The following is a 55315-nucleotide window of genomic DNA, read 5'->3' as shown; positions in this document are numbered from 1 at the left end:
CATCAACGTCGCCGGTGAGGCGTCCTGGCTGATGAACATGCAGGAAATGGGCACCGCAATGCAGTTCCGCGCCCCGGTCAAGCAGTTCATCCTGAACAACGAACGCCTTGGCATGGTCCGCCAGTGGCAGGAACTGCTGCATGGCGAACGCTATTCCTCGTCCTGGTCGGAAAGCCTGCCCGACTTCGTCAAGCTGGCCGAGGCCTTCGGCTGCAAGGGCATCAAGTGCGAGGACCCCAAGGACCTGGACGACGCGATCATGGAAATGATCCGCTACGATGGCCCGGTGATCTTTGACTGCCTTGTGGAAAAGCACGAGAACTGCTTCCCGATGATCCCCTCGGGCAAGCCGCACAACGAGATGCTGCTTTCCGCCGATGCCGCTGCCTTCCGCTCGGGTGCGGTCCTGGTCTGACCCATGCAGGACCGCGCGTCACGCCTTGCTGCCGACGCCCGGGTTCGGGCGTTGCTGGGCCCTGCCCTCTGGGCGGTGGTCCTGGCAGGCGTGACCGTCACCGCCCTGTTCTCCTATGCAATCCTGCAGACCGCTTTCATCCTGACCGCCCAACCAGGCACCCAGGCCCTGGCGATCGACTTCCGCGTGTTCTGGGCCGCGGGCCAACTGGCCCTGGCCGGAGAGCCGCTGGCCGCCTTCGACATGGCGCGCCTGGCCGAGGTGCATGGCATCAACCCGGACGATTACATGCCCTGGCTTTATCCGCCGGGCTATCTGCTCTTGCTGATGCCGCTGGGCGCCCTGCCCTTCGCGCCGGCCCTCCTGGTGATGACGCTGGTCTCGGTCGGGCTGATGGGGCTGGCGATGCGCCCGTTCAGTGCAGGCGCGGTGCCGGTTTGGCTGGCCCTGACGCTGGCGCCGGCCTATGTGCCCACGCTGATCCTGGGCCAGAACAACCTGATCTGGCTGGCCGGTTTTGTGGCGGCGCTGGCGGCACTGCGCGCCGGGCGCTTCACGCTGGCGGGCCTCTGCATCGGCTGCCTGACGCTGAAACCGCAGCTTGGCCTCCTCATCCCCGTGGCGCTGGTCGCCGCCGGACTGTGGCGCACGATCCTGGTCGCCGCGCTGACTGCGCTGGTCCTGGCCGTGGTGCCGACGCTGGCGTTCGGCCCGGCCTATTGGCCCGCCTTCGCCCAGGCACTGAGCGGCGTCGGCGACACCCTGATACAGTCGATCCCGGACCTGCATCTGATGGTCGGGCCGTTCTATCTGATGGTGATGCTAGGCCTTGCGCCGCCGACGGCCATGACCCTGCAATGGGGGCTGGCGCTTGGGGTGGCGGGGATGCTTTTCGCGCTCTGGCGCTCGCGTCGGGTTGGCTTTGACGCCAAGGCGGCTGGTCTGATGCTCGCCATGCTGCTGTCGGCGCCCTACCTGTGGTACTATGAGGCGGCGATGATGGCGGCGATCGGCCTGTTCCTCGTCCGGGCGGGGGTGCTGGGCCGCAGCCTGCCTGCCCTCATCCTGCTGGCCTGCCTCTGGCTGGGCGGGGTCCTTCTGGCCGCCAACGCCTTGCTCGGTTTCACCGACGGCCGCCTGATCGGCGCGGTCCTGCTGACGCCGGTCCTTCTGGCCGCGCTGGCCGGACTGCTGCTGCACTGGCGCGCGGCCCCAGGCGAGGCGCCCGCCTGATGCCCGCCCCCTGTTCCCCTCTTACCCCGCGTGGGTCCGGCATGACGCCGGGCACGCCAGCCAAACGGAAAGCACCATGTCCGCATTGAACATCAAGAAGGGCTCGACCAGCCATTCCGCCTATGATCTCCGCTCGGCCCTGTCCGAGATCGAAGAGAGCCATACCCTGGCCGTGATCGTCGAGAACGAGCCGGGCGTGCTGGCCCGCGTGATCGGCCTCTTCTCGGGGCGGGGCTACAACATCGACAGCCTGACCGTCGCCGAGGTGGACCATACCGGCCACCGCAGCCGGATCACCATCGTGACCCGCGGCACCCCCGCCGTGATCGACCAGATCGAAAAGCAGCTTAGCCGCATGGTCCCGGTCCACGCCGTCCACGACCTGACCGCCGAGGGGCCGTCGGTCCAGCGCGAACTGGCGCTGGTCAAGGTCCAGGGCAAGGGCGACCACAGGATCGAGGCGCTGCGCCTGGCCGAGATCTTCCGTGCCAATGTGGTGGATTCGACGCTGGAAAGCTTTGTCTTCGAGATGACCGGCACGCCGGAAAAGATCGACGCCTTCGCCGAACTCATGCGTCCGCTGGGCCTGGTGGAGATTGCCCGCACCGGCGTCGCGGCCCTGGCGCGCGGCGTCTGACCCCGGCGTAGGGTGGGGTTGAACCCCACCCTACGGATCAGCGCCCGGTGAACTGCGGCGCGCGCTTTGCGGCAAAGGCCGCCACGCCCTCGCGGAAATCCGCACTGGCGCCGCAGAGCCCCTGCAACCGCGCCTCGACCGCCAACTGCGCCTCCAGCGGCTGGTCGAACGCCCCGCGCAGCGCCTGTTTCAGCGCCGCATAGGCCCCCGTGGGCCCCGCCGCCAGCTGCGCCGCCCGCGCGGCCACCACCGCGGCAAAGCGGTCGTCGGGTACAGCTTCCCAGATCATGCCCCAGGCCTCGGCCTGCGCCGCGCTGACGGGTTCCGCCAGCAGCGCCGCGCCCATCGCCCGTTGCAATCCCACCCGGCGCGGCAGGAAGCTGGTCCCGCCGGCATCCGGGATCAACCCGATCCGCGTGAAAGCCTGGATAAACGTGGCGCTTTCCGCCGCGATCACCAGGTCGCAGGCCAGCGCCAGGTTCGCCCCCGCCCCCGCCGCCACCCCGTTCACCGCCGCGATCACCGGCACCGGAGCTTCAGTGATCGCCCGGATCATCGGCACATATTCCCCGTTCAGGACGCCTTCGAACCCGGCCTCGTCCAGACCCTGCGCATCGCCCAGATCCTGGCCCGAGCAGAACCCCGCCCCCGCCCCGGTCAACACGATCACCCGCGCCGCATGGCCCGCCAGAAGCGCCGCCGTCAGCTCGGCCCGCAAGCGGCGGTTCAGCGCATTCCTGACCTCTGGCCGGTTCAGCGTGATCCGATGCACGCCCCCTTCGACCTCGACCCGAACCAGTTCCGACATCCGCATCCCCCTCTGTCCTGCGTGCAGCCTAACCGGCCCGGCGCCAGGGCCAAGCCCGACGCGGCGTCACGCTTCGGCGGAAGGTGGGCGATACCGCCCACCCTACTCCCGCAAGAGATCCTTCAGCCGTGCTTCTTCTTCGGCCGTCAGTGCCGTCTCGGGCACCACGCGCCGGCGCCGCGCCGCTGCGACGGCAACCCCGACCCCGGCCAGAAGCAGCGCCGGCCCCGCCAGCCACAGGATCAGGTTCGACCCCTCGGGCCGCGGGTTGAACAGCACGAACTCGCCATAGCGCGCGACGATATAGTCCACCACCTCGCGGTCGCTGTCGCCCGCCACCAGCCGCTCGCGGATGATGATCCGCAGGTCCCGGCTGATCGGCGCGCTGGAATCGTCGATCGATTCGCCCTGGCAGACCGGGCAGCGGATATCCCGGCTGATCTCGCGCGCTCGCGCCTCCAGCGCCGGATCGGCCAGGATTTCATCCGGCTGCACCGCAAGCACAGGCGAGACGCTCAGAAACAGCGCCAGCACGTAGGGTGCGTGCCTGCACGCACCGCGCGTCAGAAACCCGCTCATTCTGCCGGCACCCCGGCCGGAACCCTGCGCGCCCCCGCAGCCACCCGATAGCGCCGGTCGGTCAGGCTCAGCAGCCCGCCCAGGGCCATCAGCAGGCATCCCGCCCACAGCCAGTTGGCAAAGGGCTCGATGTAACTGCGCACCGCCCACCCGCCCGAGGCCTGGCGGTCCCCCAGCACCAGATAGACATCGCGCAGGAAGCCATAATCGATGGCAGCCTCGGTCGTCGGCATCGCCGCCACCGGATAGACGCGCTTTTCCGGGGTCAACTCGGTCACCACGGCCCCATCGCGCAGCACGGTCAGGAAGCCCATGGTCGAATAGTAATTCGGCCCCTCCACCTCGCGCACGTCGTCCAACCGCACCTCATAAGGCCCCAGCGGGAAGGTCTCGCCAACCTGGACCACGCGGATATCCTCGATCTTCCAGGCCAGCATGGCCGACACGGCAAAGATCGTGACGCCCAGCCCCAGATGCGCCGTGGCCTTGCCCCAGTCGGCCCGCGGCAGGCGTCCCAGCCGGGCAAAGCGCGCACCCAGGCTCTCGCGCCCGGTCCGCGCCCAAAGGTCGGTCAGCGCGCCAAAGACCACCCAGGCCCCCAGCGCCAGCCCGATTGGCCCCAGCGCCGTCCGGTTGGTCTGCATCGCATAGGCCAGCGCGCCCAGGGACAGCGCCAGCACCAGCGCCGGCACCAGCCCGCGCAAGCTTCGCCCGACCGTGCCGCGCTTCCAGGCCAGCATCGCCCCCACTGGCAGGATCAGCGCCAAGGCCACCATGAAGGGCGTGAAGGCCGCGTTGAAGAACGGCTCGCCCACGCTGACCGCCCGGTCCAAAAGCATCTCGGCCACCAGGGGCCAGATCGTGCCGACAAAGACCACGAAGGCCGAGACGGTCAGCAGGATGTTGTTCGCCACCAGCGCACTTTCCCGACTGACGGTCGAGAATACGCCCTTCGCCTCCATCGTTCCTGCGCGCGCCGCGAACAGGATCAGCGCGCCGCCGGTAAAGAAGGCCAGGATCATCAGGATGAACACCCCCCGCTCGGGATCATTGGCAAAGGCATGCACGCTGGTGATGACGCCGGACCGCACGATGAAGGTGCCGATCAGGCTGAAGCCGAAGGCCAGGATCGCCAGCAGGATCGTCCAGGCCTTCAGGCTTTCGCGCTTCTCGACCACGATGGCCGAATGGAGCAGCGCGGCTGCCAGTAGCCAGGGCATGAAACTGGCGTTTTCCACCGGGTCCCAGAACCAGAACCCGCCCCAGCCCAGTTCATAATAGGCCCACCAGGACCCCAGAGCGATGCCGATGGTCAGGAACACCCAGGCCGCCAGCGTCCACGGCCGCACCCAGCGGCCCCAGGCGGCATCCACCCGCCCCTCGATCAGCGCGGCCACCGCGAAGCTGAACGCCATGCTCAGGCCGACATAGCCAAGGTAAAGGAACGGCGGATGGAAGGCGAGCCCGGGGTCCTGCAACAACGGATTAAGGTCCTGCCCATCCATCGGCGGCACTTCCAGCCGCCAGAACGGGTTCGAGGTCAGCAGCAGGAACAGCAGGAACGCCACCCCCACCATCCCCTGCACCGCCAGAACCCGCGCCTTCAGCCGCGTCGGCAGCCCCTGCCCGAACAGCGCCACCGCCGCGCCATAGACCGCCAGGATCAAGACCCACAGCAGAAGCGAGCCCTCATGGTTCCCCCAGACGCCGCTGATCTTGTACAGCATCGGCTTGGCGGTATGCGAGTTCGACACCACCACCGCCAGCGAAAAGTCGGACACGACAAAGGCATAGGTCAGCGCCGCGAAGGACGCCGCGACCAGCACCGCCTGCGCCAGCGCGGCGGGTTCCGCCAGCGCCATCAGCCGCGCATCGCCGCGATGCGCCCCCCACAGCGGCAGGGTGGATTGCACCAGCGCCACCATCAACGCCACGATCAACGCGAAATGCCCAAGCTCGACGATCATGCCGCCCCCTATGTTCTCCCCATGATAGGCGCTAACCCCGCCCACGGAAATCCCCCTGCGCCCTTCCGCCGCGCAGGATCGGCGATCTGCCGGCGCTGCCACCGCTCCCCCCGCCGGATTGCCCGTTGCCACCGACCGCCCGCCGCCGCTACACCAAGGCAAACCTGCGCCCTTCCGCCGCGCAGGATCGGCGATCTGCCGGCGCTGCCACCGCTCCCCCCGCCGGATTGCCCGTTGCCACCGACCGCCCGCCCCCGCTACACCAAGGCAAACCTGCGCCCTTCCGCCGCGCAGGATCGGCGATCTGCCGGCGTGGCCGCGGCTCCCCCGCCGGATTGCCCGTTGCCACCGGCCGCCCGCCCCCGCTACACCAAGGCAAACAGGCGGAGGCCCACATGCCCAAGACCATCCTCATCGGCGCGCCCATCGACACCGGCCAGCGCCGCCCCGGCTGCCTGATGGGCCCCGCCGCCTACCGCGTCGCCGGCATCGCGCGCGAGGTCGCCTCCGAAGGCCACGGGGTCGAGGATTGGGGCGATCTCACCCTGCCCCCGCTTCTCGCCGTGGCCTGCCCGAACCCGGCCGTCCATTCCCTGGCCGAAACCGTCGGTTGGACCGTGGCCCTGATGGACAAGGTCGACGACGCCCTCAGCCAAGGCGGCTTTCCCATCGTGATGGGCGGCGACCACTCGCTGGCGCTGGGGTCCGCCGCCGGCGCCGCCGCCTTCGCCCATCGCCAGGACCGGCCGCTCTTCCTCCTATGGCTTGACGCGCATTCCGACTTCCACACGCCGCTGACCACGACCTCCGGCAACCTGCACGGCACGCCGCTTGCCTATATCAACGGCCGCGACGGGTTCGACGCCTTCCCGCCCTTCCCCGCACCCGTCCCCGCACACCGGATCTGCATGTTCGGCATCCGCTCGGTCGACCCGGCCGAACAGGCCGCGATGCTGGAGCGCGACATCCAGGTCAACGACATGCGCGTCATCGACGAACGCGGCCTTGTCGCCCCCTTGCGCGAATTCCTCGACCTTGTCCGGCGCGAGGGCGGGATGCTTCACGTCTCTCTCGACGTCGACTTCCTCGACCCCTCGATCGCCCCCGCCGTCGGCACCACCGTCCCCGGCGGCACGACCTTTCGCGAGGCGCACCTCGTCATGGAACTCCTGCACGAATCCGGGCTTGTCACCTCGCTCGACCTCGTCGAACTCAACCCCTTCCTCGACGACCGCGGCATGACAGCGCGCCTGATGGTCGATCTGGTCGGCTCCCTGATGGGCAAAAAGGTCTTCGACCGCCCGACGCGCGCGAAGTAGCCATTCTCTGTCCATAAATATCCCGGGGTCCGGGGCAGCGCCCCGGGGGTCGCTTCAAAGATCCCGGTAGGAATGCTCGCACCCCTGCGGATCGGTCACCACCCAGTGGTCGCCTTCGCGCCGCAGATAGCCCGGCCCGACCGGAACCTTGCCGTGACCGCCGGGAATATCCAGCACATAGAGGGGCTGCGCGATCCCGGTCAGCCGCCCGCGCAAGGCGGCCATGATCGCCTGCCCCTCCTCCAGCGTGACCCGGAAATGCCCCGTTCCCTTCGCCAGATCCGGGTGATGCAGATAGTACGGCTTCACCCGGTTGCGAATCAGCACCCGGAACAGCCGCTCCAGCGTGTCGGCATCCGCATTCACACCCCGCAGCAACACCGTCTGCGACAAAAGCGGCACCCCCGCCCGGTTCAGACGCCGCAAGGCCGCTGCCGCTGCCCCAGTCATCTCGTCGGGATGGTTGGTATGCACCACCAGCCAGACCGGCAGCGCCCGGTCCAAAGCCGCGACCAGGGCCCCGCTCACCTTCTCGGGCGCCACCACCGGCACCCGCGTGTGGAACCGCACCAGGTCCATTGTCCCCAGCGCCTCCAGCCGGTCCAGCATCGCCCCCAGCCGCCGCGCCGAGAGGACCAAGGGATCGCCCCCGGTAAAGATCACCTCGCGCACCGCCGGCGTCCGGCGCAAATAGTCGACCACCCGGTCGAACTCGACCTCGGCCAAGGTACCGCTCTCCCCCACCGTCTCGCGCCGGAAACAGAAGCGGCAATAGACCTCGCAGGTCTGCGTCGCATGCAGGATCGCCCGGTCGGGATAGCGATGCGTCAGTCCCGGCACCGACCGATGCGCATCATCGCCGATCGGATCGGCCAATTCTTCCGGCACTACCTGCAATTCGCGCGCGTCCGGCACGAACTGCGCCCGCACACCGTCCGACGCAACCTCGGCCATCGCCGGAGAGATCCGCACCCGGAACTCGGCCGCCACCGCATCCAGGACCGCACGCTCGGCCGGGTCGGTCAATCCGGCCCGCTCCAGCGCGTCAAGACTGGTCAGGGGCAGCGGTATGGAAGCGGGGCGCGTCATGCCGGCGGCCCTACTCAAAGCCGCTGCCCGACGCAAGGTTCAGCCGTAGGGTGGGATTCAACCCCACCCTACGCTCAATGCACGCGAAACTCCCCCACGACATTGCGCCACTCGCCCGGGGCGATCAGCTTGCGATGGGTAAAGCGCACCGAATGCAACGGGCCTTCAATCTGGTCGTGCCAGAACTCGATGAACTGAAAAAGCTTCGGATAATCCGGGGCAAGGTCATACTCCTGCCAGATGAAGCTGTTGAGAACATTACGATAATCCGGCATCCGATAGTAAAGCTCGGCCGTTGTCAGGCCATAGCCCTTCAGCATCAACTCCGTCTCGTGCCCGACCATGTCGCCCGTCCTTTCTGGTGGTCCTCGCGGAATCATGTCAGACGCCGCTTAAAAATCAATGAAAACAAAAAGTTGTCACTCGATCTTGATGGCTGCCAATCCTAGGCACAGCCGGCATTGCACCCCATAGCTGGGATGGTGTATCCTTTTGCCTGCTACATCTTGATCCCGCACGGAAGGCGCGCGCCCTCATGGCCGATATCCCGGAAGATACTGATAAGAAAGAAGAAAACCCGGAGCGTTCCAGCTGGCACGGCCCGCAGGTCGACATCAGCGCCGAGATGAAGACCGCCTATCTTGATTACGCGATGAGCGTGATCGTCAGTCGTGCGATTCCCGACCTGCGGGACGGATTGAAGCCCGTCCACCGCCGCATCCTTTTTGCGATGCATGAATCCGGCAACACCCATGACAAGGCCTATCGCAAATCGGCCCGCCCGGTCGGTGACACGATGGGGAAATATCACCCGCACGGCGATAGTGCGATCTATGACGCGCTGGTGCGGATGGCGCAGCCGTTTTCGATGTCGCTGCCACTCCTCGACGGTCAGGGCAACTTCGGCTCGATGGACGGCGATAACGCCGCGGCCATGCGCTATACCGAAGTGCGGATGGACAAGCCCGCGGCCTTCCTCTTGTCCGACATCGACAAGGAAACCGTCGATTTCCAGGACAACTACGATGGCAAGGACAAGGAGCCGACCGTCCTTCCCGCCCGCTTCCCCAACATGCTGGTCAACGGGGCCGGCGGCATCGCGGTCGGCATGGCCACCAACATCCCGCCGCACAACCTGGGCGAGGTGATCGACGGCACGCTGGCGCTGATCGAGAATCCCGATATCTCCATGGAAGCGCTGATGGAGATCATCCCCGCCCCCGACTTCCCGACCGGCGGTCAGATCCTTGGCCGTTCGGGCGCACGGAAAGCCTATCTCGAAGGGCGCGGCAGCGTCATCATCCGCGCCAAGACCCACATTGAAGAGCTGCGCAAGGACCGCTGGGGCATCGTCATCGACGAGATCCCCTATCAGGTCAACAAGGCCACGATGATCGAAAAGATCGCCGAGCTGGTGCGCGAGAAACGCATCGAAGGCATCGCCGGGATTGCGGACGAAAGCGACCGGATCGGCGTGCGCGTGGTGATCGAACTCAAGCGCGACGCGACGCCCGATGTGGTGCTGAACCAGCTGTTCCGCTTCTCGACCATGCAGGTCAGCTTCGGCTGCAACATGCTGGCCCTGAACGGCGGCCGGCCCGAGCAGCTGACGCTACGCGATTTCCTTAGCTATTTCATCACCTTCCGCGAGGAAGTTGTTGCCCGCCGTACCGCCTATGAACTGCGCAAGGCGCGCGAACGCAGCCACATCCTTTGCGGCCTCGCCGTCGCCGTATCGAACGTGGACGAGGTGGTGGCCACCATCCGCTCCTCCGCCGACCCGGCGGAAGCACGCGACCGCCTGATGACCCGCCGCTGGCCCGCCCACGACATCGCGCCCTACATCCGCCTGATCGACGACCCCTCGCATCCCATCAACGAGGACGGGACCTACAACCTCTCCGAAGCGCAGGCCCGCGCGATCCTGGACCTGCGCCTGCAACGCCTGACCGCGATGGGCGTCAAGGAAGTGACGGACGAGCTGGAGGAATTGGCAAAGAAGATCAAGGACTTCCTTGACATTCTTGGCAGCCGCGACCGGATCATGGCGATCATCTCGGACGAGTTGCGCGAGGTCAAAGCCCTCTTCGCCGTCCCCCGCCGCACCGAGATCACCGACTGGTCCGGCGACATGGAAGACGAGGACCTGATCGAGCGCGAGGATATGGTCGTGACCATCACCTCCGGCGGCTACATCAAGCGCACCCCCCTGGCCGAGTTCCGCAGCCAGAACCGGGGCGGCAAGGGTCTGGCCTCGATGCAGACCAAGGACGACGACGTCGTGACGACACTTTTCGTCGCAAATACGCATACTTGGCTGCTGTTCTTCACAACCGACGGCATGGTCTACAAGCTGAAGACCTGGCGCCTTCCGCTGGCGGGCCGCACCGCCAAGGGCAAGGCCCTGGTCAACATCCTGCCGATCGAGACCGGCATCTCCATCGCCGCCCTGATGCCCGTGGACGTTGCCGAAGAGGATTGGGGCAACCTGCAGATCGTCTTTGCGACCTCGGACGGCGACGTTCGCCAGAACGACCTCTCCGACTTCACCAACGTCAAGCGCAACGGCAAGATCGCGATGAACCTGCCCGAGGGCGTGACCCTGGTGAACGCCGCCATCGCGGATGAGAACGACGACATCATGCTGGTCACCGAAGCCGGCCGCGCCATCCGCTTCTCCACCACCGAGATCCGCGTCTTCAAGTCCCGCGGCTCCACCGGCGTCCGCGGCATCCGCCTGGCCGACGGCGACCACGTCGTCTCCATGTCGATCATCCGACACTTCGAGGCCACCCCCGAAGAGCGCGAGGCCTACCTCAAGCAGCGCCGCCTGATGGCCGGCATCACCGAGGACGACACCGACGACGAGGAAGAACACGTCCCCGCCGGCCAGCTTTCCCCCGACCGCTATGCCGAAATGTCCGCGGCCGAGGATCTGATCCTTACCGTGACCAAAGGCGGCTCGGGCAAGCTTTCCTCCTCCCACGACTACCCGGTCCGCGGCCGCGGCGGCATGGGCGTCAAGGCCATCAGCCCGGGTCCAAGGGGCGGCCGGATCATCGCCTCGTTCCCGGTCGAAAGCTCGGATCAGATCATGCTTGCCACCTCGACCGGCCAGTCGATCCGCGTGCCCGTTGACCAGGTCAGCTTCCGCTCGCGCAGCGCCGGGGGCGTCAAGGTCTTCGCCGTCGCCGGGGATGAGGAGGTCGTCTCCGTCGCCCGCGTCGCCGACCAGGGCGCAGAGGCCGAGTGACCCCGCTGGAACAACGGCTCGCAGCCCTGGCGGCTGCGGGCCAGACCGCCACCTACGGCCAGCTTGCCAAGGACCTTGGCCTCCGCATGGCCGACCTTACCGCCCAGCTGGAATCCCTGATGGAGGTGGACGCCGCCACCGGCAAACCCTTCCGCGCCGCCCTTCTCCGCCAGCGCCTCTCGTCCGACCACCTCCCCGCGCCCGGTTTCTTCCTGAAAGCCGCCGCCTTGGGCCACCGCACGGACGACCCCACCGCCTTCACGAAAGCCCACCGCGACGCCAATTTTCTGTCCCCAAATATCCCGGGGTGAGCGCGCAGCGCGAGGGGCAGCGCCCCTCCTTGCGCCACCAGCCGCACAAAGCTACATCCTCCCCCATGGACACACTTCACATCATCGGCGGCGGCATGGCCGGAACCGAGGCCGCCTGGGCCGCCGCGAACGCCGGCATCCCCGTCGTGCTGCACGAGATGCGGCCCAAGGTCGCCACCTTCGCTCACCGTACCGGCGATTTCGCCGAGATGGTCTGCTCGAACTCCTTCCGCTCGGACGACCACGAACAGAACGCCGTAGGCCTGCTGCACTGGGAAATGCGCACCGCCGGCGGCCTGGTGATGGAGATGGCCGAGAAACACCGCCTGCCCGCCGGTGGCGCCCTTGCCGTCGACCGCGACCCCTTTGCGCAATCGGTGACGGCAAAGCTGAAATCGCACCCGCTGATTTCCACGTCCTATGAAGAGGTTACCGAGCTTCCTTCATCCGGCCACTGGATCATCGCCACCGGCCCCTTGACCAGCCCGGCGCTGGCGCAGTCGATCAAGTCCGCCACCGGGGCCGAGGCGCTGGCCTTCTTCGATGCCATCGCCCCCATCGTCTATGCCGACAGCATCGACATGGACACCGCCTGGATGCAAAGCCGCTACGACAAGGGCGAGACCGAGGAAGAACAACGCGCCTATATCAACTGCCCGATGACCCGTGACGAGTATGAGGCCTTCATCGACGCCCTTCTCGCAGCGGAAAAGACCCAGTTTCACGAGGGCGAGACCGCCGGCTACTTCGACGGCTGCCTGCCGATCGAAGTCATGGCCGAACGCGGCCGCGAGACCCTCCGCCACGGGCCGATGAAGCCCGTCGGCCTGACGAACGCACACAAGCCGGACCAGAAGCCCTATGCCGTGGTGCAACTGCGCCGCGACAACAAGCTGGGCACGCTCTACAATATCGTCGGTTTCCAGACCAAGATGAAGTACGGCGCGCAAACCTCTGTCCTGAAAATGATTCCCGGCTTGCAGGACGCCAGCTTTGCCCGCCTTGGCGGCATCCACCGCAACACTTTCATCAACTCGCCCACGCTTCTGGACAGCCAGATGCGGCTGAAAAGCCACCCGCATATCCGCTTTGCCGGCCAGATCACCGGCGTCGAAGGCTATGTCGAAAGCGCCGCGATGGGCCTGCTCGCGGGCCGGATGGCCGCCGCCGAAATCAAGGGCGAAACCCTGCCGCCCCCGCCACCCGAAACCGCCATGGGCGCGCTTGTCACCCACATCACCGGCGGGGCCGAGGCCAAGACCTTCCAGCCGATGAACGTGAACTTCGGCCTCTTCCCCCCCATTGACGCCAGGGGCGGCCGCAAGGGCCGTGCCGTCCGCTACAAGGCCTATACGGACCGCGCGAAAGAGGCGTTCCAAGCATGGCTCGCCGCGTAAGAAACCCCGCCCCCGCCCCGGCCCCCGCGCCTCATGCAGCCCGGACGGTCCGGGGTCAGGCCTGGGACGGGCCACCATGTTCGTAACCCGCTTCGCCCCCAGTCCGACTGGCCCCCTGCACCTGGGCCACGCCTATTCCGCCATCCTGGCCCACGACATGGCCCGCGCCGCCGGCGGCAGGTTCCTCTTGCGGATGGAAGATACCGACCTCGACCGCTGCAGGCCCGAGTATGACGCGCTGATCCAGGACGACCTGCGCTGGCTTGGCCTGACCTGGGACGGCCCGATCCATCGCCAGGCGCCGCACATCTCCAGCTACAACACCCGCCTTGAAACCCTTGAAGACAAAGGCCTTCTCTACCCCTGCTCTTGCACCCGCTCGGACATCCGCGCCGCGCTTGCCGCCCCGCAAGAGGGCGTGGCCTTCAACGTCTATCCCGGCACCTGTCGCGGCCGCCCGATGACCTCGCGCCTGCCCGGCGATGCCCTGCGCCTGGACCTTGCCGCCGCGTTGACGTTGCTTGGGACGGAAGACCTCAGCTTCACCGAAACCGGCCCGGCCCACCCCGGCCTGCACCGCATCGACGCGGTTGAGGCACAGGCCCGGATTGGCGATGTGGTCCTGTCGCGCAAGGGCGAGGAGATCGTGGCCTATTTCCTCGCCTCGGCCTTTGACGATGCCGACCAGGGCGTGACTCATGTGATCCGGGGCGAGGATCTGTTCGACTTTACCCCGGTGCAGGTGATCCTGCAGCGCCTCTTCAACCTGCCGACGCCGATCTATCACCACCACCGGCTGATCCGCGACGCGGCCGGGAAGCGGCTGGCGAAGCGCGACGATGCGCGGGCGATCCAGAAGTACCGGGCCGAGGGCGCGACCCCAGCCGACATCCGCCGGATGGTCGGGTTACCAAATCCCTAACGCCCACGGGCAAGTTTTTGTGTTTGTTGGATTCTTCAGTTTTGTCCACCGTGGACAGGAACCATGATCTCGACCTCTTCCCCGTCCCGGACCGCCGTATAGAAGCAGGACCGCCGGTTGGTGTGGCAGGCCGGCCCCTCCTGGCTGACCAGGGCCAGCAAGCAGTCCCGATCACAGTCCACCCGCAGCTCCACCAGCCGCTGATGGTGACCCGAGGACTCCCCCTTCACCCAGAACGCCCCCCGTGAGCGCGACCAATAGGTGACCTTCCCCGTCTCCAGCGTCGCCGCGACCGAGGCGGCGTTCATCCAGGCGACCATCAGCACCTCGCCCGACCCCGCATCCTGCGCGACACAAGGGACCAGCCCCGCCGCATCATACTTCAGTGTGGCCGGATCAAAGGGCATGGCTCTCTCCTTGGCAGGCGGTCAACGCGGGGCTACATACAGCCCTCAGAGGGGACATACCATGAGCGAAGGCGATCATTCCACGTGAGCGACAGCGACCTCATCAAGCTTTACTCCGCCCGCATCCTCGCGCTGGCCGCCGATATCCCGCACCACGGCCGGCTGGCCGCGCCGCAAGGGACGGCCCGGAAACGCTCGCCTCTCTGCGGCTCGACGGTGACGGTGGATGTGGTGGTGAAGGACGGCCGCATCGCCGACTTCGCCCAGGACGTGAAGGCCTGCGCCCTCGGCCAGGCCTCGGCTGCGGTGCTGGGCGGGGTCGCGGTCGGTCGCACCCTTGGCGAGCTTGTCGCAGCCCGCGACGCCCTGCGGGCCATGTTGAAGGAGGCAGGCCCGGTCCCGGCCGCACCCTTCGATGGCTACGAGGTTCTTCTCCCCGCCCGCGATTACAAGAACCGCCACGCCTCGATCCTACTGGCCCTGGACGCCGCCTGCGAGGCGACGGAGCTTGCCCTGGCCGCCGCATGAAAAAACCGCCGCACATCCGAAGGGATGGCGGCGGCAGTAGCGCGTCTGGAAACGGCGGACGGTGGGCCAGGCAAGGCGGACCGTCACCCTTGGGGGACAGAGCGCGGGGCAGAAAACGTCAGGCGAGGCCGGGCAACGAGAGCACGGCGAAAACGATCACAAACAGCGCGGCAAGGCCGACCAGATCCTCGACAGCGCCTTTCGGAGAATGTGTCAGCAGGGTATTCATGGCGTCTTTCATCGCGTCCTCCATGATGTGTTGCTGAATTGTTCTCATAGATCGTTAACCCTGTAAAGAACTTTTTAAGAACATTTGAGAACGAAGGCAAAACTCCCTGCGACGGCCCTACCCGACCGAGATCATCCGCAGCGCGCGATCCTGGTCCATCAGCCACAACAGCACCCGCGCCGCCTGACCGCGCGGGCCGGCAAGGCCGGGGTCGTCGTGCAAGAGCTTGCGCGCGTCCGACTGGGCCAGCGCCATCAGGCTGCCCTGCCGCTCCAGATCCGCGACGCGGAACCGTGGCAGGCCGGACTGCGCCGTGCCGATCAGATCGCCCGCCCCGCGCATGGCCAGGTCCTCTTCGGCGATGCGGAATCCGTCCTCGGTGTCGCGGATCGTGGAAAGCCGACGGCGGCCGGTCTCGTTCAGCGGCGGTTGGTAGACCAGAAGGCAGGTCGAGGCCGCCTCGCCCCGGCCCACGCGCCCCCGCAGCTGGTGCAGCTGCGCCAGGCCAAAGGTCTCGGCCTGCTCGATCACCATGATCGTCGCGTTGGGCACGTTCACGCCCACCTCGATGACCGTGGTCGCAACAAGGACTGAGGTCTGGCCGGCGACGAAGCGCGCCATCGCGGCATCCTTCTCGGCGGGGGGCATCTGGCCATGCACTAGCCCGACCCTTTCGCCAAGGGCGGCGCGCAGGACGCGAAAGCGTTCCTCGGCGCTGGCATAGTCGACCACTTCGGATTCCTCGACCAGGGGGCAGACCCAATAGGCCTGCCGCCCCTCATCCACCGCCTTGCGCAGATGCTCGACCACCTCGTCCAGCCGCTCGGACGAGACCAGCGCGGTGCGGATCGGTTTGCGGCCGGCGGGCTTTTCGTCCAGGACCGAGACATCCATGTCGCCATGCGTCGCCAGGGCCAGACTGCGCGGGATCGGCGTCGCGGTCATCACCAGCACATCCACCGCCGCGCCCTTGGCGCCCAGTTCCATCCGCTGCGCCACGCCGAAACGGTGCTGTTCGTCCACCACGGCAAGCCGCAAGTCCTTGAATTCGACGTCTTTCTGGAACACCGCATGAGTCCCGACCAGGATCGGGATGCGGCCGGCGGCGAGGTCCTCCAGCTTCATCGCCCGGTCGGCGCCCCGGTCGCGGCCGGTCAGCAGTTCCAGACGCACCCCAGCGGCGCGGGACAGGGGGGCGAGGCCCTCGAAATGCTGGCGGGCCAGGATTTCCGTCGGCGCCATCATCACGCCCTGACCGCCAGCCTCGACCGCAGTCAGAAGCGCCAGGAAGGCCACCAGCGTCTTGCCGGCCCCGACATCGCCCTGCAAAAGCCGGTTCATCCGCAAGGGCGCGGCCATGTCGGCCGTGATCTCGGCCACTGCCCGGATCTGGGCACCCGTGGGGCGATAAGGCAGGCTTTCCAATACCTTGTCGCGCAAAGCTCCTGTGCCTTGGGTGGCAACACCCTTGGACCGGCGCAGCGAGGCGCGGGCGATGGACAGCATCAGCTGGTGGGCAAAAAGCTCGTCATAGGCAAGCCGCTGGCGCGCCGGATGGGTAAAGGCCAGCGCCTCGGCGCCGTCGGGCTGATGCACGGTGGCAAGGGCAGCGGCCCAGTCCGGCCAACCCTCGCGCGCCTTCAGGCCCGCATCGATCCATTCGGTCGTCACCGGCAGCCGGGTCAGCGCGGCGGCTACAGCCTTGGCAACCAGCTTCTGGGTCAGTCCGGCGGCCAGGGGATAGACCGGCTCGTACGCCGGGATCTCGGCGGCTTCTTCGGGGCGCAGGACATGGTCGGGATGGACGATCTGCGCGAGGCCATCAAAAAACTCGACCTTGCCCGAAATCAGGCGGCGCTGGCCGGTGGGCAGCAGCTTTTGCAGATAGTCGGCGCGGGCGTGGAAGAACACCAGCTGGAACTCCAGCCGGCGGTCGCGCACATGGACGCGATACGGCCGCCCCTTGGTGCGCGGAGGCACATGCTGGCCGACCTCCACCTCGACCGTCAGGGTCGCTGGCGGGGTCACATCGCGGACCGATTGGCGCAGGGCACGATCAACGCCGGAATGCGGCAGCAGGTAAAGCAGGTCCTTTGGCCGGTCCACCCCCAACGTCCGCAGGGCCTGCGCGGCCTTGGGTCCGACGCCGGGCAGCGTCTCCAACTCGGCAAAGAGGGGGAACAGCGCCTCGGGCCGGGTCATGCGCCGATGAGCCGCAGCCAGGCGTCCTCGTCGATGATCTCGACCCCCAGACGTTCGGCGTCTTTCGCCTTGGACCCGGCACCGGGGCCGGCCACCAGAAGGTCGGTCTTGGCGCTGACGCTACCGGCCACCTTGGCCCCCAGCGCCTCGGCCCGGGCCTTGGCCTCGGCCCGGGTCATCTTTTCCAGGGTGCCGGTGAAAACGACGGTCTTGCCGGCCACCGGGCTGTCCACCGCGCCGCGGGACTGCACCGGCTGGATGGACAGTTGCGCGGCCAGCGCGTCGATGGCGGCGCGTTCGGCCGGGTTCTGGAAGGCATCAACCAGACTTTGCGCCATGACCTCTCCGACCCCGTTGATCGAGGTCAGTTCGCCCCATTCGGCTGTGCCCGGAGTGGCTTTGGTGACGGCGGCCTCGAACGCCTCCCAGGTGGTGTAGTGGCGCGCCAGAAGGCCGGCGGCGACCTCACCGACGTGGCGGATGCCCAGCGAGAAAAGCAGACGGTCCAGCGCGATGGTGCGGCGCGCCTCGATCGCGGCGAACAGCTTGGCGGCGGAGACGTCGCCGAAGCCTTCGCGATTGCGCAGCTTTTGCAAGGGGTTGGCGGCGTCTCTTGCAGCAAGGGTGAAGATTTCGGCCGGGGTCCTTACCGGCAGGATGGCGTCGCGGAAGAACATCTCGACCTGCTTGGCGCCCAGCCCTTCGATGTCGAAGGCCCCACGGCTGACGAAATGCTTCAGGCGTTCCACGGCCTGCGCGGGGCAGATCAGGCCACCGGTGCAGCGACGGACAGAGTCGCCCTCCTCACGGTGGGCGGGGCTGCCACATTCCGGGCATTCGGTTGGGAAAACATAGGGTTGTGAGGCGTCCTTGCGGCGAGAGAGGTCAACGTCGGCCACCTTGGGGATCACGTCACCGGCCCGGTAAACCTGGACCAAGTCGCCAATGCGGATGTCCTTGCCGGCGCGGATTGGCTGGCCACGGCTGTCGCGGCCGGCGATGTAGTCCTCGTTGTGGAGGGTGGCATTGCTGACCACCACGCCGCCGACCGTGACCGGTTTCAGCCGCGCGACCGGCGAGAGCGCACCAGTGCGGCCAACCTGGATGTCGATGCCCAGAAGCTCGGTCCAGGCGAGTTGCGCCGGGAACTTGTGCGCCAGCGCCCAGCGGGGGGTCGAGGAGCGGAAGCCAAGCCGGGCCTGCAGCGCAAGGTCGTTCACCTTGTAGACGACGCCGTCGATGTCATAACCAAGGGTCGCGCGCTGCGCCTCGATCAGCGAATAGTGGGCCAGCATCGCCTCGGGTCCGTCGCAAAGGACGGTCAGGGGGTTGGTCTGGAACCCCAGCGCATGCAGGCGCTGGATTGCATCGAACTGGGTGGCAGCCAGCGGAGCGGAGTGGTCGCCCCAGGAATAGGCAAAAAAGCGCAGCGGCCGGGCGGCGGTGATGCGGGCGTCGAGCTGGCGCAGCGACCCGGCGGCGGCGTTGCGCGGGTTGGCGAAGGTCTTGTCGCCGCTGGCCGCCTGGCGGGCGTTCAGCGCGGCGAAATCGGCGTGGGACATGTAGACCTCGCCCCGGACCTCCAGCACCTGGAGCACCTCGCCGCTCAGGCGTTGGGGAATGTCGGCGATGGTTCGGGCGTTTTCGGTGACGTTCTCGCCCACTTCGCCGTCGCCACGGGTCGCGGCCTGGACCAGGATACCGCCCTCATAGCGTAAGGAGAGGGATAGCCCGTCGATCTTCGGCTCGGCCGTATAGGCCAGCGCACCGGGGCTGTTCAGGAACCGGCGCACCCGGTCGTCGAAATCGGCCACCTCTTCGGCGGCGAAGGCATTCTCCAGCGACAGCATCCGCACCCGGTGCTGGACCTTGCCGAAGCCCTCCGCCACCGCGCCACCCACCTGGTCGCTGGGCGAATCGCCCCGCTTCAGACCCGGAAAGCGCGCCTCGATCGCGGCATTGCGCTGTTTCAGAGCGTCATACTCGGCGTCCGAAATCTCGGGCGCGTCCAGCGTGTGGTAGGCGCGATTCGCGGCGGCGAGTGCCTGGGCCAGCCGCGCGAGTTCCGCGAGCGCCTCACCCTCGGTCAGCGTTTCAACCGGCTGTTCGCGCATTCCCGCCCCCTGCACCTGCCGTGCCAAACTAGGCAAGCCCGGAGACGAGGTAAAGTCAGGCGCTGGCAGCCAGCCGCGGTGGGGCGGCAACCGCTGGATCGCGCAGCACATAGCCACGGCCCCAGACTGTCTCGATGTAATTGTCGCCCCCCGTCGCCTCGGCCAGCTTCTTGCGCAGCTTGCAGATGAAGACATCGATGATCTTCAATTCCGGCTCGTCCATCCCGCCGTAAAGATGGTTAAGGAACATCTCCTTGGTCAGCGTCGTCCCTTTGCGCAGCGAAAGAAGCTCCAGCATCTGGTATTCCTTGCCGGTCAGATGCACCGTCTTTCCGCCGACATCGACGGTCTTGGCATCCAGATTGACCGAAATCTGCCCGGTCTTGATCACCGACTGGCTGTGCCCCTTGGAGCGGCGGATGATCGCGTGGATGCGGGCGACCAGTTCTTCGCGATGGAAGGGCTTGGTCAGGTAGTCATCCGCCCCGAAACCAAAGCCTTTCAGCTTGTTTTCCGTATCATCCGAGCCGGACAGGATCAGGATCGGCGTTTCCACCCGCGCCTGCCGGATCTGGCGCAGGACGTCATGCCCGCTCATGTCCGGAAGGTTCAGGTCGAGAAGGATCAGGTCGTAATCGTAAAGCTTCGCCAGATCCACGCCGTCTTCGCCCATATCGGTGCAATAGACGTTCAGATTGGCATGGGTCAGCATCAATTCGATGCTGCGCGAGGTCGTCGGGTCGTCTTCCACAAGCAGGATGCGCATTTTACCGTTATACTCCGCTCCGCAGTCACATCGTTAATGACATTGGGTCGCAATGGTTAACACAGAGTTACTTTGCCAGAGCGAGAGCGCAAAACAATTTAAAGTTGTCTGTATTTCTGGATGGCCGTGACTTTCAGGCCCTGGTCGCCGTGCTTTTCCACCGCGCTGCGCCACAGCGCGAACTCTTCTTCCGAGAGCGCATAGCGTTCCAGCGCCTCAGACTGGGGAATCAGGCCGTAGACCACCGCCTTGACCACCACGGCCTTGCGGCTAGCGACCCAGCGGCGGGTATCGGCGGGCGGCAGGTCCGCCCGGGTCAGGATGCTGCCATCGGGCAGGGTCACCTGCCTTGGACCATCGACGCGCTTCAGAAACATGGGCAATCCCTCGATCATGCAGCGGAAGGATGGCGGAACAGGCTTAATCATTCCTGAAACGGGGGATTGAGAGTGCAGAGCATTTTCATATATTCCCTGACATTCCCAAGATCGGACCCTGACCCATGCCGCGCGACCTGGCCCTCAACTCGCTTGGCTTCCCGAAGCCCCCCTCGGAAACGCGGGTCGTCGTCGCCATGTCCGGCGGTGTCGACAGCAGCGTCGTGGCCGCGATGCTGGCCGAAGAGGGGTACGATGTCGTCGGCGTCACGCTGCAACTGTACGACCACGGCGCGGCACTGGCCAAGAAGGGCGCCTGCTGCGCGGGCCGCGACATCCATGACGCGCGCCGGGTGGCCGAGACGATGGGGTTTCCGCACTACGTCCTGGACTATGAAAACACCTTCCGCGAGGCGGTGATCGAGGAATTCGCCGACGCCTATCTGTCGGGCGCGACCCCGGTGCCCTGCATCCGCTGCAATGAACGGGTAAAGTTCAAGGATCTTCTGGCCACCGCCAAGGACCTTGACGCCGATTGCATGGCGACCGGCCACTATATCCAGCGCAAGGTCGGCGACCACGGGGCCGAGTTGCACCAGGCGGCCGATCCCGCGCGGGACCAGTCCTATTTCCTGTTCTCGACCACGCCGGAACAGCTGAGCTACCTGCGCTTCCCGCTGGGGCACCTCGCGTCCAAGGCCGAGACCCGGGCGCTGGCGGCGAAGTATGGCCTGCCGGTGGCCGACAAGCCCGACAGCCAGGACATCTGCTTTGTCCCGAACGGCGACTATGCGGCGGTGATCGAGAAGCTGCGCCCTGGCGCCGCCGATCCGGGCGAGATCGTGGATCTGGACGGCACTATTCTTGGCGAACACCGGGGCGTGATCCATTACACCATCGGCCAGCGCAAGGGCCTGGGGATCGGCGGGTTGGGCGAGCCCTTGTATGTCGTCAAGCTGGACCCCGCCACGCGGCGCGTGATCGTCGGGCCGAAGGCGGCACTTTCCACCCGCATCATCCCGGTGCGCGGGATCAACTGGCTGGGCGATGCCCCCTTTGACAGCCGCCCCGAGTGGCACCTGAAGGTCAAGGTCCGCTCCACCCGCCCCCCGCGTGAGGCGATCATCCGCCCGACCGGCCCCACCACCGCCGAGGTGGAACTTCTGGCGCCCGAAGACGGGGTCAGCGCCGGGCAGGCCTGCGTGTTTTACGCCCCCGAAGGCAGCCGCATCTTTGGCGGCGGCTGGATCTGGAAAGGACAAGCCTCGTGAAACCTCTTGCTCTCGCGGCGCTGCTGCTGCTTCCCCTGCCGGCCCTGGCTGAGACCCGCGAGGAACGGGTGGCGGTCGCGGCGGAATATGTCGACTTTGCGCTGCAGGGCTTCGACATGGCTGCGGTGATCGAGACGATGTACCAGCCGATCCTGCAACAGGTGGCGGCGGGCGGGCAGACGCTGACCGAGGCGCAGGTCGCGCAGATCAGGACGCTCTACCTCGACACCTTCACCCAGCCGATGACCGATCTGATGCGCGACCAGGCCGAGATCATGGCCGACCTGATGACGCTGGCCGAGATTACGGCGCTGCGCGACTTCTACGCCACGCCGGAAGGACGGTCGGTCATGGCCAAGCTGCCGCAGCTAAGCGCCGCGCAGCAACCGGGGCTGGCGGCCCTGGTGAATGACACCTCTGCCGGGCTGATGCCGCAGGTTTTGGCGATCATCAACGGGGAAGCCCCGGCCGCAGAGCCTGCAGCACCGACCGTGCAGCCCTGAGGCCAGGGGCCTCGCCGCCCTGCCCCAGCCGTTCCATTGTCAGCGCCATCGCGGCCTGCTGCGCCGTGGGATCGGCCAGCACCGCCTCCAGCGCAGGGGCGATGCGGTCGGCGCGGCAGTCGGGGCCGATGAATTCGGGCACCACGCGGGTCTCGCTGACCAGGTTCACCAGCGTCACCGTGTCGATCAGCGCAGCGCGGCGCATGAGCCACAGCGTCAGCGGATGCATGTCATAGGCGATGACCATAGGACAGGCGTTCGCCGCAAGCTCCAGCGACACCGTCCCCGAGGCCGCCAGTGCCACATCCGCCGCCGCGAAGGCACCGCGCTTGGCGCCGGGGTCCTGGATGATCTGCGGCACGACCGGCCAGGTGGCCGTTACCTCGCGCACCAGGTCAGCCACGCCGCGCACGGTGGGAAGCGCGACCCGCAGGTCGGGATGCCGCGCCTTCAGCCGCCCCACCACCTCGCCAAAGACCGGGGCAAGGCGCGTGACCTCTCCCCGGCGCGATCCCGGCAGCGCCAGCAAGAGCGGCCCCTGAACGGCGAAGGGGGCCATCTCGGCCTGAGACGCCAGCGGTTCTGCCACCACCGGGTGCCCCACGAAATCGCAGGTCATGCCGGCGGCGGTCATATAGGGCGGTTCGAACGGCAGCAGCGCCAGCACATGGTCGATCACCCGCGCCATCTTTGCCGCACGCCCCGGACGCCAGGCCCAGACCGAGGGCGCGACATAGTGGATCGTGCGAAAGTCCGGGCGCGCCGCTTTCACGATCGCCGCGACCCGCAACGAAAAGTCGGGGGAGTCGATCGTCACCAGCGCCTCGGCCCCGCTGGCCAGCGCCGCCTCGGCCGCCTCGCGGATGCGGCGTTTCAGTTGGAAGTACTTCGGCAGCACCTCGGCGATGCCCATGACCGAAAGCTCTTCCATCGGGAACAGGCTTTCCAGCCCCTCGGCCTGCATGAGCGGCCCACCGATCCCCGCGAACTCGACCGGCGTCAGGCTTTGCAGCCCCGCCATCAATGCTGCGCCCAGCCGGTCGCCCGAGGGTTCGCCCGCGATGAGGAAGAGCTTCACCGGACCGCTCATCGTGGGACTGCGTCCCCTCTTCGCTGCGGGGCACCCAGCCAAGAGCGTTGCGCGAGCCAAGCGATGAGCCGGCCCCGGATCATCCCCGCGCCCAAAGGAAAAGGCCCAACTCCTGCGCCAGGTCCTGCATTTCGGCCAGGTCCAGGCAGATGACCGAGCCGGCCTCGAACGCCACCCCGCCCAGGCCCGCCGCTGCGACGGCGCGCAGCGTTTGCGGACCCAGCGTCGGCAGGTCGATCCGGCGATCCTGCCCGGCCTTCGCGGCCTTGTAGAACAGGCCCCGCCCGCGCGCGGGATCAGGCCGCAGCGCGCCAATCCCGGCCACCTGCGCCAAAAGTGCATCCGTCCCCGGCAGCGCCTCGACCCCCAGGCACAGGCCCTGCGCCACCACCGCACCCTGCCCCACATCAACCGCGCCAAGCGCCGCGACAATCGCCGCCGCCCGCGTTGCATCAGCCTCATCGCGCGGCGTGACCGTGCCGGCCAGCACCCCCGCCCCGGGCAAGAGGGCGGGCGCAACCGCTTCCACCCCGACGACCGAAAAGCCGAACTCTTCGAACAGTTCGATCACCACCCGCAGCGTCGCGTCGTCCCCTTGCGCCATCGCCGTCATCAGGCGCGGCAGGAGCGCGGCGGTGGCTTCGTCCAGCAGCGCGGGATCAAGCCGCGGCCGGGTAACGGCCCCGGCAAAGATCACCTGGCCGACACCGTCCCGCTCCAACGCGCGCAGGAAGGGAACCAGACGCTCCACCCGGAAGCGCAGGTCCACGGTCAGCCCCTCGGGCGCGAAACCGTCCAGCGCGGCGACCAGGGGCGGCGCGGGCATGGCAGCAGCAAGCGCGGCAGGTAGACGGCCCTGCCCGGCGATGATCGCGGTCCTCACCGCCCACCTTTGGGGGTCAGAAAGCTGCGGTCCGACTTCGTCAGGATGAAATCGGCAATCTCACGCACCAGCGCGCTGTCGCTTTCCTCGGCCAACTTGCGGGCGCGGTCCTGGAAACTGCCATCCTCTTGCGCCAGCGTCTGATAGGCGGCGCGGAGCGCGGTGATCTCGGACCGATCGACACCCCGGCGTTTCAGGCCGACAAGGTTCAACCCGTCCAACTCGCCCCGTGGGGCTTGCACCAGGCCATAGGGGATCACGTCATTCGTCACCATGGTGACCGCGCCAATGATCGCGCCCTGACCGATCCGCACCCATTGGTGCACGCCGGACAGCCCGCCGACAATCACGTCATCGCCAAGGACGCAATGCCCGGCGATGGCGACATGGTTCACCAGGATCACCCGGTTGCCGATCTGGGCATCATGGCCGACATGGGCGCCGGTCATGATCAGCACGTCATCCCCGACCCGAGTGACCCCGCCGCCGCCTTCCGTTCCGGTGTTCAGCGTCGCAGCCTCGCGGATGCGGCAACGCTTGCCGATCACCAGCCGCGTCCGCTCGCCATGGTATTTCAGGTCCTGCGGAACCTCGCCCACGGTCGCGAAGGGGAAGATGACCGTCTCATCGCCGATCTCGGTCCAGCCGGTGACAACGGCATGGCTTTTCAGCACCACCCGCGCGCCCAGCGTGACCTCGGGCCCGACCAGGCAGAAGGGGCCGACCTCGCACCCCTCGCCGATCACGGCACCGGGCTCGACCACGGCCGAGGGATGGACCTTTGCTGACGGATGGATGCTCATGCCTTGGGCACGTCGAACATGGCCATGAAGGTGGCCTCGCAGGCCAGCTCGCCCTCGACAAAAGCCTTGCCTTCGAACTTCCACACCCGCCCGCCGCCGCGCAGCGCCTTGACGTGCAACTCCAGCACGTCGCCTGGCACGACCTTGCGGCGGAACTTCACGCCATCAACGCCCATGAAGAACACCTTGGCGTTCTTGTCCACCAGGTCCATCGACAGGCCGACCAGGATGCCCGAGGTCTGCGCCATCGCCTCGATGATCATCACGCCGGGGAAGATCGGCATGCCGGGGAAGTGGCCCTGGAACTGCGGCTCGTTCAGCGTGACGCATTTGATGCCGACGCAGCTTTCGTTCAGCACGATGTCCCGGACCTTGTCGATCAAGAGGAACGGATAACGGTGCGGGATGATCCGCTGGATCAGCTCCAGATCGGCGGTCGTTGCGCTGGTGGCGTCCATGGTCTTGCCCTTCCCTTTGCCTTGCGCCCGTAGCTAGCAAGTCGCGCTGCAGGTGACAAGTTTCCCAACTTACGGCGCGGGGGTGCCGGCCGAAGGCAGCACGGCATCGACGCGGGCAATAGCCTCGTCGGTGACGTCGATGACCGAGAGCGACAGGATGATCATGGCCTTGTCCAGGATCGCCACCGCCTGCCTTTCGCTGAGCAGTTCGCCAAGCACCGGGATCGCAGCTTGCAGGAAGCGCTGGCGTTCATCATCCCTGCCGGTGGTCAGCGCGGCCGCCTTGGCGTCCTGCTCGTCGCGGATGCGTTCCACCTTTTCGTCGAAAGCAGTCGCGCGGGCGGTGAACTCGTCCGGCGGCAGGGTCCGGCGCAGCTCGGTAAGCGACTGCTCCTCGGCGATCAGTTCGGCTTCGATTCGCTTGTTTTCTTCTTCCAGCACACGCAAAGCGTCGCGCTCTCGCGCAAGGACGGCACGGCCGAAGGCGGATTCGACGAAGAAACGCTCCTGATCCAGGGTCAGAACCGGCGCGGCGGCAAGCGGCTCGGGCGCGGCTTCCTGCGCCTGGACCGGGGCTGCCAGCATCAGGGCCAGCAGCGCCGGACGCAGCCAGCAGATGCCGGGCTTTCGCGCCGGCAGCATCCTCAGAACCGCGTCGAGATGGTCAGGTCGAAGTTCTGTTCCTCGTCATACTCTTCCTTCTTCAGCGCATGGCTGAAGTTGAAGCGCAGGGGCCCGATGGGCGTGGTCCAGAACACCGACAGGCCGACCGAGGCGCGCGGGTTGAAGCTGTCATCCACCGGCCCGCCGGTCCCTGCGGTGTTGTCCAGGCTCCAGACGCTGCCCACGTCCAGGAATGCGCCGCCCGAGATGCCGTATTCCTCGGGCAGGCCCAGAGGGAAATCGGCCTCGAACCGGGCGACGGCGAACAGGTTGCCGCCAAGCGCGTCCTGGTTGACCGCGTTAAGGTCGCGCGGACCGATGCCGTTGGGTTCGAACCCGCGGATCTTGCCGTTGCCGAAATAGCGTTCGGTCACGCGGGTGACGTTGTCGCCCAGCGAGGTGATCGCCCCTCCCTCGAAGATCGCGCGGATGGTGACTTCCTCGTTCCAGACCTTGGTCTCGGCCAGGGCCAGCGCCGTGGTCTCGATATACTTGGTGTCCCCGCCAAGACCGGCGAAATCCTGGCCAAAGCGCAGCAGCACGCCGCCCTTGGGGTTCAGACCGGTGATGCGGGTGTCGTATTCGTATTCATACCCCAGCGAGAAGGTGCGCAGCGCCGGCTCGTCGTCCTCGGCCTGCAGGATGGCCGAACTGTCGGCGCTGATGCCTTCCAGCTTGTCCTCGGACAGGCGCAAGGTCAGGCTCAGGTTCGACTGCTCGCCCAAGGGGAAACCGATGCCGGTGGTCAGCCCGATGTTGCGGGTGTCGTACTCGGCATTATCGCTTTCGCTGGTCCGGTAGTAGCCCCCGACCGAGAAGCTAAGATCGCGGCCCAGAAGCGCCGGTTCGGTGAAGCTGAAGCTGGAGTTCTGGCTGCTGGTGCCCGAGCTGAGCGCCAACGACAGCGCCTGGCCCCGGCCCAGGAAGTTGGTTTCCGAGAAGCCGATGTTGAAGCCGGTGCCGCTGGCGACCGAATAGGACAGACCGAACGACAGGCTGCCTGTGGGCTGCTCTTCGACGTCGACGTTGACGACCACCTGATCCGGGCCCGAACCCGGCTCGGCCTCGACCCGTGCGTCCGAGAAATAGCCCAGGGCGCGAATGCGTTCGGCCGATTGCCGGATCTCGCGCGGGTTGAGCGGATCGCCCTCGACCGTGCGGAACTGGCGGCGGATCACTTGGTCCAGCGTGGTGGCATTGCCTTCGATGTCGATCCGCTCGACGAACACCCGCTCGCCGCGGACGATGGCGAATTCGATGTCCACCGCCTGATTGCGATCGTCGCGGGTCACGCGCGGCTCGACCCGGACGAAGTTCAGCCCCTGCTTCAGCGCCAGGGTTTCCATCCGGGTGATGTTGTTGTCGATCAAGAGCGGCGAATAGGTCTGCCCAGTGCGGATGCGCGCGACCTCTTGATAGGCTGCGGCGTCCACGCCCTCGACCTCGGACACGACGGTGACGGCGCCGATGGTGTAGGGCAGCCCCTCGCGCACGGTGAAGGTGACGAAGGTCGCGTCACGTTCGCGGCTGACTTCGGCGCTGGCGTCGGTGATCTGGAAATCGATATAGCCGCGCGACTGGTAGAAGTCGGTCAGCACCTTCTTGTCCAGCTCCAGCCGCTCGGCGATAAAGGTGTCGCGCTGGATGAACTGGCGCAGGAACCCGGCCTGCTTGGTCTCCAGGATCTGGCGCAGGCGGCGGTCGCTGAAGGCGCGGTTGCCGACGAAGGAAATCCGCTCGTTCTCGACCACGCGGCCTTCGGTGATCTCGAACACCAGGTCGACGCGGTTGTCCGACCGGCGGATGATCTTCGGCGTGACGCTGGCCGCCAGACGGCCCGAGACGCGGTAGGCCTCGGCAATCGCGGCGGCATCGCTTTCGGCCTGGATCGGCGAATAGACCCGGCGCGACTGGCTTTGCACCAGTTCGGCCAGGCGTTCGTCCTTCAGACGCTTGTTGCCTTCGAAGCTGATGACGTTGACGATCGGGTATTCCTTGACCCGGATCACCAGGGTCGAGCCCTGCGGCACCAGTTCCACCGTCTCGAACAGACCCGAATTGGCGATGCGCTGATAGGCGTCGTTCAGCGTGGCGGCCGAGACCTCCTGACCGCGGTTGATTCCGGCATAATTCAGGATGGTCGAGGCATCGACCCGCTCATTCCCCTCGATCACGACGTTCGAAAAGGAAAAGACCTGCGCATAGGCGGGGTTAAGGAACGGCGCAGAAGCCGTTGCACCGCCGATGAAAAGCGCCGTGGCCAGCAGGCGGGCGCGTGCCTTTGCCTTGGACGACCGGTCTTTGGCCTTGCGATCGGTCATCTGCATCATTGGTCCTCGCCGTGTCTATGCTTTGCGGATTGACTACCGGGAAAGCCAAGCTTTGTCAAAAGCCTGCGCCCGATGTGGATAACTTTCCCACATCTTGTGGTCCGGCTGCCCGCACGCCAAGGTCAGGATTGCCGACCGGCGCGGGTCAGACGCACAAAAGGTCGCGCGACAGGGCGAAAAGCATGATCGCGATCACGATGCTCAGGCCCATGATCATCATCACCCGCAGCGCCCGGTCCGGCGGCGGACGGCGCATCACCGCCTCATAGGCGTAGAACACCAGATGTCCGCCATCCAGCACCGGAATCGGGAACAGGTTCAGGATGCCGACGCCCAGCGACATGACCGCCAGCATCAGCAGGAAGCTTTCCCCGCCGATCCGTGCCGCGTCGCCCATGCTTTCGGCCATCCCGATGGGGCCAGACAGGTTGCAGCTGGTGATCTGCCCCGAAATGATGTTCCACAAGCCCGAGAAGGTCGAGGTGACCATCCCCGCCATCTGCGAGCCGGCCAGGCTGACAGCCTCCCATGGCCCGACATTGCGGGTGGCAAGCTCGAACGCGAGGCCCGCGAAGATGCCGATCTGATAGCGGTCGACCAGTTGGCCGCCCTCATCCTCGGTGGTGCGCAGGCGGGGCGAGAGGGTCAGATCGAACGTCTCGCCGTTGCGCCAGACCGTCATCGGCAGCGGGCGGCCTTCGCTTTGTTGCACGATCCCGCGCAGTTCCTGGAAGGTGGTGATCTCGATGCCGTCAAGCGACAGGATCACGTCGCCTTCCTGCAGGCCGGCATCAATGGCGGCCGAACGGATCACCACGGTCCCGACGATGGCCGAGTACAGGTGCGGCCCCTCTACCTCCAGCACCTGATCGCCGCGGCGTACGGTGTAGTTCATCACGCGCTTGACTGGCAGATCGGCCATCGCCGCGCCGAACGCCTCGGTGTCGGGGGTGGGGCGGCCCTCGATCGCGGTGATCACGTCGCCCACCTGCAACGAGGGGCCCTCGAACGGATAGGCGCGCACTTCGCCCACGGTGGGTTCCTCGCGCGGGACGCCGAAAGCAACCACCATGCCGATCAGCAGGATCAGCGTCAGGATGAAATTCGCCACCGGCCCCGCAGCCACCGTCGCGGTCCGCGCCCACAGCGGCGCGCCCGCCATGGTGTGCCGCCGTTCCTCGGCGCTCAGCCCCGCAACCTCGCCCTGCCGGACCGAACTGGCATCGGCATCGCCCAGGAACTTGACATAGCCGCCGAAAGGGATGGCCGCGATCTGCCACTGCGTGCCGCGCCGGTCGCGGCGGCTGAACAGGACAGGGCCAAAGCCCAGCGAAAAGACCTCGGCATGGATGCCGGACCAGCGTCCGATGATGTAGTGGCCATACTCGTGGACAAAGACGATCACCGACAGCGCGACGATGAAGAAGAACACTGTCCAGGCCGTGCCACCGATGGCCGGGCCGAGGCTTGCAAGAAGGTCCATGGGTCAGCGCTCTCCTGCGATCCGGCGCGCGGCTTCGCCCGCCCTTGTCCGTGCCAGATGGTCCATCGCCAGCACATCCTCAAGGCTTCCCGGAAGATTTGCCGCGCCCATTTCGGCGTCCAGTGCCGAAAGCGTGTCCTCGACGACCCCAGACATCTGCATGAAGCCCAGGCGGCCGTCCAGGAAATGATCCAGGGCGATCTCCTTGGACGCGTTGAATGCGGCCCCCGCCAGGCCCCGGCGCGCCATCACTTCCCGCGCGAGGCGCAGGGCGGGATAGCGGTCGAGGTCCGGGGCGCGGAAGGTCAGGCTTGCGATCTGCGCGAGGTCCAGCCGCGCCACGGGCAGCGCCGCACGCGCCGGCCAGTTCAGCGCATAGCCGATGGAGTGGCGCATGTCGGGCGCTCCCATATGGGCCATGATCGCCCCGTCGTGGAACCCGACCATCGAGTGGATCAGGGATTCGGGGTGGATGATGACCTCGACCTGCTCGGGTGCCACGCCGAAGAACTCACGCGTTTCGATCACTTCCAGCGCCTTGTTGAACATGCTGGCCGAATCGATGGTGATGCGTTGCCCCATGGCCCAGTTCGGATGCGCCAGCGCCTCGGCCACCGTTGCACGGGCCAGGCGCTCCAGCGGCCAGTCGCGCAGGGCACCCCCGGACGCGGTCAGGATGATCCGCTCCACCGCAGCCACATCCTCACCCGCCAGGGCCTGGAAGATGGCCGAATGTTCGCTGTCCACCGGCAGGATGCGCGCGCCGTGTGCGGCGGCCTCGGCCATCAGGAGCGGCCCGGCCGTCACCAACGATTCCTTGTTGGCAAGCGCCAGCGTCGTCCCATTCCGCAGCGCGCGGAACCCCGGCACCAGCCCCGCCGCGCCGACGATCGCGCTCATCACCCAGTCGGCCGGGCGGTCGGCGGCTTCCGCTATCGCCGCGGCCCCCGCCGCAACCTCGACGCCCGAGCCTGCCAGCCGCTGACGCAGCTCTTCCAGCCCGGCCTCTTCGGCGCAGACCGCCACCTCGGCCCGCAACTCCCGCGCCGCTTCGGCCAGGGCCGCGATGTTGCGCCCGCCCGTCACCGCGACGACGCGGTAGGTCCCCGGTGCCGCGCGGCGCAGCAGGTCCACCGTCTGCGCGCCGATAGACCCGGTGACGCCAAAGATCGAAACGCTGCGCATCACCCCGCCGCCACCCCCGGCAGGGGCAGGTCAATCACCAGGCCCAGCACCATCAGGGCCACCAGCGCGCCGATCAGCGCGTCAAACCGGTCCAGCACTCCGCCATGGCCGGGGATGAGCGAGGACGCATCCTTGACCCCGCAGCGCCGCTTGATCCAGCTTTCCCAGATGTCGCCCATCTGCCCGGCCAGCGCGATCGCCACCGACAAAGCCACCAGCGCCGGCGTGCCATAGCCCGCCAGCCAGAAGCCCAGGCCGACCAGCCCCGCGCCGAGCCAACCGGCCAGGGTGCCGCTCCAGGTCTTTTTCGGGCTGATCGCCGGCCAGAACTTCGGCCCACCCAGGATGCGGCCGACGAAATAGCCCAGCACATCCGAGGCGACGACGATCAGCACCAGCCAAAGGATCACGGGCGTGCCCGCCGACATCCGCAGATCGACCAGCCCATAGCCTGCCACCATGATCGCCACCGAATACAGGCTGGACAGCCGCCGATCCCGCCGGTCGGTCAAGGCGATGGCCAGCGCGGGCACCAGCAGGAATGCCGTCGCGAAAGGATCGGCAATGAACAGCGCCGCCCCCAGGCTGACCGCGGCCAGCGCCGCCAGCCCCAAGGGCGTGTTGTGGTGGTCTGGCGCGGTCATCGTGGCCAGTTCCCAGACCATCGCGCCGGTCAGAAGCACGACCAGCACCGCAAAGGACGGCCCGCCAAGCCAGATCTCGGCCCCGCCCACAGCGACCAGCACCACGGCCGAGACGACGCGCTTGCGCAGGTCCTCCCACCGGCCGACCGGACGGCCGGGGGGAATCGAGTTTGCGCCGCCCTGCTCTTCGCTCATTTCAGCACGCCCCCAAAGCGCCGCTCGCGGTTGCCGAAGCGGGCGACGATCCCGGCCAGTTCTTCAGCGGTGAAGTCGGGCCATAGCGTGCCGGTGAATTCATATTCCGCGTAAGCCGCCTGCCAGGGTAGGAAGTTCGACGTCCGCGTCTCGCCACTGGTGCGGATCACCAGGTCGGGATCGGGCAGCCCGCCGGTGTCCAGCCGGTCGGCGAAGGCGCCTTCGGTCAGATGCTGCGGGTCCAGCACACCCGAGGCCGCGTCCTCGGCGATCTTCTTCACCGCGCGCAGGATCTCGTCCCGGCCGCCATAGTTCACAGCCACCGTCAAATTGAGCCGGTCGCAATTGGCTGTCCGCGCCTCGATCCCCGCCATCATGCGCTGCAGTTTGGGGTCCAGGCGGCCGCGTTCGCCGATAAAGCGCATGCGCACCCCGGCCTTCGACAGCCGCTCGGCCTCACGCTCGATATAGCGGGCGAAGATCGCCATCAGGCCCAGCACCTCTTCGGTGGACCGCTTCCAGTTCTCGGTCGAAAAGGCGTAGAGCGTCAGCCACTTGATCCCAAGGTCAGGCGCGGCCTTGACGATCTCGCGCACACGCTCGGCCCCGCGCCGGTGGCCGACCAGACGCGGCCAGCCGCGATTCGTGGCCCAGCGGCCGTTGCCGTCCATGATGATCGCCAGATGGTTGACGGGCCGAAGGCCTGCCTCGCTTGCCAGATCCTTCGACACGCGCCCCGCCCCCGTTAGACCTGCATTATCTCGGCCTGCTTGGCCTCAAGCGCCTTGTCCACGGCGGCGATGGCCTTGTCGGTCATCTCCTGCACTTCTTCCGACCACATCTTCTGGTCGTCCTCGCCCATGCCGGCGGACTTGGCCTTCTTGATCTGGTCCATCCCGTCGCGGCGGACGTTGCGGATCGCGACCTTGGCGTTCTCGGCATAGCCTGCGGCGACCTTGGTCAATTGCTTGCGGCGTTCCTCGTTCAACTCGGGGATCGGAAGGCGGATCAGCGGGCCGTCGGTGACCGGGTTGATCCCGATACCCGATTCCCGGATCGCTTTTTCGACCTTCTGGATCATGCCCTTGTCCCAGACGTTGATCACCACCATCCGGGGTTCCGGGACGTTCACCGTGCCCAGCTGGGTGATCGGGGTCATCTGGCCGTAGGCCTCGACCTGGATCGCGTCCACGATAGAGGCGGACGCCCGGCCCGTGCGCAGGCTGGCGAATTCATGCTTCAGCGCATTCATCGCGCCGTCCATCCGGCGCTGCAGGTCGTCGGTGTCGATCTCGATATCGTCTGCCATGGGGTCAGGCTCCTTCTGTCGTCCTCGCCGTTGGGCGATTTTGCGCTCTATAGCAGAGCGGGAGGCCGGGGGTATAGGGGCAAGCGCCCGGCCTGTCCGCTAGTCGTAGTGGCAGAGCGGTGGCATTGCCTCGTCCGAGTTGGTCCCCCGTCGTTCCTGCCACCCTGCCGCCTCGAAGATCAGCAAATACTCCAGCCATAGCCAGGCATTGTAGTCGGCGGGTGGCGGATCGTAGGGATAGGTCGCGTCCGCTTCCTGCAGAAGGTCGGACAGTACGGTCGTCCACATGACGTCCGGCAGCGGGCCTTCACACGGCATCCTTTCGCCCAGCTGTCGCACATATTCGCCAAAGACCGATTGCAGCCGAACATGACCGCTACGGATCGCGTCGATATCCGCCGTGGCCGCGCATTCCTCGCTGACCACACGTAGCCCCTTGGGGACAGTCAGCGGGTCCTGGCCGAACTGGCGAAGATCACCGGACAGGATGCCCGCCGCCACGAAACGGTAGTAGTCCCGCTCGTCCAAGCCCAGGGATTCGAAGGTTGCGCGCGGATTGGTCAGGAAACAGCCGGGCTGACCCTCGGAGGCAAACTCGTTGATCGGCGTGGTGATCGCTACGATCTCGGGCGACGCGACGCTGTAGGGGCTGGAAATGCCGTCGGGCAGACGGATCGTGCAGATCTGCCGCTCCAGCACCACATACGCACCCTGCTGCTCGGCGTCGCTCTCGGCAAGCGCGGTGGCGATCAGGGCGTCAATATCCGCCTCCGCAAACCCTGCAGCGACCGCAGCGGCGCGGCTTTCGGTGCCAAAGGTGCAGCCCTGGCCGCCCATGAAGTCCAGAAGTTCGGCGTTGGCATTGGCAGGGGCCGCGAGCAGCAGAGACAGGGCCAGCGCAGCTCTCATCCCTGCACGCGGGTATAGGTCCCCTCGCCCGCAAGAATCCCCCGGAACCCGCCCGGCTCGTCCAGGCTGAAGACGATGATCGGCAGAGCGTTGTCGCGGGCCAGCGCAATGGCGGTGGCGTCCATCACGCCCAGATGCTTTTCCAGGACCTCGTCGTAGGTGACATGGTCGTAACGCTTGGCATGGGCGTGCTTCTTCGGGTCCATGTCATAGACGCCATCGACCTTGGTGCCCTTAAAGATCGCCTGGCAGGCCATCTCGCTGGCCCGCAGCGTGGCGGCGGTGTCGGTGGTGAAGTAGGGGTTCCCGGTGCCGGCGGCGAAGATGCAGACCCGCTTCTTCTCCAGGTGCCGGACCGCGCGGCGGCGGATGTAGGGCTCGCAGACCTGGTCCATCGGGATGGCACTGATAACGCGGGTAAAAACGCCGATGGATTCCAGCGCGGACTGCATCGCCAGTGCGTTCATCACCGTGGCCAGCATCCCCATGTAATCCGCCGTCGTACGCTCCATGCCCTGGGCGCTACCCTGCAAGCCCCTGAAAATGTTGCCGCCGCCGATGACCATGCAGATCTCGACGCCCATGTCGCGGACCGACTTCACCTCTTCGGCGATGCGCGCCACGGTCGGGGGGTGCAGGCCATAGCCCTGGTCCCCCATCAGCGCCTCGCCCGAGATCTTCAGCATCACGCGGCTGTATTTGGTGGCCGGCTCAGACATGGCACCCCCCTGCATTTCGTTTTGTGTTTGGACTGGGCCGCAAAATGTCGCAAAACCGCGGCAGGTTCAACCGGGGTTTCAGGTGCAGACAACCGGCATTTCGCGCGAGGCGCCCGTGCTGATCGCGGGCCCGACGGCCAGCGGGAAATCCGCCTTGGCGATGGAGCTTGCGGCGCGCGACGGCCGTCTGATCGTGAACGCGGATGCGCTGCAGGTCTATGACAACTGGCGCATCCTGACCGCCCGCCCCAGCCCGGCCGACGAGGCCGCCCTGCCCCATGCGCTTTACGGCCATGTCGGGCGCGACCAGCCCTATTCGGTAGGCCACTGGCTGCGCGAGGTGGCGCCGCTTCTCGACCGGCCCCTGGTGATCGTCGGCGGCACGGGGCTGAACTTTACCGCCCTGACCCGAGGCCTCGCCGAGATCCCCGAGGTTCCTCCGTCAGTCCGCGCCGAGGCCGACGCCCGCATGGCCGCCGAGGGACGCGCCGCCCTGCTGGCCGAACTGGACACCGCCACCGCCGCCAGGATCGACCCGTTGAACCCGGTCCGCGTCCAGCGCGCCTGGGAGGTCTGGCGCGCCACTGACCGGGGGCTTGCCGCCTGGCAGGACGACACGCCGCCGCCACTCTTGCCACTACCGCAGGCCGATGCCCTTGTTCTTACGCCGGAAACCACCTGGTTGAACGACCGGATCGATCACCGTTTCGCCGCGATGCTGGCCGATGGCGCGCTGGATGAGGCACGGGCAAACCTGGCCGACTGGGACCCGCGCCGGCCCGCCTCTCGCGCCATCGGGGCGCCGGAACTGATCTCCCATCTGCAAGGACAGATGACCCTGCAAGAGGCAACCGATGCCGCCACCCTGGCCAGCCGGCAATATGCCAAACGGCAGCGGACCTGGTTCAGATCGAACATGGGTGCGTGGCGGCAGATTTCTCTGCCTTAACCTGCGTTTGCGAAGCGACCTTTAAGCGGCTTTCCGCTTATCCACAGGGTTATGCACAGAATAGTCTGATTTCGGTGGACAAGTCGGTTCCGCCCCGCCGAAATCCGCTTGGGCCGGGAAAGCCTTGCTGCTTAACTGGCCAGGCACAGTTGAACACAAGGTCCCAGCGCGATGAAGCTGCCGTCGCCCACCTCGTCCTTCCGCCTTGTCGCCATCCCCCGCCTCGCCGCCGGCGGCCGCTGGCGGGTCGAGGCGATGCGGTCCTTGTCCGAGCCCTGCCTTTTGTGGTTCACCAAGGGCCAGGGCCGGATCACCATCGCCGGGGTCACGCGCGGCTATACCGCCCATAACGCCATCTTCATCCCGGCCGGCGTCATGCACGGCTTCGAGGCCGGCCCGCAGGTCTTTGGCACGGCCGTCTTTTTTGGCCGCGACTGCGACATCGTCCTGCCCAAGACCCCGCAACACCTGCGTATCCGTGAGGTTCACGCCCAGCAGGAAGTGAACATCCTGCTCGATTCGATCCTGCGCGAGTTGGAAAGCGACGTGCCGGCGCATGACCGGGCGACCCAGCATTACATGGGCCTTCTTGGCGTCTGGCTGGAACGCCAGGCCAGGAAGGCCGAACCGGGCGAGGCGCCGAAGCCCGACGCCACGCGCCGCCTTGTCTCCCGCTACACCACGCTTTTGGAACGGAACTTCCGCACCGGCATGAACGTCGGCGATTTCGCGGCGGCGCTGGGCGTTACCCCCACGCACCTGACGCGCTGCTGCAACGCCGCTTCTGGCCGACCAGCCAGCGCGCTTTTGCAGGATCGCCGTATCTTCGAGGCGCGCAAACTTCTGTCCGAGACCAAGCTTCCCGTCGGCCGCATCGCCGAGCAATTGGGCTTCAACTCGGCCGCGTACTTCACCCGCGCCTTCCAGCACCTCACGGGCAAGTCGCCTTCCGCATTCCGCCGCAGCGCCTGACCGCAATCGCTGCGCGAGTATATGCGTTTTCGACAGATGCATGTCGCATTTGTTACATGAAGCGACGAAAGCAGTCGTTGACGTGCGGCCGAAAAAGTTGCGCAATGGACCTTGGGGGAGCGCGGAGACGCGGCCGTCCGGTCGTGGTCTGTAACCGTGGCCGAACAGCTGGCCAGCGATTTCGGGCGACCGAAACAAAGAACGATAATGATCATAAGCCTGTCAGGGAGACACAGATGACCCACAAGACCGACGCCACCCGGCTGCACCCGGCGGCCCGGATGCATGCAGAAGAATATTCTGCCGGCAAGATCAGCCGGCGTGAGTTCCTGTCCCGTTCCACCGCGCTGGGCGTGTCCGCCGCAGCCGCCTATGGCTTGATCGGCCTGCCCGCCCCGGCCCAGGCGCAAGAGGCCAAGGTCGGCGGCGTGATCCGCTGCGCCATGGAAGTGAAGGGCACCAAGGACCCGCGCCTGGCCGACTGGCCGCAGATTTCCAACATCTATCGCGGCTGGCTGGAGTACCTGATCCAGTACAACGCCGACGGCACCTTCGAAGGCCGCCTGCTGGAAAGCTGGGAAGCCAACGCCGACGCCACCCAGTACACGCTGAAGGTCCGCCAGGGCATCACCTGGAACAACGGTGATCCCTTCACCGCCGACGACGTGGTGCGCAACTTTGCCCGCTGGGCCGATGGCAACGTCGAAGGCAGTTCGACCGCCAGCCGCTTCCCGGGCCTGGCCGACGCAACGACCAAGCAACTGCGCGAAGGTGCGGTGGTCAAGGTTGATGACTACACCGTCCAGCTGAACCTCTCGTCCTCGGACGTGGCGATTGTCCCGAACGTCGCCGACTATCCCTGCGCTGTTGTCCACTCCAGCTTTGTCGACGGATCGGACCCGGCAACCAACCCGATCGGCACCGGGCCCTATGTCCCGCAGGAAGTCTCCGTCGGGCAGAAGGCCATTCTGGTCCGCGCGCCGAACCACACCTGGTGGGGTGGCACCGCGCCCCTGGACGAGATCCACTACATCGACTTCGGCACCGACCCGTCGACCATGGTGAACCTCGCCGCCTCGGACGAGATCGACTGCAACTATGAAACCACCGGCGACTTCATCGAACAGATGGACGCGCTTGGCTGGAAGAAGCTGGAAGTCGTCACCGCCGCCACGATCGTGGTGCGGATGAACTCGGCCACCTCGGACCTTTACAAGGACAAGGCCGTGCGTCAGGCGATCCAGCTGGCCGTCGATCCGAAAGTCGTGCTGGAACTGGGCTACAACAACCTGGGCACCACGGCGGAAAACCACCACGCTTGCCCGGTTCACCCGGAATATGCCCCGCTGCCGGCCCAGGTGATCGACCCGTCCAAGCTGGCCCCGGCCTTGGCTGCCGCGGGTCTGACTGACACCGAGTTCGAGGTCATCTCGCTGGACGACGGTTTTGAAGCTGCGACCACCGCCGCCGTGGTGGCGCAGCTGAAGGACGCCGGCCTGAACGTGAAGCACACGGTCATGCCGGGCTCGACCTTCTGGAACGACTGGCAGAAGTATCCGTTCAGCTCCACGACCTGGAACCACCGCCCGCTGGCGGTCCAGAACATGTCGCTGGCCTATACGTCCACGGGGTCCTGGAATGAAACCGGCATGGCAAATGCCGAGTTCGACAACCTGATGACCCAGGCTCTGGCGCTGGCCGATGCCGATGCCCGGCGCGAAGTCATGGCGAAGATGGAAGCGATCGTGCAGGATGAGGGCTATATCATCCAGCCCTACTGGCGCTCGCTCTTCGCCCACGTGAAGGAAGGCTTCAACGTCGAGCGGCACCCGTCCAACGACCACCTGCACTACAAGTGGTCGCTTGCATAAACCCGTAATCGGCCGGGCGCGCCGATGCGCGTGCCCGGCCACACGGCCCTTCCCAGCCTGCCGCGACCGATCCCGGACCGTGGCATCTCGCCTTGCCCGCATGGAGCAGAGGTAGCCTTATGCTGATTTTCGTGGCCCGCCGCGTCGGACTTATGATCCTGACGGCTTTCGTGCTGACCTTCGTCGTTTTCTACCTCACGAACCTGCCACCCAACCTGGAAAAGCTTGCCCGCAGCGAAGGCTCGGTCCGCATGTCGGACGAATCGGTCGCCGCCTGGATCGAGCAGAACGGGCATGGCGGTTCGGTGCTGGGCCGCTATGGCCAATGGCTGGGCATCGTGCCCGGCTGGAGCAACGTGGACGAAAAGGGTGTCGCGCGCGGCCGCTGCTTCGAAGCCGGCAGCGATCCGGCCATCGCGCCCCGGTTCTGCGGCATCCTGCAAGGCGACTGGGGCTTCTCCACCTTCGCCAAGACCGAGGTTCTGCCCTATCTGGGCGGGATGCTCGCCTCGACCGGGTGGCTGATGCTGTGGGTGATGATCGTCATGATCCCCACATCGCTGGTGATCGGTGTCGTCGCCGGGATGCGTGAGGGCACCCGGACCGACCGGGTGCTGTCCACCTTTTCCATCGCGACCACCGCGACCCCGGAATATGTCTCGGGCGTAATCCTCGTGGCGCTGCTCGCGTCGCCCGTCACAGGCCTGTCGCCGCTGCTGGCCGAATGGGGCTGGATCGACGGCAAGACGCTGTTCCAGGGCGCCTCGTCGCCCGACAACATCACCTTCTGGAGCTTCACCCTCCCCGTCCTGACCATCGCGCTTTACGGCATTGGCTACATCGCCCGGATGACGCGCGCCAGCATGACCGAGGTGATGACCGCCCAATACATCCGCACCGCGCGGCTGAAGGGGGTCAGCTTCCGTCAGGTCGTGATGCGCCACGCGCTGCGCAACGCGCTGATCGCACCCTTCACGGTGATCATGCTGCAGTTTCCCTGGCTGTTGAACGGCGTGGTGATCGTGGAGACCCTGTTCAACTACAAGGGCTTCGGCTGGACCCTGGTCCAGGCCGCAGGCAACAATGACATCAACCTTCTGCTCGGCTGTTCGGTCGTGGCGGTGTTCGTGGTGCTGGTGACCCAGCTGATCTCGGACATCGGCTATGTCTTCCTGAACCCGCGCATCCGGCTTTCGTAAGGGGCGCGGACCATGGACACCCTCGCCTATTCTGCCATCTTCGGCCGCATCCTGATCCAGTTCCTGCCGGTCTGGGTCGCGCTGGCGGCGACCTTTGCCCTGTCGATCAGCTTCAAGCGGCGGCTGGGTCTTTATGGCAAGCTCTTCGACAGCCCGGTCGGGATGATCGGCTTCGGGATCGTGATGTTCTGGGTGTTCACCGCGCTTTTCGCCGACCAGATCATCACCTTCGACCCCTATAGCCAGTTCTCAGGCATGAAGAACAAGCCGCTGGGCACCCCGCTTGCCGGCGAGATCGAGGGCGCCTACAGCCACTTCCTGCTGGGCGGCGACCATCTTGCGCGCGATGTGTTCAGCCGGATGGTGATGGGGGCACGCTCGGTCCTCTCCATTGCCCCGGCGGCGACGCTTTTTGCCTTCATGGTCGGCATCACGCTTGGCGTGCCCGCCGGCTATTTCGGCGGGCGGCTGGACACGACACTGTCCTTCGTCTCGAACCTGGTGCTGGCCTTCCCGGTCATCCTGCTTTTCTACCTTCTGGTCACACCCGAAATCCGGCTGACCGGCATTCCGGTGGTGATGGCGGCCGTCCTGTTCCTGTTCCCGATCATCTTCCTGACGGTCCTCTTCAACGCCCGGTTCTTCACCGACCCCAAGAAACGCAACCTTTATGTCGGCGTGGTGCTGGTCGTGGGCCTCTGGGCCTATTCCGGCCTTGCCTTCAACATGGACCCGCTGGGCGTCTGGTCGATGGACCCGAACCTTCTCAACGTCTTTGTTTCGGTCGTGTTCGTGAACTCGCCCACCGTGTTCCGCATCGTGCGCGGCATCGTGATGGACCTGAAGGCGCGCGATTACGTGGCCGCCGGCCAGACCCGCGGCGAGGGTCCCTGGTACATCATGCTGTGGGAGATCCTGCCGAACGCGCGCGGCCCGCTGATCGTCGACTTCTGCCTGCGGATCGGCTATACGACCATCCTTCTTGGCACGCTGGGTTTCTTCGGCCTGGGCGTCGCGCCGGACAGCCCCGACTGGGGCTCGACCATCGACGACGGCCGCAAGACGCTGACGCTTTTCCCCCATTCCGCCCTGGCGCCCGCCCTTGCCCTGATGAGCCTGGTCCTTGGCCTGAACCTTCTGGCCGATGGCCTGCGCGAAGAAAGCCTGAAGGACTGATGCCTTTCAGCTTTGCCCAAATATCCCACGGGGGTCCGGGGGTGTGAAACTCCCGGTCCACCGCCCTCCGAAGGAGACGACCATGGCAGACTGGGACCCCTCGCAACCGATCCTGGAGATCGAGCATCTCTCGATCAGCTTCTTCACCCGCCTGCGGGAAATCCCGGCGGTGATGGATTTCTCCTGCACCGTGATGCCGGGCGAAGCGATGGGGCTGGTGGGCGAATCCGGCTGTGGCAAGTCCACCGTCGCCCTGGCCGTCATGCGGGAACTGGGCAAGACCGGCCGGATTGTCGGCGGGTCGATCAAGTTCAAGGGCCGAGACCTGACCAACATGGGGGATGAAGAGCTGCGCCACATCCGCGGCTCCGAGATCGCGATGATCTACCAGGAACCGATGGCCAGCCTGAATCCGGCGATGAAGATCGGGGCGCAGCTGGCCGAAGTGCCCATGATCCATTCCGGGATGTCGAAGGCGGATGCCTGGGCGCTTGCCCGCCAGATCGTTGCCGATGTGCGGCTGCCTGACCCAGACCGGATCATCAACGCCTATCCGCACCAGCTTTCAGGCGGCCAGCAACAGCGCATCGTCATCGCCATGGCGCTGATGGCCAAACCCGCGCTCCTTATCCTTGACGAACCTACCACGGCGCTGGACGTGACGGTCGAGGCCGGGATCGTCGATCTGGTCAAGGAGCTGGGCGAGAAATACGGCACCTCGATGCTGTTCATCAGCCACAACCTTGGGCTGGTGATGGACGTCTGCGACCGGATCTGCGTGATGTATTCCGGCGAGGCGGTCGAGACTGGCAATGTCGAACAGGTCTTCGACGAGATGCGCCACCCCTATACCCAGGCGCTGTTCCGCTCGATCCCGCTGCCAGGGGCGGACAAGAACGCACGGCCCCTGATCTCGATCCCCGGCAACTTTCCCCTGCCCCACGAACGCCCGCCCGGCTGCAATTTCGGCCCGCGCTGCGACTATTTCCAGAAGGGCCGCTGCGACGCCACCGAGGTGCCGATGTTCCCGGTCCCCGACAGCGACCGGCACGAAACGCGCTGCCTGCGCTGGCAAGAGATCGACTGGACCGCCCCTCCCGCCAAGCGCGCGGTCAAGGAAAAGGCGCCGATCGGCCGCGTGGTCCTGAAGATGGAGGATCTGAAGAAGTATTACGCGATCTCCTCCGGTGCCTTCGGCGGCGGCACGAAGAAGGTGGTAAAGGCGAACGAGACGCTCAGCTTCGAGGCGCATGAGGGCGAGACCCTGGCCATCGTGGGCGAATCCGGCTGCGGCAAGTCCACCTTTGCCAAGGTGCTGATGGGGCTGGAAACCGCGACCAGCGGCAGCATCATGCTGTTTGACGAGAACGTGCAGTCCACCCCGATCCAGAAGCGCAACACCGACACCGTCAGCCAGGTGCAGATGGTGTTCCAGAACCCGTTCGACACGCTGAACCCCTCGATGTCTGTGGGCCGCCAGATCATCCGGGCGCTGGAGATCTTCAAGTTCGGCAAGTCGGACGACGAACGACAGCAGCGGATGCTCGAACTCCTTGACCTGGTAAAGCTGCCCCGCGCCTTTGCCGAGCGGATGCCCCGGCAGCTGTCCGGCGGCCAGAAGCAGCGCGTCGGCATCGCGCGGGCCTTTGCGGGCGGCGCGAAGGTCGTCGTGGCGGACGAGCCGGTCAGTGCGCTGGACGTCTCGGTCCAGGCCGCCGTCACCGACCTCTTGATGGACATCCAGCGCGAGAACCGCACGACGCTCTTGTTCATCAGCCACGACCTGTCGATCGTGCGCTATCTCTCGGACCGGGTCATGGTGATGTACCTTGGTCATGTGGTCGAGATGGGAACGACCGACCAGGTCTTTTCGCCCCCCTACCACCCCTATACCGAGGCGCTGCTATCTGCCGTGCCGATTGCCGACACCAAGGTGATCCGCAAGCGCATCGTGCTGGAAGGCGATATCCCCAGCGCGATGAACCCACCGCCCGGTTGCCCGTTCCAGACCCGTTGCCGCTGGAAGTCGCAGGTCCCCGGCGGCCTGTGTGAACGCGAGGTGCCGCCAGTGCAGGTGCTGGAAGGTGGGCACCAGATCAAGTGCCACCTGTCGCGCAAGGTGCTGGAAGAGATGGAACCGGTGATCAAGGTGGCCGCCGAATAGGCCAGGTCGGGCGTAGGGTGGGCGATATCGCCCACCTTACGCCTGCGCTCAGCCCAGGATCGCCTTCACGTAATTCTCGGTCTCGGCATAGGGCGGGATGCCGTCGTGCTGTTCCACCGCGCCCGGCCCCGCGTTATAGGCCGCCAGCGCCAGACGCCAGCTGCCGAACTTGTCGTACATCATCCGCAGATAGCGGGCGCCGCCTTCCAGGTTCTGGCTTGGATCGTCGATATCGACGCCCAACTTCTGAGCCGTTCCCGGCATCAGTTGCGCCAGGCCGGTCGCCCCCTTGTGGCTGACCGCACCGGGGTTCCAACCCGATTCCTGCTGGACAAGGCGCAGGAACAGGTCCTCGGGGACGCCATGCTTGCGGGCGACGGCCTTGGCGACCTCCAGGTATTCACCCTTGTAGCTGCCGCGGAACTTCGGCACCGCCTCGGCGGCCACCTCTTCGCCCTTCTTGTACTTCGGCGTCAGCTTCACTGACCCGCTGTACTGCTTCTTCAGCTTGCGATCGATCAGATCGGCCTGGGATTCGAAGAGCGCCGTGCGCGACTTGGTCGACCCGCTCAGCTTCAGCCCCTCGGCCAGCGCCGCGCCGCTGCCAAGACCCAATGCACAAACCAGGGCAAGCCGGGTGAATACCGTGCCGGAACCTGTCACCTGTCACCCCGTCCGTTCGTTTCCGCCCGGGACTATAGCCGCAGTCGCAGATTTTTCCAGCCGGGAATCGGCAGGCATTCCCCACCCCCTGCCGCCCTGGGGGCAGGAATCGGCCGATCCACGCCCCATGACATCGAGTTGCGGCGGCCATGGGCCTCGGTATAGGTTTGTTAACCAACCGCGCCGATGCTGCGCGCAAGACACCAAGGGAGAATCGCATGGCGGGGTCGGTCAACAAGGTCATTCTTATCGGCAACCTCGGCCGGGACCCCGAGGTGCGCAGTTTCCAGAACGGCGGCAAAGTCGTGAACCTGCGCATCGCCACCTCGGAAACCTGGCGCGACAAGCAGTCGGGTGAGCGCAAGGAGCGTACCGAATGGCATTCGGTCGCGATCTTCAACGAAGCCCTGGGCAAGATTGCCGAACAGTATCTGCGCAAGGGCAGCACGGTCTATATCGAAGGCCAGCTTGAGACGCGGAAATGGCAGGACCAGTCCGGCCAGGACAAGTACACCACCGAGATCGTGCTGCGGCCCTATGGCGGCAACCTGACACTGCTGGGCGGCCGCGGCGAAGGCGGCGGTTCGTCGGGCGGCGGTGGTGGCTATGACGACCGTGGCGGCTATGACGAAGGCGGCGCGGGCGGCGGTTATGGCGGCGGCGGGTCCTCGGGCAGCGGGCGCGGCGGCTTTGGCGGCGGGGCCCCGGCTGGCGGCGGCGGTGGCGGCCGCTCGGACATGGACGACGAAATCCCGTTCTGATCAGCAGCCCTCGGGCACTGGACCTTGGCCGGCCGATTCCCTATATAATCGGTCAACAACAAGTCCGGGACCACAGACATGCAGGACCAGATCGAGGGCGCGCCGCTGATCAAGCCCTCCAGCACCGACCATCCGCTGTATCCGCAGATCGTCGAGGCGTGCCGCAGCGTCTTTGACCCGGAGATTCCGGTGAACATCTTCGACCTTGGCCTCGTCTACACCATCGAGATCGGCCAGGAGAACGAGGTCGACATCACCATGACCCTGACTGCCCCCGGTTGCCCGGTGGCAGGCGAGATGCCGGGCTGGGTTGCCAATGCGGTGGAACCCCTGCCGGGCGTGAAACAGGTCGATGTCCACATGACCTTTGACCCGCCCTGGGGCATGGACATGATGTCCGACGAAGCCAGGCTGGAACTGGGCTTCATGTAGCATCAAGCCTGCAGGCTTGATTTTTCCCATTTAAAGCCCTATGACTTGATACACCGCAGATCAAGGCGTGGGACTTCATGACTCGGATTGCAGTCCTCACCGGCGACCTTGTCGCCTCTGGCCGGCAGACGGCGGCGCTGATTGACCGCGCGATGGGGGCCTTGCGCGGTGCCGCTGACGGCATTGCCGGCTGGCACCCCCCCCCGCGCGACGCGCGTTTCACCCGCTTCCGGGGTGACGGCTGGCAGATCGCCCTGCACCACCCCCGCTTTTCGCTACGGGCTGCGGTCGTCCTGCAGGCAAGCCTGGTTGCGCTGGGCCTGGAAAGCCGCATCTCCATCGGCATCGGTCCGGCCGAAAACCTGGGCACGGCCGATCTGGCCGACGCGGCCGGCATGGCATTCGAGTTGTCGGGCAAGGGCCTGGACGAGATCGGGGATGCCTGGCGACTTGCCATCGCTGGCGAGACGGTCCTTGAACAGGACCGGATGATCGCCGACCTTCTGGGCGAGAGGATGGGTCGCTGGACCGCCGCTCAGGCCGAGGCCGCCGCGCTGCACCTTTCCTCGCCTTCGCGGGTGATGACGCTGCACGAGATCGGCACGGTGCTGGGCATCAGCCCACAGGCGGTAAACGACCGGCTGCGGGGCGCGGGTGGACCAGCCATTGCCTCGGTCCTGCGTCGGTGGGAAGCTGACAAAGGCCGCCAGGATCCCGCCCCATGACCGAAACCTTCGTCGCCCTGCTTTTCGCCCATGTCCTTGCCGATTTCATCTTGCAGACCGACCGGATGGTCGCCACCAAACAGCGCCCGCTGACGCTGGCGCTGCATTTCGCCACGGTCTATGCCATGCTTGTCGTCGCGACCGGATCGCTTCACCTTGCGCTCCTCGCGCTTGCGCTGGTGCATATCGGGATCGACGTGGTCAAGCTGGCCCTCGCTACCGCACTGAAGGGGCGGCATGGGCTAGGCCTTTTCCTGGGCGATCAGGCGCTGCACCTGGCCAGCCTTGCTACCCTGGCGCTTTGGCTGCCCGGCCTCTGGGAGGGCGGGCTTTGGGCGCCCGGCGCCATCGTGACCGGCGCGGATGGCGGTATCCTGGGCACGGGGCTGTGGACCGAGGCGACCGCTTTGCCCGTCACGCATCTGCCCGCGCTGATGGCGCTGGCGACGGGCGTAATCCTGGCCACCCGCGCCGGGGGCTTTGCCGTCGGCCTTCTGATGCAGCCCTTTGCCGAGCGTCTGCCACCCGAGGTCACCGCCGAAAGCCTGCCTGGCGCAGGGCGCGTCATCGGTCTTCTGGAGCGCGGCCTGATCTTCGTCCTGGTTCTGCTCGGCCAGCCCGAGGGCGTGGGCCTTCTGATGGCGGCCAAGTCGATCCTGCGCTTTGGCGCGGTCAAGGACGACCGGGCGCTCTCGGAATACGTGATCATCGGCACGCTGGCCTCGTTCGGCTGGGCGCTGGTTGTGGCTTATGGCACGTTGGCAGCGCTGGCGTTGCTGCCCCCGCTTGGAATCCCGAGTGTTTCACCCTAGATTGGGTGGAAAGGAGCCTCTGTCATGTTCGGCATACCCGGCAAAGCCGCCGTCACCCTGACCCCCGCCGCCACCCGCCAGATCGCGCGGCTGATGCAGAAGCAGGCCAGCCAGGGCCTGCGCATCGGCGTGAAGAAGGGCGGCTGCGCGGGCATGGAATACACCATGGACTATGTCAGTTCCGTCAACCCGCTGGACGAGGTGGTGGAACAGGACGGCGCGCGCGTGATGATCGCCCCCATGGCCCAGATGTTCCTGATCGGGACCGAGATCGACTATGAGACCGGGCTGATCGAAAGCGGTTTCAAGTTCCGCAACCCCAATGTGGTCGAGGCCTGCGGTTGCGGCGAGTCGATCAAGTTCCGCGACCAGCCGGAAACCTGATCCGACGACGATCTGGCCACTTTTCCTTCGCGCTCTGACCGGCTAGGCCTGTGCCAGAAGCAAGGGGATCGACCATGAAGAAACTCGCCGCCGGCAACTGGAAGATGAACGGCACCGCCGCCGCCCTGGAAGAGGCGCGCGCCCTGACAGCGGCCCATCCGGCGCCCGCCTGCGAGATGCTGCTCTGCCCCCCCGCCACCCTGATCGCCCGAATGGCCGAGGCCGCGCGCGGGACGGCGCTGATGGTCGGCGGTCAGGACTGCCACGCCAAACCCTCAGGCGCCCATACCGGCGACCTTTCGGCCGCCATGCTGCGCGACGCGGGCGCCAGCCATGTGATCCTTGGCCATTCCGAACGCCGCACCGACCATGCCGAGACTGATGCCCAGGTCCGCGCCAAGGCTGAGGCCGCGGTGGCCGAGGGTCTGGTGGCCATCGTCTGCATTGGCGAGACCGAGGCCGAGCGGGACGCGGGCCAGACCCTTGCGGTGATCGGCCGGCAGCTTGACGGCTCCATCCCCGCTGGCGCGACGGCCGCGAACCTGGTCATCGCCTATGAGCCCGTCTGGGCCATCGGCACCGGCCGCACCCCCACTCTGGCCGAGATCGGAGAGGTTCACAGCTTTCTGCGCGACCGGCTGCGCGGGCTGATCGGAGATGCGGCGGACGGGGTGCGCCTTCTCTACGGCGGTTCGGTCAAGCCCTCGAACGCGGCCGAGATCTTCGCGATTCCGCATGTCGATGGCGCGCTGGTCGGCGGGGCCAGCCTGAAGGCCGCGGATTTCGGCGGCATTGTCGCTGCCCTCTCCGCCGCCTGACGACCCCGCTTGTCGCGGACAGGCCAGCCCTGCCCGCGACCCCTGCCTAGGCTTGCCCCATGACCGTCCTAGCCCCGATCGAGCGGCGATCCCTCGTCGCCGCGAACCTGATCTGCCTTGCCTCGATGGTGATCTGGGCGGCCGGTCTGCCTGCGGCCGACCTGATCATTCCGCACATGCCGCCCCTGGCGCTGACCGCCTGCCGCGCGCTCTTGGCAGCGGCGGTGCTGCTGCCGATCTGGTGGCTGGTCGATGGCCGGGACGCCGTGCTGGGGGCCAACTGGAGGACCGGGGCCGGGGTCGGCTTCGTGACGCTGGGCATGGCCTCGTTCTTCGTCATCATCGCGCTGCAGTTCAACGATCCCGTCACCGTCGCCATCGTGAGCGCGGTCATGCCGGTGATCGGCATCCTGCTGGAATGCATCGCTGACCAACGCCCCTTTACCCGCGCGCTGGCCGTGGGCCTTGTGCTGTCCGTCGCCGGTGGCCTGATCGCCGTGAACGGGGCCGAGGGCGAGCTTGATTTCGGTATCGGCGTTCTGGCCGCCCTCGCCTCGGTCACCGTCTACACCTGGGGCTCGCGTGAGACGGTGCGGGCCTTCCCCGACCTGACCCCGCTGGGCCGCAGCACCATCACCATCGCCGGCGGCGCGCTGGTCGCCACCTGTGCCGCACTGGCCGACGGGCTGGTGCGCGGCGCTTGGCCAGACTGGGCCGCAATCGGCTGGGTCGAATTCGGCGGGCTGGCAATCTTCGCCATCGGGTCCATGGCGATCTCGCAGCTTCTGTGGATCGTCTCGGTCGGGCGGATCGGCATCGGCGCAGCCTCGATGCACATGAACGCGGTGCCCTTCTACGTCATGCTCATGGTCTTTGTGATGGGCGGTCCGTGGAACTGGTGGCAGACGCTGGGCGCGGCCGTCGTGGTGACCGGCGCAGCCGTCGCGCAGGGCCTGATCGGAGACAGGAAATGATCGAACTCACCCAATCCCCGACTGATCCCACATTCGTCCAGAATCCCTATCCGTTCTACGAACGCGCCCGCGCGGCTGGTCCGTTCTTCCGCTGGACCGACTACAACCTGACCTGCACCGGCAGCGCCGCCGCGGTAAACGCCATCTTCCGCGACCGCCGCTTCGGGCGTGAGGCCGTGGACCCCCTGCCGATCCCGCCGCACCTTGCCCCGTTCTACGCGGTCGAGGCCCATTCGATGCTGGAACTGGAGCCGCCGCGCCACTCGCGACTGCGGAACTTGGTGCTGCGCGCCTTCACCTCGCGCCGGATCGCGGGCCTTGCCCCGGACATCACCGCCCTGACCGAAGAGCTGGTCGCCGCCTTCCCGGAAGGCGAGTTCGACCTCTTGACCGCCTTCGCCCAGCCCCTGCCCGTCCGCATCATCGCCCGCCTGCTGGGCGTGCCCGAAAGCATGGCGCCAGACCTACTGGCCTGGTCGAACGCGATGGTCGGCATGTACATGGCCGGCCGCACCCGCGCGATGGAGGACCGCGCCGTCACCGCGACCGAGGCATTCGTGGCCTTCCTGCGGTCTTACGTCGAGGAACGCCGCGCCCGCCCCGCCGACGACCTGATCACCCAGTTGATTGCGGCCGAAAGCGAGGGCGAGAAGCTTTCGACGGACGAGCTGATATCGACCTGCATCCTGCTGCTGAATGCGGGGCATGAGGCGACGGTCCATACCATCGGCAATGGGGTCAAGACGCTTTTGGAAACCCGCACGCCGCTGGCGGCACTGGCGCCCGAAACTGTCGAGGCCACGGTCGAGGAAATCCTGCGCTTCGACCCGGCGCTGCACATGTTCACCCGGCATGCCTATGAGGATATCGAGGTGATGGGCCACCAGTTCCGGCGCGGCGATCAGGTCGGGCTGCTGCTCGCGGCGGCGAACCGCGATCCCGGCCAGTGGGACCGGCCCGACCGTTTCAATCCCGGCCGTCCGGTCAAGCCGCACGCCAGCTTTGGCGCAGGGCTGCACTTCTGCGTCGGCGCACCGCTGGCCCGGCTGGAGTTGCAGATCGCCCTGCCCATCCTCTTCCGCCAGCATCCCGGCCTGGCCCTGGCAGCCCCGCCGCGCTTTGCCGATGTCTATCATTTTCACGGGTTAAGGGCCCTGCCCGTAAAGGTGTAGGCCCGGCTCTCGCCATTGCCCAGCCGGTGTGCAAGGCTTGCCGCGATCCGTAGGGAATGACCTTCGCGCATGCGCCTGAAGCTCGACAAGGACAGTTTTTCAGCCAACGAGCGGCTTGTGGCCAACGATCTTGGCAACACGCTCCTCGGCTCGATGCTGCGGCTGCAACAGCATTTCGGCCTGCGGGCCGAGGCGTTTCAGGTGTTCTTCGTGATCGTCCTTGCCACCGTGCAGAAGGTCCTGCGCACCCCGGACATGGATGCCGCCGCCCGAAGCAACGCACCGCTTCTGCCCGAACAACGTGGCGGGATCTCGCGCCGGCGCATTGCCGAGGTTCTGGGAATTCCGCTGGAAACCGTGCGCCGCCATGTCAGCCAGTTGCTCCAGGACGGCATGATCGAAGAACGCAGCCGTGGCCACCTGTCCACCCTTGGCGGGACGCTGGCCTCGCTGTCGCAGGCCGGGATTCCCTATGACATCGCGCAGGATTTTGTCGCCGTCGTGAATGCCATGGCCAAACGCGGGACTGTCCGCTGACGTTGTGTGGTCCGCATGGACAGCGGGCGCGCCTCTGGTGAACTGGTTCATGGATACTACCGGCACACAACGGACCGGCCTCCGCTACCAGAAGCGCGGAGAGCCAAACTGCCGCAACGTCAGGTTCCGCGCAAGGAACCGATGACCCAAAGCGGGTCACCCGTCACAACGGCAGCACGGTCGTCGACTTGATCTCTTCCATGCTCAGAAGTGCGGTCACGTTGTAAATGCGCACCTCCGAGATCAGTGCCTGATAGAACGTGTCATAGGCCCGCGCATTCTTGACCCGGACTTTCAGGATATAGTCGATGTCGCCGGCCAGCCGGTGGGCCTCCAGCACCTCGGGGCGTTCGCGCAAAGCCTTCAGGAATTTGCGCTGCCACTCCGCCTCATGCTCGCTGGTCCGTATCAGCACGAAGAAACACGCCTCCAGCCCCAGGGCTTCGGGGTCCAGGATCGCGGTCGTCCGGGTGATCACCCCCTGCTCGCGCATCCGGCGGATCCGGTTCCAGACCGGGGTCTTGGACGACCCCACTTTCCGCGCGATTTCGTCCAGCGACTGCTCGGCATCCTGTTGCAGCTCGGACAGGATTTTCCGGTCCAGATCGTCCAGCGCGGCACTCATTCCTGAATTCCCCTCTTTCCCGGAACACGGGTTCTTCCCACCCGCAGTATCGGAACACACGTCCTTATCTGCAAGGGTCACTGGTTCCGAACGGGGAAAATATTCTATATTCCAACCAGAATTCCTGACCGCCGAGGGCACCATGAGCCGCCGCTTCACGCCAAAGATCGTCACCGCCAATCGCCTGCGCGAAGGCGACGTGGTCTATCTGACCGCCGACGACCTGTGGTCCCCCCTCCATCACGAGGCCGAGTTGATCGAGGACGAGGCCCACGCCCAGATGCGCCTCCTGCACGCCGCAGCGCAGAAACTGCTTGTGGTCGGCCCCTATCTCGCCGATGCCCGCTCTGGCCCGAACGGCCCCGAACCGACCCATTTCCGCGAAGAATTCCGCACCCGCGGCCCGTCGAACTATCACCACGGCAAGCAAGCCGACCTGGCCAGCTGAGAGCGCACATGTATTCCTATTCCGACTTTGACGAAGCCTTCGTCCGCGCCCGCGTCGCGCAGTTCAGCCAGCAGGTCGAGCGTCGGCTGGACGGCTCGCTGACCGAGGACGAGTTCCGCCCGCTGCGCCTGATGAACGGGCTGTATCTGCAACTGCACGCCTACATGCTGCGCGTGGCGATTCCCTATGGCACCGTCTCGCCCCGGCAGATGCGCCAGTTGGCCTATATCGCCGACACCTGGGACAAGGGCTATGGCCACTTCACCACCCGGCAGAACATCCAGTTCAACTGGCCGAAACTCCCCGACGTGCCCGCGATCCTTGGCGCATTGGCCGACGTGGAAATGCACGCCATCCAGACCAGCGGCAACTGCGTCCGCAACGTGACCGCCGACCATTTCGCCGGCGCCGCCGCGGACGAGATCGCCGATCCCCGCCCCTATGCCGAGCTTCTGCGCCAGTGGTCCACCGACCACCCGGAATTCCAGTTCCTGCCGCGCAAGTTCAAGATCGCCATCACCGGCAGCCCGAATGACCGCGCCGTGACCCGCGCCCACGACATCGGCCTGCGCATGGTCCGCAACGCGGCTGGCGAACCGGGTTTCGAGGTCATCGTCGGTGGCGGTCTGGGCCGGACCCCGATGATCGGCGTCACCGTCCGCGACTTCCTGCCCGAAGCCGACCTGTTGCCCTACGTCGAGGCCGTCCTTTCCGTCTACAACACGCTTGGCCGCCGCGACAACAAGTACAAGGCCCGGATCAAGATCACCGTCCACGAGACCGGCAAGGACGCGATCACCGAGATGATCGAGGCCCGCTTCGCCGAACTTCGCCCCCTGTTCGGCGGCAACGATCAGAAACTTCTGGCTGAAATCCGTGACGCCTTCGCGCCCCCCGCCTTCCGCAACGCGCCGGTGGACGCCTATGACGCCTTCTACAAGGCCGACCCGACCTTCCGGTCCTGGGCCGACACCAACCTGACCGCGCACCGCAACGCGCAATATGCCATCGTCACGATCAGCCTGAAGGCCCACGGCCAGACGCCGGGCGACGCCTCCTCGGACCAGATGCGCCTGATGGCGGACCTCGCCGAACGCTTTGGCCACGGCGACCTGCGGATCAGCCACGAGCAGAACGTGATCCTGCCGCATGTCCACAAGTCGGACCTGCCGACGCTGCACGCGGCCCTGACCAAGGCCGGCCTTGCGACCGCCAACGTCGGGCTTCTGTCTGACATCATCGCCTGCCCCGGTATGGACTACTGCGCCCTGGCCACCGCCCGCTCGATCCCCGTCGCGCAGGAACTGGCTACCCATTTCGAGGCGCTGAAGCTGGAGCATGAGATCGGCCCGCTGAAGATCAAGATTTCTGGCTGCATCAACGCCTGCGGCCATCACCATGTCGGCCATATCGGTATCCTGGGCCTGGATCGTGCGGGGGTGGAGAACTACCAGATCACCCTGGGCGGCGACGGCACCGAAGACGCGGTGATCGGCGAAAAGACTGGCCCGGGCTTTGCTTATACCGAGATCGTCCCCGCCATCGAACGCATCCTGCGCGCCTACCTGGACCTGCGGGTCGAGCCGTCCGAGACCTTCCTGCAAGCCTTCAAGCGGGTCGGGATGGAACCGTTCAAGCTGGCCCTGTATGAGGCCGAAGGCGAAAAAGATGCCGCGTGACGCTGGCCAGATCGGGCGTCACGAAGGCCCCGTCGCCGAACGGGTCGCCACGCTGAACGCGCGCTACCGCCACCACTCGGCGACTGCCGTGCTGGAACATGCGTTGAAGGACGTCGACCTGGGGCGCGTGGCGCTGGTGTCGTCCTTCGGGGCCGAGTCGGTCGTGCTCTTGCACCTCGTCTCGGTCATCGCGCCCGAGACGCCGGTCCTGTTCATCGACACCCGGATGCTGTTTCAGGAAACGCTCGACTACCAGCGCGAGTTGGCCGAGAAGCTGCACCTTTGCGACGTGCGCACCATCCGCGCCGCCCAGCCCCGCGTGGCGTTCGAGGACCCCGACAACACGCTGCACCAGTTCAACACCGACGCCTGCTGCAACGTCCGCAAGGTGGAACCCCTGGAACGCGCGCTGGCCCCGTTCGATGGCTGGATCACAGGCCGCAAGCGGTTCCAGAACGCTGACCGCGGCACCATCGACTTCTTCGAGAACGAGGGCGACTTCCGCATCAAGGTCAACCCGCTGGCCCATTGGGGGCGCGAGGATCTTGAGGAATACATGGTCGAAAACCGCCTGCCCCGGCACCCGCTGGTGGCGAAGGGTTACCCGTCCATCGGCTGCGCGCCTTGCACCAGCCCGGTGAAGCCGGGTGAGGACCCCCGCGCCGGCCGTTGGCGTGGGCAGTCCAAGACCGAATGCGGCATCCATTTCATCGACGGCAAGGCCGTGAAAGTCCCCAAGGAGAACGCGGCATGACCGTCATCGTCACCGACGCGGGTTTCAGCCCCGCCACCCAGGCCGAGGTCGTGGCCCTTGCGGACCTCACCGATCAGACCGCTGTGGACCTGTCAAACACCGACGACCCGCAAGCTTTGGCCGGGCATCTGGACCGCCTGCGTCTGATCCGCGTGGCCTTCCCCGCCTTCAACGACGGCCGCGCCTTCACTACCGCCCGCCGCCTGCGCGAGATGGGGTACAAGGGCCAGCTTCTGGCCAAGGGTCCGGTGATCGCCGACCAGTACGCCATGCTGCGCCGCGTGGGCTTTGACGGGGCCGAGATCCCCGAGGACATCGCCGACCGCCAGCCTGCGGAGCAATGGCAGTTCCGCGCCGACTGGCAGGCGCATCACTATCAGGCCCGGTTGCGCGCCTGAGCTTCCCACCCGAGAATTGGCCGCAGGGGGAAGCACTTCCCTTGCAGCCCCCGCTCGCCTATGGAGGGCAAAGACCCATGACCGAGGCCCAGACGATGGACGCCGCCCGCACCAAACCCCACCTGCCCGACGCCCAGACCGTGACATCTGTCCGGCATTGGACCGACCGGCTTTTCTCGTTCCGCGTCTCGCGCCCCCTGACCCTGCGGTTCCGGTCGGGTGAGTTCGTGATGATCGGCCTGATGGGCGACAACGGAAAGCCGCTGTTGCGGGCCTATTCCATCGCCTCGCCCAGCTGGGACGAAGAGCTGGAGTTCTACTCGATCAAGGTGCCGGATGGCCCGCTGACCTCGAAACTCCAGCATATCCAGCCGGGGGACGAGATCATCCTGCGACCGAAACCGGTGGGGACGCTGGTGGTGGATGCCCTGCTTCCCGGCAAGCGGTTGTGGTTCCTGGCGACCGGCACCGGGCTGGCGCCCTTTGCGTCCCTCATGCGGGACCCCGAGGTCTATGAGAAGTTCGACCAGGTCATCATGATGCACACCTGCCGGGAGGTGGCGGAGCTGGAGTATGGCCGGCAACTGGTCGAGGGGCTGGAGGCCGACCCGCTGATCGGCGAGATGGTCCAGGGCAAGCTGCGCTACTATCCGACCACAACCCGGGAAGACTTCCATCACATGGGGCGGGTCACCGACAACCTGGCCTCGGGCAAGGTATTCGCGGACCTCGGCTTGCCGAAGATGAACCCTGAAGAGGACCGGGCCATGGTCTGCGGGTCGCTGGCCTTCAACGTCGATGTGA

Annotated in this window: 57 protein-coding genes (2 of these 57 only partly in view); 31 read left to right on the top strand and 26 right to left on the bottom strand. The window is 66.3% G+C overall.

Annotated features, from left to right (window positions below; translation table 11 throughout):
* The 3 genes from CXR42_RS02415 to ilvN all read left to right on the top strand — a co-directional run.
* Window positions 1-415, top strand: partial view of an acetolactate synthase 3 large subunit gene (locus tag CXR42_RS02415; protein ID WP_103255910.1) — the 3' portion only. 1331 nt of this gene lie to the left of the window's left edge; only the last 415 of its 1746 coding nucleotides appear in the window; the start codon falls outside the window, past its left edge; the stop codon is at window positions 413-415.
* Between the two features lie 3 nt (window positions 416-418).
* On the top strand, window positions 419-1648 hold the full coding sequence (locus CXR42_RS02410; protein WP_103255909.1) for a glycosyltransferase family 87 protein: 1230 nt from the start codon (window positions 419-421) through the stop codon (window positions 1646-1648).
* 76 nt (window positions 1649-1724) lie between these two features.
* The gene (gene ilvN, locus CXR42_RS02405; protein ID WP_103255908.1) at window positions 1725-2285 is read left to right on the top strand and encodes an acetolactate synthase small subunit; all 561 of its coding nucleotides are present in this window, start codon (window positions 1725-1727) and stop codon (window positions 2283-2285) included.
* Between the two features lie 37 nt (window positions 2286-2322).
* On the opposite strand, the gene CXR42_RS02400 is transcribed toward ilvN, so the two are convergent.
* From CXR42_RS02400 to CXR42_RS02390, 3 genes are all read right to left on the bottom strand, one after another.
* Complete coding sequence (locus CXR42_RS02400; RefSeq protein WP_103256984.1) at window positions 2323-3093, bottom strand: enoyl-CoA hydratase-related protein; 771 nt, start codon at window positions 3091-3093, stop codon at window positions 2323-2325.
* Between the two features lie 102 nt (window positions 3094-3195).
* Complete coding sequence (locus tag CXR42_RS02395; protein WP_103255907.1) at window positions 3196-3672, bottom strand: cytochrome c-type biogenesis protein; 477 nt, start codon at window positions 3670-3672, stop codon at window positions 3196-3198.
* The gene (locus CXR42_RS02390) at window positions 3669-5639 is read right to left on the bottom strand and encodes a heme lyase CcmF/NrfE family subunit (protein ID WP_103255906.1); all 1971 of its coding nucleotides are present in this window, start codon (window positions 5637-5639) and stop codon (window positions 3669-3671) included. The genes CXR42_RS02395 and CXR42_RS02390 overlap by 4 nt, the downstream gene beginning before the upstream one ends.
* Window positions 5640-6034: 395 nt before the next feature.
* Here CXR42_RS02390 and rocF point away from each other — a divergent pair, with 395 nt between their 5' ends.
* Window positions 6035-6958: an arginase gene (gene rocF, locus CXR42_RS02385; RefSeq protein WP_103255905.1), complete on the top strand. Its 924-nt coding sequence runs from the start codon at window positions 6035-6037 to the stop codon at window positions 6956-6958.
* A 54-nt stretch (window positions 6959-7012) separates the two neighbouring features.
* On the opposite strand, the gene CXR42_RS02380 is transcribed toward rocF, so the two are convergent.
* Window positions 7013-8047 carry a lysine-2,3-aminomutase-like protein gene (locus CXR42_RS02380; RefSeq protein WP_103255904.1) on the bottom strand — a complete coding sequence of 345 codons (1035 nt, stop codon included), beginning with the start codon at window positions 8045-8047 and terminating at the stop codon, window positions 7013-7015.
* A gap of 74 nt (window positions 8048-8121) precedes the next feature.
* Window positions 8122-8391 carry an usg protein gene (locus CXR42_RS02375; RefSeq protein WP_103255903.1) on the bottom strand — a complete coding sequence of 90 codons (270 nt, stop codon included), beginning with the start codon at window positions 8389-8391 and terminating at the stop codon, window positions 8122-8124.
* Between the two features lie 191 nt (window positions 8392-8582).
* Between CXR42_RS02375 and gyrA the strand changes: the two genes are divergently transcribed.
* The 4 genes from gyrA (at window position 8583) to gluQRS (ending at window position 13930) form a co-directional block, all read left to right on the top strand.
* Complete coding sequence (gyrA, locus tag CXR42_RS02370; protein WP_103255902.1) at window positions 8583-11300, top strand: DNA gyrase subunit A; 2718 nt, start codon at window positions 8583-8585, stop codon at window positions 11298-11300.
* On the top strand, window positions 11297-11611 hold the full coding sequence (locus tag CXR42_RS02365) for an MGMT family protein (protein WP_103255901.1): 315 nt from the start codon (window positions 11297-11299) through the stop codon (window positions 11609-11611). The genes gyrA and CXR42_RS02365 overlap by 4 nt, the downstream gene beginning before the upstream one ends.
* Window positions 11612-11676: 65 nt before the next feature.
* Window positions 11677-13008 (top strand): methylenetetrahydrofolate--tRNA-(uracil(54)-C(5))-methyltransferase (FADH(2)-oxidizing) TrmFO, encoded by a 1332-nt coding sequence (trmFO, locus tag CXR42_RS02360; RefSeq protein WP_103255900.1) that lies wholly within the window; start codon window positions 11677-11679, stop codon window positions 13006-13008.
* A gap of 76 nt (window positions 13009-13084) precedes the next feature.
* Window positions 13085-13930: a tRNA glutamyl-Q(34) synthetase GluQRS gene (gene gluQRS, locus CXR42_RS02355; protein WP_103255899.1), complete on the top strand. Its 846-nt coding sequence runs from the start codon at window positions 13085-13087 to the stop codon at window positions 13928-13930.
* Window positions 13931-13965: 35 nt separating this feature from the next.
* Here gluQRS and hisI read toward each other — a convergent pair whose 3' ends face one another.
* Entirely contained in the window at window positions 13966-14337 is a 372-nt protein-coding gene (gene hisI, locus CXR42_RS02350) for a phosphoribosyl-AMP cyclohydrolase (RefSeq protein WP_103255898.1), read from the bottom strand.
* An 84-nt stretch (window positions 14338-14421) separates the two neighbouring features.
* On the opposite strand from hisI, the gene CXR42_RS02345 reads away from it, so the two are divergent.
* The gene (locus CXR42_RS02345; protein WP_103255897.1) at window positions 14422-14865 is read left to right on the top strand and encodes an iron-sulfur cluster assembly scaffold protein; all 444 of its coding nucleotides are present in this window, start codon (window positions 14422-14424) and stop codon (window positions 14863-14865) included.
* Between the two features lie 118 nt (window positions 14866-14983).
* On the opposite strand, the gene CXR42_RS19845 is transcribed toward CXR42_RS02345, so the two are convergent.
* The 5 genes from CXR42_RS19845 to sciP form a co-directional block, all read right to left on the bottom strand.
* Window positions 14984-15106 (bottom strand): hypothetical protein, encoded by a 123-nt coding sequence (locus tag CXR42_RS19845; protein ID WP_281256695.1) that lies wholly within the window; start codon window positions 15104-15106, stop codon window positions 14984-14986.
* Window positions 15107-15211: 105 nt separating this feature from the next.
* The gene (gene recG / locus CXR42_RS02340) at window positions 15212-17296 is read right to left on the bottom strand and encodes an ATP-dependent DNA helicase RecG (protein ID WP_103255896.1); all 2085 of its coding nucleotides are present in this window, start codon (window positions 17294-17296) and stop codon (window positions 15212-15214) included.
* Window positions 17293-19410, bottom strand: a complete 2118-nt coding sequence (ligA, locus tag CXR42_RS02335; RefSeq protein WP_103255895.1) for an NAD-dependent DNA ligase LigA — start codon at window positions 19408-19410, stop codon at window positions 17293-17295. Before ligA ends, recG begins: the two co-directional genes overlap by 4 nt.
* A 55-nt stretch (window positions 19411-19465) precedes the next feature.
* On the bottom strand, window positions 19466-20176 hold the full coding sequence (gene ctrA, locus CXR42_RS02330; RefSeq protein ID WP_103255894.1) for a response regulator transcription factor CtrA: 711 nt from the start codon (window positions 20174-20176) through the stop codon (window positions 19466-19468).
* Window positions 20177-20274: 98 nt separating this feature from the next.
* Entirely contained in the window at window positions 20275-20553 is a 279-nt protein-coding gene (gene sciP, locus CXR42_RS02325) for a CtrA inhibitor SciP (protein ID WP_103255893.1), read from the bottom strand.
* Between the two features lie 125 nt (window positions 20554-20678).
* Between sciP and mnmA the strand changes: the two genes are divergently transcribed.
* The gene (gene mnmA / locus CXR42_RS02320; RefSeq protein ID WP_103255892.1) at window positions 20679-21824 is read left to right on the top strand and encodes a tRNA 2-thiouridine(34) synthase MnmA; all 1146 of its coding nucleotides are present in this window, start codon (window positions 20679-20681) and stop codon (window positions 21822-21824) included.
* Window positions 21821-22327: a DUF2059 domain-containing protein gene (locus tag CXR42_RS02315; RefSeq protein WP_103255891.1), complete on the top strand. Its 507-nt coding sequence runs from the start codon at window positions 21821-21823 to the stop codon at window positions 22325-22327. Before mnmA ends, CXR42_RS02315 begins: the two co-directional genes overlap by 4 nt.
* Here the strand turns inward: CXR42_RS02315 and lpxB are convergent.
* The 13 genes from lpxB to pyrH all read right to left on the bottom strand — a co-directional run bounded on the left by lpxB (window position 22275) and on the right by pyrH (window position 34998).
* Window positions 22275-23405, bottom strand: a complete 1131-nt coding sequence (gene lpxB, locus CXR42_RS02310) for a lipid-A-disaccharide synthase (RefSeq protein WP_103256983.1) — start codon at window positions 23403-23405, stop codon at window positions 22275-22277. The genes CXR42_RS02315 and lpxB overlap by 53 nt on opposite strands.
* 91 nt (window positions 23406-23496) lie before the next feature.
* Window positions 23497-24300, bottom strand: coding sequence for an LpxI family protein (locus CXR42_RS02305; RefSeq protein ID WP_281256694.1), 804 nt, complete (start codon window positions 24298-24300; stop codon window positions 23497-23499).
* On the bottom strand, window positions 24297-25103 hold the full coding sequence (lpxA, locus tag CXR42_RS02300) for an acyl-ACP--UDP-N-acetylglucosamine O-acyltransferase (RefSeq protein WP_103255889.1): 807 nt from the start codon (window positions 25101-25103) through the stop codon (window positions 24297-24299). Before lpxA ends, CXR42_RS02305 begins: the two co-directional genes overlap by 4 nt.
* Window positions 25100-25561 carry a 3-hydroxyacyl-ACP dehydratase FabZ gene (fabZ, locus tag CXR42_RS02295; protein ID WP_103255888.1) on the bottom strand — a complete coding sequence of 154 codons (462 nt, stop codon included), beginning with the start codon at window positions 25559-25561 and terminating at the stop codon, window positions 25100-25102. Before fabZ ends, lpxA begins: the two co-directional genes overlap by 4 nt.
* A gap of 69 nt (window positions 25562-25630) precedes the next feature.
* The gene (locus CXR42_RS02290) at window positions 25631-26203 is read right to left on the bottom strand and encodes an OmpH/Skp family outer membrane protein (RefSeq protein WP_103255887.1); all 573 of its coding nucleotides are present in this window, start codon (window positions 26201-26203) and stop codon (window positions 25631-25633) included.
* Window positions 26204-26205: 2 nt separating this feature from the next.
* Window positions 26206-28545, bottom strand: a complete 2340-nt coding sequence (gene bamA / locus CXR42_RS02285; protein ID WP_103256982.1) for an outer membrane protein assembly factor BamA — start codon at window positions 28543-28545, stop codon at window positions 26206-26208.
* A gap of 154 nt (window positions 28546-28699) precedes the next feature.
* Complete coding sequence (gene rseP, locus CXR42_RS02280) at window positions 28700-30037, bottom strand: RIP metalloprotease RseP (RefSeq protein ID WP_103255886.1); 1338 nt, start codon at window positions 30035-30037, stop codon at window positions 28700-28702.
* 3 nt (window positions 30038-30040) lie between these two features.
* Window positions 30041-31222, bottom strand: coding sequence for a 1-deoxy-D-xylulose-5-phosphate reductoisomerase (dxr, locus tag CXR42_RS02275; protein ID WP_103255885.1), 1182 nt, complete (start codon window positions 31220-31222; stop codon window positions 30041-30043).
* Window positions 31222-32061 (bottom strand): phosphatidate cytidylyltransferase, encoded by an 840-nt coding sequence (locus CXR42_RS02270; RefSeq protein ID WP_103255884.1) that lies wholly within the window; start codon window positions 32059-32061, stop codon window positions 31222-31224. Before CXR42_RS02270 ends, dxr begins: the two co-directional genes overlap by 1 nt.
* Window positions 32058-32732, bottom strand: coding sequence for a polyprenyl diphosphate synthase (gene uppS / locus CXR42_RS02265; RefSeq protein ID WP_103256981.1), 675 nt, complete (start codon window positions 32730-32732; stop codon window positions 32058-32060). Before uppS ends, CXR42_RS02270 begins: the two co-directional genes overlap by 4 nt.
* A gap of 74 nt (window positions 32733-32806) precedes the next feature.
* Complete coding sequence (frr, locus tag CXR42_RS02260; protein ID WP_103255883.1) at window positions 32807-33370, bottom strand: ribosome recycling factor; 564 nt, start codon at window positions 33368-33370, stop codon at window positions 32807-32809.
* Window positions 33371-33469: 99 nt separating this feature from the next.
* Window positions 33470-34279: a hypothetical protein gene (locus tag CXR42_RS02255; RefSeq protein ID WP_103255882.1), complete on the bottom strand. Its 810-nt coding sequence runs from the start codon at window positions 34277-34279 to the stop codon at window positions 33470-33472.
* The gene (pyrH, locus tag CXR42_RS02250; RefSeq protein WP_103255881.1) at window positions 34276-34998 is read right to left on the bottom strand and encodes a UMP kinase; all 723 of its coding nucleotides are present in this window, start codon (window positions 34996-34998) and stop codon (window positions 34276-34278) included. The genes CXR42_RS02255 and pyrH overlap by 4 nt, the downstream gene beginning before the upstream one ends.
* Between pyrH and miaA the strand changes: the two genes are divergently transcribed.
* The 6 genes from miaA to CXR42_RS02220 all read left to right on the top strand — a co-directional run bounded on the left by miaA (window position 34997) and on the right by CXR42_RS02220 (window position 43329).
* Window positions 34997-35947 carry a tRNA (adenosine(37)-N6)-dimethylallyltransferase MiaA gene (miaA, locus tag CXR42_RS02245; protein ID WP_103255880.1) on the top strand — a complete coding sequence of 317 codons (951 nt, stop codon included), beginning with the start codon at window positions 34997-34999 and terminating at the stop codon, window positions 35945-35947. The genes pyrH and miaA overlap by 2 nt on opposite strands.
* A 171-nt stretch (window positions 35948-36118) precedes the next feature.
* On the top strand, window positions 36119-36919 hold the full coding sequence (locus CXR42_RS02240; RefSeq protein ID WP_103255879.1) for a helix-turn-helix transcriptional regulator: 801 nt from the start codon (window positions 36119-36121) through the stop codon (window positions 36917-36919).
* Window positions 36920-37155: 236 nt separating this feature from the next.
* A complete protein-coding gene (locus CXR42_RS02235) occupies window positions 37156-38790 on the top strand; it encodes an ABC transporter substrate-binding protein (protein WP_103255878.1) in 1635 nt (544 codons plus the stop codon).
* 119 nt (window positions 38791-38909) lie between these two features.
* Window positions 38910-39989: an ABC transporter permease gene (locus CXR42_RS02230; RefSeq protein ID WP_103255877.1), complete on the top strand. Its 1080-nt coding sequence runs from the start codon at window positions 38910-38912 to the stop codon at window positions 39987-39989.
* 12 nt (window positions 39990-40001) lie between these two features.
* A complete protein-coding gene (locus CXR42_RS02225; RefSeq protein WP_103255876.1) occupies window positions 40002-41165 on the top strand; it encodes an ABC transporter permease in 1164 nt (387 codons plus the stop codon).
* Window positions 41166-41247: 82 nt separating this feature from the next.
* On the top strand, window positions 41248-43329 hold the full coding sequence (locus tag CXR42_RS02220; protein WP_103256980.1) for a dipeptide ABC transporter ATP-binding protein: 2082 nt from the start codon (window positions 41248-41250) through the stop codon (window positions 43327-43329).
* Between the two features lie 48 nt (window positions 43330-43377).
* On the opposite strand, the gene CXR42_RS02215 is transcribed toward CXR42_RS02220, so the two are convergent.
* Entirely contained in the window at window positions 43378-43992 is a 615-nt protein-coding gene (locus CXR42_RS02215) for a lytic transglycosylase domain-containing protein (protein ID WP_103255875.1), read from the bottom strand.
* A 218-nt stretch (window positions 43993-44210) separates the two neighbouring features.
* Here CXR42_RS02215 and ssb point away from each other — a divergent pair, with 218 nt between their 5' ends.
* The 9 genes from ssb to CXR42_RS02170 all read left to right on the top strand — a co-directional run bounded on the left by ssb (window position 44211) and on the right by CXR42_RS02170 (window position 50607).
* Window positions 44211-44753: a single-stranded DNA-binding protein gene (ssb, locus tag CXR42_RS02210; protein WP_103255874.1), complete on the top strand. Its 543-nt coding sequence runs from the start codon at window positions 44211-44213 to the stop codon at window positions 44751-44753.
* Between the two features lie 78 nt (window positions 44754-44831).
* A complete protein-coding gene (locus CXR42_RS02205) occupies window positions 44832-45185 on the top strand; it encodes an SUF system Fe-S cluster assembly protein (protein ID WP_103255873.1) in 354 nt (117 codons plus the stop codon).
* 77 nt (window positions 45186-45262) lie between these two features.
* Window positions 45263-45910, top strand: coding sequence for a hypothetical protein (locus tag CXR42_RS02200; protein ID WP_103255872.1), 648 nt, complete (start codon window positions 45263-45265; stop codon window positions 45908-45910).
* Window positions 45907-46722 carry a DUF3307 domain-containing protein gene (locus tag CXR42_RS02195; protein WP_103255871.1) on the top strand — a complete coding sequence of 272 codons (816 nt, stop codon included), beginning with the start codon at window positions 45907-45909 and terminating at the stop codon, window positions 46720-46722. The genes CXR42_RS02200 and CXR42_RS02195 overlap by 4 nt, the downstream gene beginning before the upstream one ends.
* A 24-nt stretch (window positions 46723-46746) precedes the next feature.
* Window positions 46747-47106, top strand: coding sequence for a HesB/IscA family protein (locus tag CXR42_RS02190; protein WP_103255870.1), 360 nt, complete (start codon window positions 46747-46749; stop codon window positions 47104-47106).
* Between the two features lie 74 nt (window positions 47107-47180).
* The gene (tpiA, locus tag CXR42_RS02185) at window positions 47181-47924 is read left to right on the top strand and encodes a triose-phosphate isomerase (RefSeq protein ID WP_103255869.1); all 744 of its coding nucleotides are present in this window, start codon (window positions 47181-47183) and stop codon (window positions 47922-47924) included.
* Between the two features lie 59 nt (window positions 47925-47983).
* Window positions 47984-48898, top strand: a complete 915-nt coding sequence (locus tag CXR42_RS02180; protein ID WP_103255868.1) for a DMT family transporter — start codon at window positions 47984-47986, stop codon at window positions 48896-48898.
* Window positions 48895-50070, top strand: a complete 1176-nt coding sequence (locus CXR42_RS02175) for a cytochrome P450 (protein ID WP_103255867.1) — start codon at window positions 48895-48897, stop codon at window positions 50068-50070. Before CXR42_RS02180 ends, CXR42_RS02175 begins: the two co-directional genes overlap by 4 nt.
* A 69-nt stretch (window positions 50071-50139) precedes the next feature.
* Window positions 50140-50607: a winged helix-turn-helix transcriptional regulator gene (locus CXR42_RS02170; RefSeq protein ID WP_103255866.1), complete on the top strand. Its 468-nt coding sequence runs from the start codon at window positions 50140-50142 to the stop codon at window positions 50605-50607.
* 163 nt (window positions 50608-50770) lie between these two features.
* Here the strand turns inward: CXR42_RS02170 and CXR42_RS02165 are convergent, their stop codons facing one another.
* Window positions 50771-51232, bottom strand: coding sequence for an Lrp/AsnC family transcriptional regulator (locus tag CXR42_RS02165; RefSeq protein ID WP_103255865.1), 462 nt, complete (start codon window positions 51230-51232; stop codon window positions 50771-50773).
* 142 nt (window positions 51233-51374) lie between these two features.
* Between CXR42_RS02165 and CXR42_RS02160 the strand changes: the two genes are divergently transcribed.
* From CXR42_RS02160 to CXR42_RS02140, 5 genes are all read left to right on the top strand, one after another.
* On the top strand, window positions 51375-51680 hold the full coding sequence (locus CXR42_RS02160) for a DUF2849 domain-containing protein (protein ID WP_103255864.1): 306 nt from the start codon (window positions 51375-51377) through the stop codon (window positions 51678-51680).
* An 8-nt stretch (window positions 51681-51688) separates the two neighbouring features.
* A complete protein-coding gene (locus CXR42_RS02155; protein ID WP_103255863.1) occupies window positions 51689-53359 on the top strand; it encodes a nitrite/sulfite reductase in 1671 nt (556 codons plus the stop codon).
* The gene (locus CXR42_RS02150) at window positions 53349-54113 is read left to right on the top strand and encodes a phosphoadenylyl-sulfate reductase (RefSeq protein ID WP_103255862.1); all 765 of its coding nucleotides are present in this window, start codon (window positions 53349-53351) and stop codon (window positions 54111-54113) included. Before CXR42_RS02155 ends, CXR42_RS02150 begins: the two co-directional genes overlap by 11 nt.
* On the top strand, window positions 54110-54511 hold the full coding sequence (locus CXR42_RS02145; protein WP_103255861.1) for a DUF934 domain-containing protein: 402 nt from the start codon (window positions 54110-54112) through the stop codon (window positions 54509-54511). Before CXR42_RS02150 ends, CXR42_RS02145 begins: the two co-directional genes overlap by 4 nt.
* A gap of 77 nt (window positions 54512-54588) precedes the next feature.
* Window positions 54589-55315, top strand: partial view of a ferredoxin--NADP reductase gene (locus tag CXR42_RS02140; protein ID WP_103255860.1) — the 5' portion only. Its footprint extends 95 nt past the window's final position; the window shows 727 of its 822 coding nt (coding positions 1-727); its start codon is at window positions 54589-54591; the stop codon falls past the right edge of the window.

Origin of the sequence: Tabrizicola aquatica (assembly GCF_002900975.1) — a bacterium.
In the GTDB taxonomy this organism is placed as follows: Bacteria; Pseudomonadota; Alphaproteobacteria; order Rhodobacterales; family Rhodobacteraceae; genus Tabrizicola; species Tabrizicola aquatica.
This window is presented reverse-complemented; position numbering and strand designations above follow the sequence as displayed.

What these genes read in the sequence shown, in the direction of transcription:
- ctrA (WP_103255894.1), bottom strand. Translation starts at nt 20,176, where the DNA reads ATGCGCATCCTGCTTGTGGAAGACGACCCGACGACCTCGCGCAGCATC.
- CXR42_RS02150 (WP_103255862.1), top strand. Translation starts at nt 53,349, where the DNA reads ATGCCGCGTGACGCTGGCCAGATCGGGCGTCACGAAGGCCCCGTCGCC.
- CXR42_RS02375 (WP_103255903.1), bottom strand. Translation starts at nt 8,391, where the DNA reads ATGGTCGGGCACGAGACGGAGTTGATGCTGAAGGGCTATGGCCTGACA.
- CXR42_RS02410 (WP_103255909.1), top strand. Translation starts at nt 419, where the DNA reads ATGCAGGACCGCGCGTCACGCCTTGCTGCCGACGCCCGGGTTCGGGCG.
- bamA (WP_103256982.1), bottom strand. Translation starts at nt 28,545, where the DNA reads ATGACCGATCGCAAGGCCAAAGACCGGTCGTCCAAGGCAAAGGCACGC.
- CXR42_RS02195 (WP_103255871.1), top strand. Translation starts at nt 45,907, where the DNA reads ATGACCGAAACCTTCGTCGCCCTGCTTTTCGCCCATGTCCTTGCCGAT.
- CXR42_RS02400 (WP_103256984.1), bottom strand. Translation starts at nt 3,093, where the DNA reads ATGTCGGAACTGGTTCGGGTCGAGGTCGAAGGGGGCGTGCATCGGATC.
- CXR42_RS02180 (WP_103255868.1), top strand. Translation starts at nt 47,984, where the DNA reads ATGACCGTCCTAGCCCCGATCGAGCGGCGATCCCTCGTCGCCGCGAAC.
- ssb (WP_103255874.1), top strand. Translation starts at nt 44,211, where the DNA reads ATGGCGGGGTCGGTCAACAAGGTCATTCTTATCGGCAACCTCGGCCGG.
- gyrA (WP_103255902.1), top strand. Translation starts at nt 8,583, where the DNA reads ATGGCCGATATCCCGGAAGATACTGATAAGAAAGAAGAAAACCCGGAG.
- sciP (WP_103255893.1), bottom strand. Translation starts at nt 20,553, where the DNA reads ATGTTTCTGAAGCGCGTCGATGGTCCAAGGCAGGTGACCCTGCCCGAT.
- CXR42_RS02200 (WP_103255872.1), top strand. Translation starts at nt 45,263, where the DNA reads ATGACTCGGATTGCAGTCCTCACCGGCGACCTTGTCGCCTCTGGCCGG.
- CXR42_RS02255 (WP_103255882.1), bottom strand. Translation starts at nt 34,279, where the DNA reads ATGAGAGCTGCGCTGGCCCTGTCTCTGCTGCTCGCGGCCCCTGCCAAT.
- CXR42_RS02155 (WP_103255863.1), top strand. Translation starts at nt 51,689, where the DNA reads ATGTATTCCTATTCCGACTTTGACGAAGCCTTCGTCCGCGCCCGCGTC.
- rocF (WP_103255905.1), top strand. Translation starts at nt 6,035, where the DNA reads ATGCCCAAGACCATCCTCATCGGCGCGCCCATCGACACCGGCCAGCGC.
- CXR42_RS02160 (WP_103255864.1), top strand. Translation starts at nt 51,375, where the DNA reads ATGAGCCGCCGCTTCACGCCAAAGATCGTCACCGCCAATCGCCTGCGC.
- ligA (WP_103255895.1), bottom strand. Translation starts at nt 19,410, where the DNA reads ATGCGCGAACAGCCGGTTGAAACGCTGACCGAGGGTGAGGCGCTCGCG.
- trmFO (WP_103255900.1), top strand. Translation starts at nt 11,677, where the DNA reads ATGGACACACTTCACATCATCGGCGGCGGCATGGCCGGAACCGAGGCC.
- CXR42_RS02190 (WP_103255870.1), top strand. Translation starts at nt 46,747, where the DNA reads ATGTTCGGCATACCCGGCAAAGCCGCCGTCACCCTGACCCCCGCCGCC.
- CXR42_RS19845 (WP_281256695.1), bottom strand. Translation starts at nt 15,106, where the DNA reads ATGAAAGACGCCATGAATACCCTGCTGACACATTCTCCGAAAGGCGCT.
- frr (WP_103255883.1), bottom strand. Translation starts at nt 33,370, where the DNA reads ATGGCAGACGATATCGAGATCGACACCGACGACCTGCAGCGCCGGATG.
- CXR42_RS02240 (WP_103255879.1), top strand. Translation starts at nt 36,119, where the DNA reads ATGAAGCTGCCGTCGCCCACCTCGTCCTTCCGCCTTGTCGCCATCCCC.
- CXR42_RS02235 (WP_103255878.1), top strand. Translation starts at nt 37,156, where the DNA reads ATGACCCACAAGACCGACGCCACCCGGCTGCACCCGGCGGCCCGGATG.
- lpxA (WP_103255889.1), bottom strand. Translation starts at nt 25,103, where the DNA reads ATGAGCATCCATCCGTCAGCAAAGGTCCATCCCTCGGCCGTGGTCGAG.
- CXR42_RS02170 (WP_103255866.1), top strand. Translation starts at nt 50,140, where the DNA reads ATGCGCCTGAAGCTCGACAAGGACAGTTTTTCAGCCAACGAGCGGCTT.
- CXR42_RS02165 (WP_103255865.1), bottom strand. Translation starts at nt 51,232, where the DNA reads ATGAGTGCCGCGCTGGACGATCTGGACCGGAAAATCCTGTCCGAGCTG.
- gluQRS (WP_103255899.1), top strand. Translation starts at nt 13,085, where the DNA reads ATGTTCGTAACCCGCTTCGCCCCCAGTCCGACTGGCCCCCTGCACCTG.
- CXR42_RS02145 (WP_103255861.1), top strand. Translation starts at nt 54,110, where the DNA reads ATGACCGTCATCGTCACCGACGCGGGTTTCAGCCCCGCCACCCAGGCC.
- CXR42_RS02270 (WP_103255884.1), bottom strand. Translation starts at nt 32,061, where the DNA reads ATGAGCGAAGAGCAGGGCGGCGCAAACTCGATTCCCCCCGGCCGTCCG.
- dxr (WP_103255885.1), bottom strand. Translation starts at nt 31,222, where the DNA reads ATGCGCAGCGTTTCGATCTTTGGCGTCACCGGGTCTATCGGCGCGCAG.
- rseP (WP_103255886.1), bottom strand. Translation starts at nt 30,037, where the DNA reads ATGGACCTTCTTGCAAGCCTCGGCCCGGCCATCGGTGGCACGGCCTGG.
- miaA (WP_103255880.1), top strand. Translation starts at nt 34,997, where the DNA reads ATGGCACCCCCCTGCATTTCGTTTTGTGTTTGGACTGGGCCGCAAAAT.
- CXR42_RS02220 (WP_103256980.1), top strand. Translation starts at nt 41,248, where the DNA reads ATGGCAGACTGGGACCCCTCGCAACCGATCCTGGAGATCGAGCATCTC.
- CXR42_RS02390 (WP_103255906.1), bottom strand. Translation starts at nt 5,639, where the DNA reads ATGATCGTCGAGCTTGGGCATTTCGCGTTGATCGTGGCGTTGATGGTG.
- CXR42_RS02290 (WP_103255887.1), bottom strand. Translation starts at nt 26,203, where the DNA reads ATGCTGCCGGCGCGAAAGCCCGGCATCTGCTGGCTGCGTCCGGCGCTG.
- recG (WP_103255896.1), bottom strand. Translation starts at nt 17,296, where the DNA reads ATGACCCGGCCCGAGGCGCTGTTCCCCCTCTTTGCCGAGTTGGAGACG.
- CXR42_RS02380 (WP_103255904.1), bottom strand. Translation starts at nt 8,047, where the DNA reads ATGACGCGCCCCGCTTCCATACCGCTGCCCCTGACCAGTCTTGACGCG.
- CXR42_RS02205 (WP_103255873.1), top strand. Translation starts at nt 44,832, where the DNA reads ATGCAGGACCAGATCGAGGGCGCGCCGCTGATCAAGCCCTCCAGCACC.
- pyrH (WP_103255881.1), bottom strand. Translation starts at nt 34,998, where the DNA reads ATGTCTGAGCCGGCCACCAAATACAGCCGCGTGATGCTGAAGATCTCG.
- uppS (WP_103256981.1), bottom strand. Translation starts at nt 32,732, where the DNA reads ATGGACGGCAACGGCCGCTGGGCCACGAATCGCGGCTGGCCGCGTCTG.
- hisI (WP_103255898.1), bottom strand. Translation starts at nt 14,337, where the DNA reads ATGCCCTTTGATCCGGCCACACTGAAGTATGATGCGGCGGGGCTGGTC.
- tpiA (WP_103255869.1), top strand. Translation starts at nt 47,181, where the DNA reads ATGAAGAAACTCGCCGCCGGCAACTGGAAGATGAACGGCACCGCCGCC.
- fabZ (WP_103255888.1), bottom strand. Translation starts at nt 25,561, where the DNA reads ATGGACGCCACCAGCGCAACGACCGCCGATCTGGAGCTGATCCAGCGG.
- CXR42_RS02230 (WP_103255877.1), top strand. Translation starts at nt 38,910, where the DNA reads ATGCTGATTTTCGTGGCCCGCCGCGTCGGACTTATGATCCTGACGGCT.
- mnmA (WP_103255892.1), top strand. Translation starts at nt 20,679, where the DNA reads ATGCCGCGCGACCTGGCCCTCAACTCGCTTGGCTTCCCGAAGCCCCCC.
- CXR42_RS02225 (WP_103255876.1), top strand. Translation starts at nt 40,002, where the DNA reads ATGGACACCCTCGCCTATTCTGCCATCTTCGGCCGCATCCTGATCCAG.
- CXR42_RS02395 (WP_103255907.1), bottom strand. Translation starts at nt 3,672, where the DNA reads ATGAGCGGGTTTCTGACGCGCGGTGCGTGCAGGCACGCACCCTACGTG.
- CXR42_RS02175 (WP_103255867.1), top strand. Translation starts at nt 48,895, where the DNA reads ATGATCGAACTCACCCAATCCCCGACTGATCCCACATTCGTCCAGAAT.
- ilvN (WP_103255908.1), top strand. Translation starts at nt 1,725, where the DNA reads ATGTCCGCATTGAACATCAAGAAGGGCTCGACCAGCCATTCCGCCTAT.